49 protein-coding genes and 2 pseudogenes (1 of these 51 running past the window's edge) are annotated in these 56,837 nt (G+C 62.5%); 18 read left to right on the top strand and 33 right to left on the bottom strand.

Annotation, left to right across the window (positions count from 1 at the left end; genetic code table 11):
- From B0O95_RS09925 to B0O95_RS15870, 4 genes are all read right to left on the bottom strand, one after another.
- Positions 1-109 carry the start of an asparagine synthase-related protein gene (locus B0O95_RS09925; protein WP_104077774.1) on the bottom strand. Its footprint begins 1,634 nt before the window's first position, so 109 of the gene's 1,743 nt are visible here — the first part of the coding sequence; its start codon is at positions 107-109; the stop codon falls past the left edge of the window.
- A complete protein-coding gene (locus B0O95_RS15550) occupies positions 106-852 on the bottom strand; it encodes a lasso peptide biosynthesis B2 protein (protein WP_146064045.1) in 747 nt (248 codons plus the stop codon). The genes B0O95_RS09925 and B0O95_RS15550 overlap by 4 nt, the downstream gene beginning before the upstream one ends.
- A 155-nt stretch (positions 853-1,007) precedes the next feature.
- Positions 1,008-1,151 (bottom strand): burhizin family lasso peptide, encoded by a 144-nt coding sequence (locus B0O95_RS15875; RefSeq protein ID WP_158249480.1) that lies wholly within the window; start codon positions 1,149-1,151, stop codon positions 1,008-1,010.
- A gap of 110 nt (positions 1,152-1,261) precedes the next feature.
- Positions 1,262-1,402, bottom strand: a complete 141-nt coding sequence (locus B0O95_RS15870) for a burhizin family lasso peptide (RefSeq protein ID WP_158249479.1) — start codon at positions 1,400-1,402, stop codon at positions 1,262-1,264.
- Between the two features lie 348 nt (positions 1,403-1,750).
- On the opposite strand from B0O95_RS15870, the gene macA reads away from it, so the two are divergent.
- Genes macA through B0O95_RS09905 form a run of 3 tightly spaced genes read left to right on the top strand, consistent with a single transcriptional unit; the run spans position 1,751 to position 6,465 of the window.
- Positions 1,751-2,923 carry a macrolide transporter subunit MacA gene (gene macA / locus B0O95_RS09915; RefSeq protein WP_104077773.1) on the top strand — a complete coding sequence of 391 codons (1,173 nt, stop codon included), beginning with the start codon at positions 1,751-1,753 and terminating at the stop codon, positions 2,921-2,923.
- 2 nt (positions 2,924-2,925) lie between these two features.
- Positions 2,926-5,022, top strand: a complete 2,097-nt coding sequence (locus B0O95_RS09910; RefSeq protein WP_104077772.1) for a MacB family efflux pump subunit — start codon at positions 2,926-2,928, stop codon at positions 5,020-5,022.
- A gap of 12 nt (positions 5,023-5,034) precedes the next feature.
- Positions 5,035-6,465, top strand: coding sequence for an efflux transporter outer membrane subunit (locus tag B0O95_RS09905; protein WP_104077771.1), 1,431 nt, complete (start codon positions 5,035-5,037; stop codon positions 6,463-6,465).
- A gap of 658 nt (positions 6,466-7,123) precedes the next feature.
- On the opposite strand, the gene B0O95_RS09895 is transcribed toward B0O95_RS09905, so the two are convergent.
- Together B0O95_RS09895 and aptA are read right to left on the bottom strand one after the other, a co-directional pair.
- Positions 7,124-8,488, bottom strand: coding sequence for a sigma-54 dependent transcriptional regulator (locus tag B0O95_RS09895; protein ID WP_104077769.1), 1,365 nt, complete (start codon positions 8,486-8,488; stop codon positions 7,124-7,126).
- 390 nt (positions 8,489-8,878) lie between these two features.
- A complete protein-coding gene (gene aptA, locus B0O95_RS09890; RefSeq protein WP_104077768.1) occupies positions 8,879-10,207 on the bottom strand; it encodes an omega-aminotransferase AptA in 1,329 nt (442 codons plus the stop codon).
- A gap of 132 nt (positions 10,208-10,339) precedes the next feature.
- Here aptA and B0O95_RS09885 point away from each other — a divergent pair.
- Both B0O95_RS09885 and B0O95_RS09880 read left to right on the top strand, forming a co-directional pair.
- A pseudogene (locus tag B0O95_RS09885) lies at positions 10,340-10,801 on the top strand (aminotransferase class III-fold pyridoxal phosphate-dependent enzyme); the annotation flags it as partial.
- Between the two features lie 10 nt (positions 10,802-10,811).
- The gene (locus B0O95_RS09880; RefSeq protein ID WP_104077766.1) at positions 10,812-12,284 is read left to right on the top strand and encodes an NAD-dependent succinate-semialdehyde dehydrogenase; all 1,473 of its coding nucleotides are present in this window, start codon (positions 10,812-10,814) and stop codon (positions 12,282-12,284) included.
- Positions 12,285-12,347: 63 nt separating this feature from the next.
- Here the strand turns inward: B0O95_RS09880 and B0O95_RS09875 are convergent, their stop codons facing one another.
- On the bottom strand, positions 12,348-12,584 hold the full coding sequence (locus B0O95_RS09875) for a hypothetical protein (protein WP_104077765.1): 237 nt from the start codon (positions 12,582-12,584) through the stop codon (positions 12,348-12,350).
- 183 nt (positions 12,585-12,767) lie between these two features.
- Between B0O95_RS09875 and B0O95_RS09870 the strand changes: the two genes are divergently transcribed.
- Entirely contained in the window at positions 12,768-13,637 is an 870-nt protein-coding gene (locus tag B0O95_RS09870; protein WP_104077764.1) for a class I SAM-dependent methyltransferase, read from the top strand.
- Here B0O95_RS09870 and B0O95_RS09865 read toward each other — a convergent pair whose 3' ends face one another.
- The gene (locus B0O95_RS09865; RefSeq protein WP_233203282.1) at positions 13,638-14,213 is read right to left on the bottom strand and encodes a DUF1415 domain-containing protein; all 576 of its coding nucleotides are present in this window, start codon (positions 14,211-14,213) and stop codon (positions 13,638-13,640) included.
- Positions 14,197-14,797, bottom strand: a pseudogene (locus B0O95_RS09860) (TetR/AcrR family transcriptional regulator). The gene B0O95_RS09865 and the pseudogene B0O95_RS09860 overlap by 17 nt, the downstream one beginning before the upstream one ends.
- Before the next feature lie 254 nt (positions 14,798-15,051).
- On the opposite strand from B0O95_RS09860, the gene B0O95_RS09855 reads away from it, so the two are divergent.
- On the top strand, positions 15,052-16,314 hold the full coding sequence (locus B0O95_RS09855; protein ID WP_104077762.1) for an Hsp70 family protein: 1,263 nt from the start codon (positions 15,052-15,054) through the stop codon (positions 16,312-16,314).
- A gap of 130 nt (positions 16,315-16,444) precedes the next feature.
- On the opposite strand, the gene B0O95_RS09850 is transcribed toward B0O95_RS09855, so the two are convergent.
- Positions 16,445-16,648, bottom strand: coding sequence for a cold-shock protein (locus B0O95_RS09850; RefSeq protein WP_104077761.1), 204 nt, complete (start codon positions 16,646-16,648; stop codon positions 16,445-16,447).
- 541 nt (positions 16,649-17,189) lie between these two features.
- Between B0O95_RS09850 and B0O95_RS09845 the strand changes: the two genes are divergently transcribed.
- A complete protein-coding gene (locus B0O95_RS09845; RefSeq protein ID WP_104077760.1) occupies positions 17,190-18,788 on the top strand; it encodes an APC family permease in 1,599 nt (532 codons plus the stop codon).
- An 89-nt stretch (positions 18,789-18,877) separates the two neighbouring features.
- Here the strand turns inward: B0O95_RS09845 and B0O95_RS09840 are convergent, their stop codons facing one another.
- The 7 genes from B0O95_RS09840 to hemA form a co-directional block, all read right to left on the bottom strand.
- On the bottom strand, positions 18,878-19,900 hold the full coding sequence (locus B0O95_RS09840; protein WP_104077759.1) for a CopD family protein: 1,023 nt from the start codon (positions 19,898-19,900) through the stop codon (positions 18,878-18,880).
- A gap of 374 nt (positions 19,901-20,274) precedes the next feature.
- Positions 20,275-21,051, bottom strand: a complete 777-nt coding sequence (locus B0O95_RS09835) for a DODA-type extradiol aromatic ring-opening family dioxygenase (protein ID WP_104077758.1) — start codon at positions 21,049-21,051, stop codon at positions 20,275-20,277.
- Between the two features lie 108 nt (positions 21,052-21,159).
- Complete coding sequence (locus B0O95_RS09830) at positions 21,160-21,762, bottom strand: UbiX family flavin prenyltransferase (RefSeq protein ID WP_104077757.1); 603 nt, start codon at positions 21,760-21,762, stop codon at positions 21,160-21,162.
- Positions 21,752-22,066, bottom strand: a complete 315-nt coding sequence (grxD, locus tag B0O95_RS09825; RefSeq protein ID WP_104077756.1) for a Grx4 family monothiol glutaredoxin — start codon at positions 22,064-22,066, stop codon at positions 21,752-21,754. The genes B0O95_RS09830 and grxD overlap by 11 nt, the downstream gene beginning before the upstream one ends.
- A gap of 75 nt (positions 22,067-22,141) precedes the next feature.
- On the bottom strand, positions 22,142-23,047 hold the full coding sequence (gene prmC, locus B0O95_RS09820) for a peptide chain release factor N(5)-glutamine methyltransferase (RefSeq protein ID WP_104077755.1): 906 nt from the start codon (positions 23,045-23,047) through the stop codon (positions 22,142-22,144).
- Positions 23,048-23,054: 7 nt separating this feature from the next.
- Positions 23,055-24,137: a peptide chain release factor 1 gene (prfA, locus tag B0O95_RS09815; RefSeq protein WP_104077754.1), complete on the bottom strand. Its 1,083-nt coding sequence runs from the start codon at positions 24,135-24,137 to the stop codon at positions 23,055-23,057.
- A 95-nt stretch (positions 24,138-24,232) separates the two neighbouring features.
- A complete protein-coding gene (gene hemA / locus B0O95_RS09810; RefSeq protein ID WP_104077753.1) occupies positions 24,233-25,567 on the bottom strand; it encodes a glutamyl-tRNA reductase in 1,335 nt (444 codons plus the stop codon).
- 334 nt (positions 25,568-25,901) lie between these two features.
- Between hemA and B0O95_RS09805 the strand changes: the two genes are divergently transcribed.
- Together B0O95_RS09805 and B0O95_RS09800 are read left to right on the top strand one after the other, a co-directional pair.
- Positions 25,902-26,162, top strand: coding sequence for a hypothetical protein (locus B0O95_RS09805; protein WP_104077752.1), 261 nt, complete (start codon positions 25,902-25,904; stop codon positions 26,160-26,162).
- A 5-nt stretch (positions 26,163-26,167) separates the two neighbouring features.
- Positions 26,168-27,988 (top strand): aminopeptidase P family protein, encoded by a 1,821-nt coding sequence (locus tag B0O95_RS09800; RefSeq protein WP_104077751.1) that lies wholly within the window; start codon positions 26,168-26,170, stop codon positions 27,986-27,988.
- A gap of 27 nt (positions 27,989-28,015) precedes the next feature.
- On the opposite strand, the gene ettA is transcribed toward B0O95_RS09800, so the two are convergent.
- Positions 28,016-29,683, bottom strand: coding sequence for an energy-dependent translational throttle protein EttA (gene ettA, locus B0O95_RS09795; RefSeq protein WP_104077750.1), 1,668 nt, complete (start codon positions 29,681-29,683; stop codon positions 28,016-28,018).
- Positions 29,684-30,140: 457 nt separating this feature from the next.
- On the opposite strand from ettA, the gene B0O95_RS09790 reads away from it, so the two are divergent.
- A complete protein-coding gene (locus tag B0O95_RS09790) occupies positions 30,141-32,033 on the top strand; it encodes an ABC transporter ATP-binding protein (RefSeq protein ID WP_104077749.1) in 1,893 nt (630 codons plus the stop codon).
- Between the two features lie 284 nt (positions 32,034-32,317).
- Here B0O95_RS09790 and ychF read toward each other — a convergent pair whose 3' ends face one another.
- Together ychF and B0O95_RS15545 are read right to left on the bottom strand one after the other, a co-directional pair.
- On the bottom strand, positions 32,318-33,412 hold the full coding sequence (gene ychF / locus B0O95_RS09785) for a redox-regulated ATPase YchF (RefSeq protein ID WP_104077748.1): 1,095 nt from the start codon (positions 33,410-33,412) through the stop codon (positions 32,318-32,320).
- Positions 33,413-33,733: 321 nt separating this feature from the next.
- The gene (locus B0O95_RS15545; protein ID WP_146064044.1) at positions 33,734-34,813 is read right to left on the bottom strand and encodes a hypothetical protein; all 1,080 of its coding nucleotides are present in this window, start codon (positions 34,811-34,813) and stop codon (positions 33,734-33,736) included.
- A gap of 374 nt (positions 34,814-35,187) precedes the next feature.
- Between B0O95_RS15545 and B0O95_RS09780 the strand changes: the two genes are divergently transcribed.
- The 4 genes from B0O95_RS09780 to B0O95_RS09765 all read left to right on the top strand — a co-directional run bounded on the left by B0O95_RS09780 (position 35,188) and on the right by B0O95_RS09765 (position 39,723).
- Positions 35,188-36,369: a UbiH/UbiF family hydroxylase gene (locus tag B0O95_RS09780; RefSeq protein WP_104077747.1), complete on the top strand. Its 1,182-nt coding sequence runs from the start codon at positions 35,188-35,190 to the stop codon at positions 36,367-36,369.
- Between the two features lie 32 nt (positions 36,370-36,401).
- Positions 36,402-37,145 carry a DsbC family protein gene (locus B0O95_RS09775; protein ID WP_104077746.1) on the top strand — a complete coding sequence of 248 codons (744 nt, stop codon included), beginning with the start codon at positions 36,402-36,404 and terminating at the stop codon, positions 37,143-37,145.
- A 75-nt stretch (positions 37,146-37,220) separates the two neighbouring features.
- Positions 37,221-39,014, top strand: coding sequence for a M61 family metallopeptidase (locus B0O95_RS09770; protein WP_104077846.1), 1,794 nt, complete (start codon positions 37,221-37,223; stop codon positions 39,012-39,014).
- A gap of 115 nt (positions 39,015-39,129) precedes the next feature.
- Positions 39,130-39,723, top strand: a complete 594-nt coding sequence (locus tag B0O95_RS09765) for an FMN-dependent NADH-azoreductase (protein WP_104077845.1) — start codon at positions 39,130-39,132, stop codon at positions 39,721-39,723.
- A gap of 201 nt (positions 39,724-39,924) precedes the next feature.
- Here B0O95_RS09765 and B0O95_RS09760 read toward each other — a convergent pair whose 3' ends face one another.
- The 8 genes from B0O95_RS09760 to rpe all read right to left on the bottom strand — a co-directional run bounded on the left by B0O95_RS09760 (position 39,925) and on the right by rpe (position 47,820).
- On the bottom strand, positions 39,925-40,782 hold the full coding sequence (locus B0O95_RS09760; protein ID WP_104077745.1) for a uracil-DNA glycosylase: 858 nt from the start codon (positions 40,780-40,782) through the stop codon (positions 39,925-39,927).
- A gap of 51 nt (positions 40,783-40,833) precedes the next feature.
- On the bottom strand, positions 40,834-41,475 hold the full coding sequence (locus B0O95_RS09755) for a CYTH domain-containing protein (protein ID WP_199180490.1): 642 nt from the start codon (positions 41,473-41,475) through the stop codon (positions 40,834-40,836).
- Between the two features lie 5 nt (positions 41,476-41,480).
- The gene (trpC, locus tag B0O95_RS09750) at positions 41,481-42,287 is read right to left on the bottom strand and encodes an indole-3-glycerol phosphate synthase TrpC (RefSeq protein WP_104077743.1); all 807 of its coding nucleotides are present in this window, start codon (positions 42,285-42,287) and stop codon (positions 41,481-41,483) included.
- Positions 42,288-42,305: 18 nt separating this feature from the next.
- Positions 42,306-43,337: an anthranilate phosphoribosyltransferase gene (gene trpD, locus B0O95_RS09745; protein ID WP_104077844.1), complete on the bottom strand. Its 1,032-nt coding sequence runs from the start codon at positions 43,335-43,337 to the stop codon at positions 42,306-42,308.
- Between the two features lie 68 nt (positions 43,338-43,405).
- Positions 43,406-43,993: an aminodeoxychorismate/anthranilate synthase component II gene (locus B0O95_RS09740; RefSeq protein WP_104077742.1), complete on the bottom strand. Its 588-nt coding sequence runs from the start codon at positions 43,991-43,993 to the stop codon at positions 43,406-43,408.
- A gap of 577 nt (positions 43,994-44,570) precedes the next feature.
- On the bottom strand, positions 44,571-46,076 hold the full coding sequence (gene trpE, locus B0O95_RS09735; RefSeq protein WP_104077741.1) for an anthranilate synthase component I: 1,506 nt from the start codon (positions 46,074-46,076) through the stop codon (positions 44,571-44,573).
- 324 nt (positions 46,077-46,400) lie between these two features.
- The gene (locus B0O95_RS09730) at positions 46,401-47,141 is read right to left on the bottom strand and encodes a phosphoglycolate phosphatase (protein ID WP_104077740.1); all 741 of its coding nucleotides are present in this window, start codon (positions 47,139-47,141) and stop codon (positions 46,401-46,403) included.
- A gap of 7 nt (positions 47,142-47,148) precedes the next feature.
- Entirely contained in the window at positions 47,149-47,820 is a 672-nt protein-coding gene (gene rpe / locus B0O95_RS09725) for a ribulose-phosphate 3-epimerase (protein ID WP_104077739.1), read from the bottom strand.
- A 300-nt stretch (positions 47,821-48,120) separates the two neighbouring features.
- On the opposite strand from rpe, the gene apaG reads away from it, so the two are divergent.
- Complete coding sequence (gene apaG, locus B0O95_RS09720) at positions 48,121-48,495, top strand: Co2+/Mg2+ efflux protein ApaG (RefSeq protein ID WP_104077738.1); 375 nt, start codon at positions 48,121-48,123, stop codon at positions 48,493-48,495.
- A gap of 310 nt (positions 48,496-48,805) precedes the next feature.
- Positions 48,806-49,933 carry a murein transglycosylase A gene (gene mltA / locus B0O95_RS09715; RefSeq protein ID WP_104077843.1) on the top strand — a complete coding sequence of 376 codons (1,128 nt, stop codon included), beginning with the start codon at positions 48,806-48,808 and terminating at the stop codon, positions 49,931-49,933.
- Between the two features lie 74 nt (positions 49,934-50,007).
- On the opposite strand, the gene paaK is transcribed toward mltA, so the two are convergent.
- From paaK to paaN, 5 genes are all read right to left on the bottom strand, one after another.
- A complete protein-coding gene (paaK, locus tag B0O95_RS09710; RefSeq protein ID WP_104077737.1) occupies positions 50,008-51,309 on the bottom strand; it encodes a phenylacetate--CoA ligase PaaK in 1,302 nt (433 codons plus the stop codon).
- A 47-nt stretch (positions 51,310-51,356) separates the two neighbouring features.
- Positions 51,357-51,827, bottom strand: coding sequence for a hydroxyphenylacetyl-CoA thioesterase PaaI (gene paaI, locus B0O95_RS09705; RefSeq protein ID WP_104077736.1), 471 nt, complete (start codon positions 51,825-51,827; stop codon positions 51,357-51,359).
- A gap of 1 nt (position 51,828) precedes the next feature.
- Complete coding sequence (paaG, locus tag B0O95_RS09700) at positions 51,829-52,620, bottom strand: 2-(1,2-epoxy-1,2-dihydrophenyl)acetyl-CoA isomerase PaaG (protein WP_104077735.1); 792 nt, start codon at positions 52,618-52,620, stop codon at positions 51,829-51,831.
- 45 nt (positions 52,621-52,665) lie between these two features.
- On the bottom strand, positions 52,666-53,868 hold the full coding sequence (gene pcaF / locus B0O95_RS09695; RefSeq protein ID WP_104077734.1) for a 3-oxoadipyl-CoA thiolase: 1,203 nt from the start codon (positions 53,866-53,868) through the stop codon (positions 52,666-52,668).
- Positions 53,869-53,938: 70 nt separating this feature from the next.
- Complete coding sequence (paaN, locus tag B0O95_RS09690) at positions 53,939-55,618, bottom strand: phenylacetic acid degradation protein PaaN (protein WP_104077733.1); 1,680 nt, start codon at positions 55,616-55,618, stop codon at positions 53,939-53,941.
- Between the two features lie 125 nt (positions 55,619-55,743).
- Between paaN and B0O95_RS09685 the strand changes: the two genes are divergently transcribed.
- Positions 55,744-56,520, top strand: a complete 777-nt coding sequence (locus tag B0O95_RS09685) for an enoyl-CoA hydratase (protein ID WP_104077732.1) — start codon at positions 55,744-55,746, stop codon at positions 56,518-56,520.
- The last annotated feature ends 317 nt before the right edge of the window (positions 56,521-56,837 follow it).

Below are 56,837 nucleotides of genomic sequence, written 5' to 3'. Positions count from 1 at the left end.
GCCAAAGTGCACCTGCAATTTGGTTGGATGGGTCACGTATGAACCTCCAATCCCGTTTTTGTGCTAAATAATCCTGCGTCTTCGGATAGGCGATGCCGAGTAGGGTCATAGGGGCAGTGCTAACAGAGGATGGGGGCATTCCAGAATAACGGATAGCTCTTTGCGTCTGAGTGGGCTATCGCCAATCACGACCCCTCCGGCTTCCGACCAGGCGTGCGCGTAAAACGGAAAGGATTGCACGCCGATCACCAATTTCAATGCCAAGCCGGCGCGGGCGCACAGCATAGTCAGCGCGACGGACCACTCCAAACACTTAGTTGGCCGGGGGTAAACCAGGCAGGCCCAATTGAGCGTGTTCACGAAGGGCGCGTAATCATCCGGCCGGCCGACACACAGGCCTGCTTTGGCCTCACGATGAGCTTGATTGCACAACTGCAACAGCCCGGCCAGTCCACGCCGCGCGGCGCATCGGTGCACGGATCTCAGGATGAGCGTGGCTTTGACGATGTTTGTCCAAGCAGGTCGATGCGCAAAGGCATCGTCAGGTAACTTCCACCCATTGGCCGACATCCCACCCGTTTGCGGCGAGGGACTCAACGTGTTCAACTTAGCGTCAACTTCTGGAAACGAGGCGGCGCTAATCCAATTAGCACGCTTTAATTCTTCCAGAATGGCTGAATTCTGAATTGTGCCAGCCTGAGAAAAGCGCTTAACATCCAGACCAAGCTGTGACGCCAACGCCGCAGATTGCCTCTCGGTTAAAACAGCGTACCGATCGCGCACCACATCGAGCAAGATAATCTGTTTAGCGAAACAGGCTCCAAACACATTGGGCATCAAATGATGCGGCATTTTTTGTATGATTGTTCTGTATCGTGACTACAGGGAAACGCTAAGCAAAACCTTAGTATGCTTCACAATACATCTAAGATTTATGCAACTTAGATAACCATTTGAAGCAGTACGGAAAGGTATTTGCTTAGCGTTGTTTTATATCAAGCTATACTTTACGCATCGAAGCGGCCAATGCCCGCTTCTCGGTACGTCCCCCGGCCGCCTAGCGTCGATTCCGAAGCGCACAGTTCCATCAGCGATTCATCATCCAACAGGAAGTCCGACACTTCATGCGTCACGTCTTGTTGCTTATTCATGAGAATCTCCTTGATTCCGTAGTTGAAAGAAAACCGCTATCCGAGTAGGCAAGCGGCTGATCAGCCTATGTCGTTCATAGCCAACATGGGCAGGATCAGTGTAGTAGGAATTACATGAAGCGGCCAACGCCTGCTTCTCGGTATTTTCCCGAACCGCCCAGCGTCGATTCCGAAGCGCACAGTTCCATCAGCGATTCATCATCCAACAGGAAGTCCGACACTTCATGCGTCACGCCTTGTTGCTTATTCATGAGAATCTCCTTGATCCCGTAGTTAAAAGAAAGCCGCTATCCGAGTAGGCAAGCGGCTAATCCTATGTCGTTAAAATCAACATAGGTAGTACTAGTGTAGTAAAGAAATGAGATTTTGCAAGAGGGCGGGTGAAATTTTGTCATTCCCATTGGGATTGTTCATTGGTCTGTGAGGTAAGTGCGAAAAATGAAAGTATTGTTGCGTGTATCGCATCACATCGATACTGCATGCCGCAATGCAGTGAAGGTGCAACACCTTGAAAAGATAGCGTCGGATATTTTTCGGTATCATGGTTCGCTTTTGGTTGCCTCTATGCGCTTGCATTTGCTCTAACTACTCTGCCATTCATGAAGAGGACTTTCCGTCGTTGGCGTGCTGCGATAACTAGCGTTATCGCTGTCGTTCTGATTGTCGCGCTCTCACTACATGTCTTTTCTCGAGACAAGCATCCGCATTACTTGACCGCGAATGTCGAACGCGGCGATCTCGAGAACGCGGTGCTCGCGACGGGCACGCTACAGGCATTCAAGCAGGTTGATGTCGGCGCACAGGTCTCTGGCCAGCTCAAGTCGCTGAAGGTCGAGCTCGGTGACAAGGTCAAGACGGGACAATGGCTCGCGCAGATCGACCCGGTTCTCTTGCAGAACGCGCTGCGTCAGGCGGAAACCAACGAGCAGAACCTCGTTGCGCAGAGACGTGCAACGGCTGCGCAGCTTGTGCAGGTCGAACTCGAATTCCGCCGCCAGCAGCAAATGCTGCGGGATGATGCGACCTCGCGGCGGGATTGCGAAGTGGCGAGAGCGGCGCTCAATGTGCAGCGTGCAAATCTCGCGTCCCTCGACGCGCAGATCCGCTCGGCCCGCATTCAGACCGAGACCGCACGGGCCAACCTCGGCTACACGCGAATCGTCGCGCCGATGGATGGCGAAGTGGTCGCGATTGTTACGCAGGAAGGCCAGACTGTGATCGCGCAGCAGCAGGCACCGGTGATCCTGAAGCTCGCCGACCTTGACACGATGACGGTGAAGGCACAGGTATCGGAAGCTGACGTGATTCGCTTGCACCCAGGCCAGACCGCATACTTCACGATACTCGGCGAACCGGACAAACGCTATTATGGCAAGTTGCGCGCGATCGAGCCCGCGCCGCAGAATTTCCTTGATACGCAACAAAATTCGCTCGGTGGCTCGCCCAAGCTCAATACCGCTGTGTTCTACAACGCGTTGTTCGAAGTGCCGAATCCCGGTCACCGGCTGCGCATCTCGATGACTGCGCAGGTCAGCGTGCTGCTTGGCGTCGCGCGGCAAGTGATCAGTATCCCGGTCTCCGCGCTCGGCGCGAAGGCGCCGGATGGGCGGTACGCAGTGCGCGTGCTCGGCGCCGATGGCAGGATCGTCACGCGCCAAGTCAGCACTGGACTGAACAATAACGTCAAGGTCGAGGTCCGAGACGGACTCAAGACCGGCGAACGCGTCGTGATCGGCGACGCGTCCGACGCTTTCACTAGCTCGGCACCTTGACGATGCCCCGACCGCTACTGCAGCTCATCGACGTCACGCGGCACTTTCCTGCCGGCGACCGGGATGTGGTCGTGCTGAAGGACGTCAACCTGTCGATCGGCGCGGGAGAGATCGTTGCGATCATCGGCGCGTCAGGCTCCGGCAAGTCGACGCTGATGAATATTCTGGGCTGCCTAGATCATCCGAGCGCCGGCAGCTACCGGGTCGATGGCCGCGAGACACGCGAACTCGACGGGGACGAACTTGCACAACTGCGGCGCGAGCGCTTCGGCTTCATTTTCCAGCGCTATCACCTGCTGCCGCACCTGAGCGCGGCGGCGAACGTCGAAATGCCGGCAATCTATGCGGGCAGCGCGCAGACTGCGCGGCGAGCGCGCGCTAAGCATCTGTTAGCACGACTCGGGCTCGCGCAGCGCGCCGAGCACCGCCCGAACCAGCTATCCGGCGGACAGCAGCAGCGCGTCAGCATCGCACGCGCGCTGATGAACGGCGGCGAAGTGATTCTTGCCGATGAGCCGACAGGGGCACTTGATTCAAAGAGTGGTCAGGAGGTGATCCGGCTTCTGCGTGAGCTGAACGCGCTCGGCCATACGGTGATCATCGTCACGCACGATGAGCATGTCGCCGCGCACGCGCGCCGGATCATCGAGATCCGCGACGGCAAGATCGTCGCGGACCGAACGAACACGCCATGCCCGGCGGCCGATGTCGGCGTTTCGGCCGCGGACACGGTCGCCACCGACGCTGCATTGGCCGCATCCGCCTGCGCCGACACATCGTTTGCTGTTATCGACCACGCAGCTGCACAGGCAAACGCACCAGTCGCATGCGGCACACCCGTTTCCGCGGTGGACACGCGGGCTGCCACGCCTGCACTACGTGCGCGCCTCTGGCCGGCGAGCGCTGGACGCTTTGCCGAGGCATTTCGGATGGCATGGCTCGCGCTCATGTCGCATCGGCTGCGCACGGGTCTGACGATGCTCGGTATTATCATTGGTATCACGTCGGTTGTATCAATTGTCGCGATTGGCGAAGGCGCGAAGCGCTACATACTTGATGAGATCGCCAGCATTGGCACAAGCACGATCAGCATCTTCCCGGGCCGCGACTGGGGTGACAACCAGGCGAGCATGATTGAAACGCTCGTGCCCGTTGACGTGGCCGCACTCGCCGAGCAGTCCTATCTTGACAGCGTGACACCCGAGACGTCGCGCAGCCTGTTGCTACGCTATCGAAACATCGACATCAACGCGCTTGTGAGCGGTATCGGCGAGCATTACTTCCAGGTACGGGGGATACGCTTCACCCAAGGGATGGGTTTCGGTCCTGACGATGTACGCCGTCAGGCGCAAGTGGTGGTGATCGACCAGAACACACGTCGCAAGTTGTTCGGCGCAAACTCGAATCCACTCGGCGAGGTGGTGCTCATCGGCAACCTGCCGTGTGTGGTGATCGGTGTGACGGCGGACAAGAAGAGCGCGTTCGGTGAGATGAAGAACCTCAACGTATGGGTGCCCTACACGACAGCGAGCGGCCGGCTGTTTGGTCAGCGCCATTTTGACAGCATCACGGTGCGGGTACGCGATGGACAGCCGAGCACGGCAGCCGAGAACAATCTTGTGAAGCTGATGACGCAGCGCCACGGCCGCAAGGACTTTTTCACCTACAACGTGGATAACGTGGTTAAAACGGCTGAAAAGACCGGCCAAATGCTGACACTGTTGCTGTCGCTGATCGCGGTGATCTCACTCGTGGTCGGCGGGATTGGCGTGATGAATATCATGCTCGTGTCGGTGATCGAGCGAACGCGCGAAATCGGCATCCGGATGGCCGTCGGCGCACGGCAGAGCGATATCATGCAGCAGTTCCTTATCGAAGCGGTCGTGGTATGCCTGATGGGCGGTGCAATTGGCATCGTGTTGTCGTTTGGCACGAGTTTTATCTTCCCGCTATTTGTCGCCCAATGGAAAATGGTGTTTTCTGCCGCCTCCATTGTCACCGCGTTCTTGTGTTCGACGCTGATCGGCATCATTTTCGGTTTCATGCCCGCTCGCAACGCTGCACGGCTCGATCCGATCGATGCGCTCGCGCGCGATTGAGGTGACGCCATCATGATCCGCATTGCGACCGTTTTCCACCGCCTGCTCGCGCTCGCCTGCGCCGCCGCGTTGCTTGCGGGTTGCACGAACGCGCGCCGCCAGCCGTTGCCTACAGTAGGCCTGCCTGCCCATTGGACAGCGTACGACGCGAGCGGCGCGACAGCGCAGACGCATCCCTGCGCTGTCTCCAGCCCATCTGAGCCTTGCGCAGCAGCGCCTATTCCGGCCGACTGGTGGCGCAGCTTCGGTGACCCGGTGCTCGATCGGCTGATTGCCGACGCGCTTGCCGTGAATAACGATCTCGCCGCCGCTGCGATCCGCGTCTATCGTGCACAGCTGCGGGCCAATCTTGTCGCGACCAACCTGACGCCCACCGTGACGCTCGGCGGCAACGGCCGCGTATCGCGCACGCTTGATTCGCACCAAACATTACGCGCGAGCAGCGTATCCGGCTCACTCAACTACGAACTCGACCTGTGGGGCAAGCTCGCCGCGCAGCGCGATGCGGCGCGTTGGGAAGCCGACGCGACACAGGCCGACCGCGACGCAGCACGGCTCTCATTGATCGGCACGACGGCCGCGTTGTACTGGCAGATCGGCTATCTGAACCAGCAGATCGCGCTTGGCAATGCAAACATCGCGTATGCGCGGCGCACGCTCGCGCTGGTGCGGGCGCGTCATGCGGCCGGCGCGGTCTCCGGGCTCGATGTCGCGCAAGCCGAGCAGAACCTATCCACGCAGCGCGCGATGCAAACACAATGGATTCAGCAGCGTACCGAGAACCGTCACGCGCTTGCGATCCTGCTTGACCGTCCGCCGCAAGCGCGGGCCGCCGAACCCGCTGCGCTGCCAGACCGGCCGTTGCCGGCAGTGCCAGCGGGCTTGCCTGCTGACCTGCTCGCGCGGCGTCCAGACCTGCGCGCGGCGGAATTCCGATTGCGCGGTTTGCTCGCGAACGTTGATATCACGCGCACCCAATTCTACCCGTCGCTCACGCTGACCAGTTCGGTTGGCACATCAAGTATGAGCCTTGAGCGTGCGCTGTCGAATCCCATCGCCACGCTCGGCCTCGGGCTCGCGCTGCCGTTCATTCAGTGGAACACGATGCAGCTGCAGATCAAGGTATCGCAGACACAATATGAGGAAGCCGTCGTCAACTTCCGCCAGCAGCTGTACACGGCGCTCAGCGAGGTCGAGAACGCGCTGTCCGCACGCGTGCAGCTCGAACAAGAAAGCGAACAGCGCACGCTGTCGCTCGCTCAGGCGCAGCGTGCAGAAGCGCTTGCGCGGGCCCGCTTCGTCGCCGGCGCGACCGGCGTACAGCCGTGGCTCGATCAACAGCAGCGGTTGCGCGACGCGCAGAGCGCCGATGCACTGAACCGCTTGAATCGGCTTAACAACCGAATGACTTTATATAAGGCGCTGGGCGGCGGTGATCATTGATTGAATTTTCATTCTTTCAGAGCCACGTACACTCGAGATTATCCACCGGCATTCGTCGGCTTGCCGCCATCGTTCGAGGACAACGCGTTCCCCCTTGGCTAAATTACCTTGGCTGACTCTATATCCGATTTCTTCCCAAATTGCTGGTTGATCGAACATTTGGACGAGTCCGGTCTCTGTGCCTTTGGGCTGATCATGGTAGATACTAAAACCCAGAGCATGGGCGGTAACAAGCACCCAAGATCGATGACGTGCATTTTGAAGGCGGCGCTGGCGAGGGGCGTGGCTGTCGATATGCCGACCGAGCGGACGTTCGATGCGCGTCGATCAAGGTGATGCATTCTATGCGCTCGATTTATCAAACTCGCACGGCTTTCGCTCGAACTGGGGCGAAAAGGTATACGTTAAAGCGGACCCGGGCGCTTGTATGGTGCTGAATGCACCGACGGGGAGTTACTTGCTTGCTAATGATCTGCCCAGGCCCGCGGCTATCATCGGTTTGCAGCGAATACTTGCGCTCGGCGAATTAGTGTACGACCGAAGCACCGGTTTTGGGTATTCCCAGCCGGTCGATGCCATGGCACCGAGCCGGCTCATCGCGCCGACGCGCTGCCGCTCTAGCGTCGCATCGCGTGGGCCGCTCCGGTTGCGCTTGGGATCACCCCGCGTCCGTAGCCATCTCCGCAAGACGCTGGGTGCGCAGTCGGCGGTACAGCGTGGAGCGGGAAATACCCAACTCTCGCGCCGCTTCGGTTTGCCGGCCGCGGTGCCGCTTCAGCGCCTGGTCGATCAAATGGTCATTGACGACCACGGGCGGCTTGATGATCGGCACGGCCTCCGGCGGCACCCACTGTTCGAGTTCCAGATCGTGAGCCGTCAGGAGGGTGCCGTCAGTCATCACCAAGGCACGCCGTACTCGGTTGATCAATTCGCGTACGTTTCCTGGCCACGGATAGCGACGCATTGCGACCATGGCCGACGGGGAAAAGCCCTTCACGTGCGGCGCGTCCGACTTGTATCGTTCGAACATACATTGCGCGAGCACTTCGATGTCTTTGCCGCGCGTGCGCAACGCGGGCTGCTCCACGCGCAGCACGCACAGCCGATGATAGAGATCGGCGCGGAAGCGCCCGGCGTTGACGTCTTCCTCCAGGTTCGCGTGCGTGGCTGAAATGACCCGCACGTCGACGTGGATCGTGTCACGCCCGCCCAGACGCTGTATCGTGCGCTCTTGCAGGAAGCGCAATAGGCTGGTCTGGCTCTCCAGCGGCAGATCCGCGATCTCATCGAGGAACAGCGTGCCGTGATTGGCCGTCTCGATCCGGCCAACCTTGCGCGACACCGCTCCGGTGAACGCGCCGCGCGCGTAGCCAAACAACTCGGACTGGACCAGGTGAGGCGGAATCGCCCCACAGTTAATTGCGACGAACGGCCGGTTGGCACGTGGTGAGCGCTCGTGGATCGCGATCGCGGTCAGCTCCTTGCCGGTGCCTGACTCGCCGGAAATGAGCACCGGCGCGTCGGTTCGCGCGATCCTCGGTATCTTGTCGAACAGCTTCAGCATCGCGTCGCAGGTACCGATCATCCGCCCTTCGCGCGAGCGTGACTGGCCCTGGGGCGCGCGTAGCATGAGCATGCCGTATGCGTGGCCAACTGCATCGGCTATGCGCTGCTGCGACGCGGGAAGCGTTACATAATCGAAACAATAGTCGCGAAGCACTGCCCTGACTGCCGTGATACTGAGCTGCCGCGGCTCGACTAGGCCGATCCAGGCCACGTCCGATGCCGCCTGGCAGACCGCCAGCGCATCAAGCAATTCGGTGTCGGGCACCGTGCTCAGGTCGAGGATCCCGCCTGCCTGATCGACATGCTGCAGCGCGTGCCTGACGGCATGCCCATCGTCGACGACCGACACGAGCCAGCTGCGTCGGGACAATTGTTGTTGCAGTTCCTGGGACGGCTTGCGTGTCCAGTAGACGAGTCTTCGAGAAATGGTGAATTGACTGCCGTTAGATAGCGACATGACTGCCCCATATCGATGCATTGTTTTCGTTATATGGACAATCACATCCGCGGCATAACGCGAAAGTGATAGATCTTGTCAAATCGTCGGTTGGCATGTCGCAATCGAGCCGCAGCAACAGCGAATAGTTATCGGACAGGCCAGTCTATTGACCCCTGCCGTCTCTGCCGGCTTTGGATGTCCGGCACTTTCAGACTATAGCGAGGCTCTCCTGTCGGGACTGGCGCGCATGCGAAAGAGGAGCGAGAAAAACGCAACAATTTGGCACTAGTGGTGTCGGAAGCGATTGGGTGAGTGGCTGAAAAGATCATATCGAGCGAGAGCGTGGTCAGGTTTCCGTCATACGGGCAACAACAAATGCTGGCCGCATGCGCGGCTCCGGCGTGGTCGTTACTTCAGCGTCTGCAACGCGTTGCGCACCGTGTCAAAGACTTGCGTGACTTGTTGTTCGGAGATGATCAGCGGTGGCGAGAACGCGAGCGTATCCCCGGTATAGCGGATCAACACACCAAGCTCGAAACACTTGGCGAACGCTTCGTAGGCGCGTGCACCGAATGCGCCGTCGCGCGATTTCAGCTCCACACCACCGACCAACCCCAGGTTGCGCACATCCTTCACGTACGGCGCATCGTGCAGCGCGTGGATCGCATTCTCGAAGAAAGGCGCGATCTTTGCCGCCCGCTCAAACAATCCCTCGCGCTGATATAGGTCCTGCGTCGCGACTGCCGCCGCCGCCGCAATCGGATGAGCCGAATACGTATAGCCATGAAACAGCTCGATGGCGCCCGGCGCGCCGGCGTTCACGATCGTGTCGTAAATCTTCCTGTCCGCCGCTACCGCGCCCATCGGCGCGGCGGCGTTATTGATCGCCTTGGCCATCGTGATCAGGTCTGGCTTGACGCCGAAGAACTCAGCGGCCGTCGCGCGGCCGAGCCGCCCAAAAGCAGTGATGACCTCGTCGAAGATCAGCAAAATGCCGTGTTTGGAACAGATCTCCCGCAGCCGCTGCAGGTAGCCCTTTGGCGGAATCAGCACGCCGGTCGAGCCGGCCACCGGCTCGACGATCACGGCTGCGATCGTGGACGCGTCGTGCAGAGCGACCAGCTGCTCGAGTTCGTCGGCCAGATGCGCGCCATGTTCGGGCTGTCCGCGAGAAAACGCGTTCCTTGCCGGATCGTGCGTGTGCGGCAGATGGTCGACCGCGGGCAGCAGCGCACCGGAGAATGCCTTGCGGTTGGCGACGATGCCGCCTACCGAGATGCCGCCGAAACCGACTCCGTGGTAGCCGCGCTCGCGGCCGATCAGCCGGGTACGCTGCCCGTCGCCGCGCGCCCGGTGGTAGGCGAGCGCAATCTTCAGCGCGGTATCGACTGACTCCGACCCCGAGTTGGTGAAGAAGATGCGGTCCAGCCCATCCGGCATGATGTGGGCCACCTTGGCTGCCGCTTGGAAAGCGAGCGGATGGCCCATTTGAAATGGCGGCGCATAGTCGAGCGTGTCGGCCGATTGCTGTATTGCAGAGACGATCTCCTCGCGCGCGTGGCCTGCATTCACGCACCACAGGCCGGCCACGCCATCGAGTACCTCGCGGCCATCGCTGGTCGTGTAGTACACGCCCTTGGCCGACGTCAGCAGGCGCGGCGCGGCCTTGAACTGGCGATTGGCGGTGAACGGCATCCAGAAGTTCGACAGGTCGCTGACAGTATCGGATGAAGTCATGGTCGCTCCTTGAGTAGTTATCTAACTCTATCGCCGTCCACTTGCCGACGGACAGATACAGTTTGCCAACTGCGCTGCTAACTGTATTGTTTATCACCCAAACTGTGTTGGACCACACCGCGTCGGCGCGCAATTGCCGTCGGTGCACAAGCTGGCTCGCGCACCGGCGCGCTGCGCGGGCCGGCAATGCGCTGCAGTGGGATGCAGCACTACGATGTCAAACCGGACCTGATAACGATGGCAAAGAGTCTAGGCGCTGGCATGCCGCTGTCCAGCATGGTCGGCCGGGCCGTGCTGACGGATGCCGCGGAGCCCGGCGGACTAGGCGGCATCTACGCGGACCATTCGCTCGCCTGCACGGCGGCGCATGCGGTGCTCGAGGTGATCGTCGAAGAGAACCTGAGCACACGGGCCGACACGCTGGGGCGGCAACTGAAGAAGCGACTCGAGCATGGCCTGTTGCTGCTCGTATGCAGCGTACATGGTAATGTAATTCGCTTCCTTTTCCCGCTGACGATCGAGCCGGCAGTGCTGGACGAGGGGCTGGACATACTGGAACACGCGCTGACGCACGGCGCCGTCGCGCAAGCATAGGAACAAGAGCATGGGATCGAACAATCAGGCGTTATCGTTGAAAGATTCGTCGCTGCTGCGCGATCTAGCCTACGTCAGCGGGGCATGGGTCGGCGCGGATGAGGGGCGCACGTTCGATGTGATCGATCCGGCGACGGGCTGCACGCTAGCGGCCGTTCCGGCGATGGGCGCGGCCGAGACGCGTCGCGCGATCGACGCAGCACAGCTTGCACAACGCGCGTGGCGGGCGAAGACGGGTAAAGAGCGTGCCGCGGTAATGCGTCGCTGGCACGATTTGATGCTGGCCAATGCGCACGACCTGGCCATGATCATGACGGCCGAGCAGGGCAAGCCGCTTGCCGAGGCAAAAGGCGAGATCGGCTATGCGGCATCGTTCCTCGAGTGGTTTGCGGAAGAAGCCAAGCGGGTGAATGGCGACACGTTGGCGAGCCCCGCCGGCGACAAGCGGCTCGTCGTGCTGAAGGAGCCGGTAGGCGTATGTGCGGCGATCACACCTTGGAATTTTCCGGCGGCGATGATCACGCGCAAGGTGGGCCCCGCGTTGGCGGCCGGCTGTGCGATCGTGCTCAAGCCGGCGGAAGCCACGCCGCTGTCGGCGCTCGCGCTGGCAGCCTTGGCCGAGCGCGCTGGCGTGCCGGCGGGTGTGTTCAGCGTGGTCATGGGCGATCCGAAGACGATCGGCGCGGAAATGACGTCCAATCCGGTCGTGCGCAAGCTGTCGTTCACGGGCTCGACACCGGTCGGGCGGCTGCTCGCGGCCCAGTGTGCGCCGACGATCAAGAAGCTGTCACTGGAGCTGGGCGGCAATGCGCCGTTCATCGTGTTCGACGATGCGGATCTGGACGCAGCCGTGGAGGGCGCGGTCGCCTCGAAGTACCGCAATGCCGGCCAGACCTGCGTGTGCACGAACCGCTTCTACGTGCACGACTCGGTGTACGACGCATTCTCGCGCAAGCTTGCCGATGCGGTCAGCCGGCTCAAGGTGGGCAACGGGTTCGACGCGGGGGTTACGCAGGGACCGTTGATCAACCAGGCTGCGGTGGACAAGGTCGAGTCGCACATCGCCGACGCGCTCTCCCACGGCGCACGCGTGCTCTGCGGCGGCAAGCGGCATGTGTTGGGTGGCACTTTCTTCGAGCCGACGGTATTGGCCGGCGTGACCCAGGCAATGCGCATCGCGCGTGAGGAAACGTTCGGACCAGTCGCGCCGCTGTTCCGGTTCAGTACCGATGATGAAGTGATCTGTCTGGCCAACGAGACAGAATTTGGGCTGGCTGCGTACTTCTACAGTCGGGATCTGGGGCGCGTGTGGCGCGTGGCGGAAGCGCTCGAGTATGGCATGGTGGGAATCAACACGGGCTTGATATCGAATGAGATCGGCCCGTTCGGCGGTGTGAAGCAGTCAGGACTGGGGCGCGAGGGGTCCAAGTACGGGATCGACGAGTATCTCGAGATCAAGTACCTGTGCATCGGCGGAGTTTGATTCGTTCTGGTCGGGTGCGCCGCTCGGAAGAGCGGTGTGCTGGTCCGCGCCAGGTGGCCAGTGTCAACCCGGATAGGCATCGTCCACCTTCGCATATTTGAGCAGTTGCAGGCGACTGGCCAGATCGCCCGGCTGCCTTCGCATCGATTCGGCCAGCCGCAGCAGTTCGCTGGCGGCGTCCCGCGCCATTTCGAGTTCCATCTGCTGCTTCTCGCCCCATTTGCTCGGCTCGATCAGCTTGGCCATCATCTCGGCGAACTTCAACTCGTCTTGTTGATTGGTTTTGCGTTGTTGTTCCATGGTGCTCTCTGCGCCTGGCAGTGTTGTCGTCCCTGCGCCGCAGTCTGTCTGCGGTGCCGCAGGTTTTTTCGGTACACTGTCACCGGTAGGCCGATTGCACAGATTGTGCAATCGGCCTACCGGTGACAACTGTGCGCCACCGCGCTTGTCGGCGTGGCGCTTGAACCTGTGTTTCGACCTGCCATGTCCGAGAAGTACGACGTCCGCCCCGGCCAATCCATCGAATTGCTCAAGGAACTCCATATCCTGACGCGTGAGGGCAAGCTTAACCAGGACAGCCGGCGCAAGCTCAAGCAGGTCTACCACCTGTACCAATTCATCGAACCACTGCTCGCTGAGTTGAAGCAACAGGGCGGCGACGTGACGCTAGTCGATCACGGTGCCGGCAAGTCGTACCTCGGTTTTATTCTGTACGATCTGTTCTTCAAGAACCTGAGCGACGGCTCGCGCCTGTACGGTATCGAGGCGCGCGACGAGCTGGTGACCCAATCCGTTGACCTGGCCGCCCGGCTTGGGTTTTCTGGTATGTCGTTCCTAAAATTATCCGTAGCGGAATCGATCTCATCGGACAAACTACCGTCAGCGGTGGACATCGTCACGGCGCTGCATGCTTGCAATACTGCGACCGACGATGCGATCCGCTTTGCTCTAGCCAAGCAGGCCCGCTATATCGTGCTGGTGCCGTGCTGCCAGGCGGAGGTGGCGGCCGTGTTGAGGCGCAACAAGGCGAAGGCGCTCGGACGCACTGCGCTGAGCGAGCTATGGCGTCATCCGCTGCACACGCGCGAATTCGGCAGCCAGTTGACCAACGTGCTGCGCTGCCTGCAGTTGGAGGCGCATGGATATCACGTTAGCGTGACCGAACTGGTCGGCTGGGAACACTCGCTGAAAAACGAACTCATCATTGCCACTTACAAAAATCTGCCACGTCGCAAGCCGTCCGAGCGGCTGACGGCGATGTTGGCCGAACTGGGGCTGGAAGAACTCGCGCAACGTTTCTTCATCCCGGCGCTGGCCCGCGAGAGCGAGCAGCGGATCGCCAATCCGGCATGATCAATGACGTTCGTCGTCCGTTTCCAGCAGGCGGCGCCAGCCCGCGTGACCGAGTGCGCGCATCGTTTGCTCGTTGCGTTCGTAGATTTGCGCCGCATCCGCAAATGCGTCAACGGCCCGCGTCACGCTGGCTTCCCGCAGCAGATGCAGGATCGGATACGGCGCGCGGTTCGTATAGTTCTCGATGTCGTGTTCACCGGTGCCGGCGAATTGGAACAGTGGATGAAAGCTCGCGATCTGCACGATGCCTTCCAGCGCGCGCCGACGCAAAAGCTTGTCCGCACGTGGCAGGAAGTCGTTGAACGCGTAGAAGTCGGCAAATGCGTCCGGCAATATCAGCAACGTCGTATCGATCAATTGCGGATCCGCGTCGACCAGCGTCTGCAGTTCGACATCGAGCGCGGCCAGCACGTCGGCGGCGGTGCAGGCGTCGCTGACCGTGTAGCGGATCTGCCGCTTGACATGGACGGACTTCGCGAAAGGGCACAGATTCAGGCCAATAACGGCCCGTTCGAGCCATTGCACCGTGGCGCCGACGACGGCGGCGCGACCCTTGTGTTCATCGTGCATCGACATCGGAGGGCGCGATGGCCGCGTCGATCAATTGGGCGGCCAGGGTCGGCGTCGAGTCGATCACGTCGCAGCGCGGATTGAAGGTCTGGCTGGCGGTGTAGACGCCCTCAACGAGCAACGCAAGCGACGCGCCGAGCCGTGCGGGCTCGCGTGCGCCGGCCTGGCGCGCCGGATGCTCGCGGTCTGAAAACTCGCACGATACATTGACAAACGGACAACCTCGGTAGTCGGGTCGGCGCGCGCGCGGCCAGATCTTCAAAAAACTGCTTCAATTGGCGTGCCGGCTGCCCGGGATGTTGCGCGGTACTGCGTTCGAATCGTTGCCAATACTCTGCGTCCATCCGGTTCAGGTACGCGACCACGAGCTGGTCTTTCGACGCGAACTGGCGGTACAGGCTCATCTTGTTGACGCCCGCCTGCTCGACGACTGCGTCGATACCCACCGCACGTATACCTTGAGCGTAGAACAGCCGCACCGCCGCGTCGAGCAACTGTTGCTGCGCATCGGTGCCTGCTGTTGGCGCGCGCCGAGGCTTGCCGGTGGACTGCGTCCGTCCATGTGTGGAGGGTTGATTGCTGCGACTCATGACTCATTCCTGCACTGCACCGATACGAGATGCCCAGCAGCACGATACTGTTTCTTAATATGTTACCGCTCAGTCACTAAGATCGCAACTCTACGTTACTGGTCGGTAACATAGAGTTGCGATCGAACCAAGGGGACAGGCACAGACAGCGACAGAGGCTTTGCCTGCGGCGCCGCTTCGTGCTAAAAACCTGTCCCTTCTCGAGTTGGTGGTGTCAGCCGCGAGTTCGCAGCCGGCCGTCCCAGGAGCATCGAATGAACTATTGCGCAATCGATTTTGGCACGTCCAATTCTGCCGTCGCGCTGCCGGCACGGGACGCCGCGCCGCATGGGGTCCGGCTGGCCCCGGTCGAGGGCGACTATGCGACCCTGCCCACGGCCGTGTTCTTCAATCTGGACGAGGACATTCGTGTGTTCGGCCGGGCTGCGATCGAATCCTATATCGATGGCTATGACGGACGGCTGATGCGCTCGATGAAGAGCATTCTGGGCTCGCCGCTGGCCGAGCAGAGCACTGAATTGGGGGATGGCACTGCGGTGCGTTATCTGGACGTGATCGCGCTGTTCCTACATCATCTAAAGCGGTGTGCGGAGGCCGCGGCGGGCCGGCCAGTGGAGCGGGCGGTGTTGGGCCGTCCCGTATTCTTCGTCGACGACGATCCCCGGGCCGATCGTCTGGCGCAGGACCAGTTGAAAACAGTCGCCCATGCCGTGGGTTTTCGGCACATCGAGTTCCAATTCGAGCCGATTGCCGCAGCGTTCGATTACGAGTCGCGGCTCGATTCCGAGAAACTGGTGCTGGTCGCCGATATCGGCGGCGGTACATCCGACTTTTCGCTAGTGCGGGTCGGGCCGGACCGGGCGCGAAGGCTCGAACGGCAAGCAGACGTGCTTGGCCATCATGGCGTGCACGTGGCCGGCACCGATTTTGATCGGCGCGTGGAACTGGTGGCGATCATGCGTGAGTTGGGCTATCAATCACTGGACGAACAGGGACGCGAGGTGCCGAACCGAATTTACTTCGACCTCGCGACCTGGCACCTGATCAACACCGTTTATGCACCCAAGCGGGTGGGCGAGTTGCGGCTGACCAAGTACGTTTATGCGCAGCCCCGCTACCATGACCGGTTGATGCGCGTCATCGATGCGCGGCTCGGACATGCGCTGGCTGGGCTGGCTGAGCGCGCGAAGATCGACGTGGCCGTGGGCGGTGACGCGACGCTCGACTTGTCCCAGGCCGAGCCCGAGTTGGCGGTGGCTTTTTCCGAGCCGGAACTGCTGGAGGCGGCGCAGGACGAGATCTGCCGGATCGCGAACGCGGCGCGCGACACGCTACGTCAGGCCGGCGTGCAGGCCGCCGATTTGGGGGCGGTGTACTTCACCGGGGGCTCGACCGGGTTGCGCTGCGTGACCGGGGCGATCGGCGACGCGTTTCCTCGGGCGGAAAAGGTCTTCGGTGATCGTCTGGCCAGCGTCGCCACCGGACTGGGGATCCACGCGCAGCGTCTGTTTGATTGACGCGTACGCCGGATGAAAAAATCGCGCTCGCCTAAAAGACGCAACCCCACGCTCCGAAGAAGGTGGGGTTCGTCAGCAGTCTGCCCGCGTAGAGCGGGGGCATTGGCGCGTCGCGCCAGGCGGGAAGGACTTACGCTGCGCGAATATTCGCCGCTTGTTTGCCCTTCGGGCCCGTCTTCACTTCGTACGTGACTCTTTGGTTTTCCTGAAGGCTCTTAAAGCCATCCATGCGAATTTCGGAGAAATGCGCAAACAGGTCTTCACCACCGTTGTCCGGCGTAATGAAGCCAAAACCTTTGGCGTCGTTGAACCACTTGACGGTTCCGGTTTCCATAAAACGAATCCTTAAAAATGAATAAGGGCCGAGGCCCGATAGCGCACGAAAATCAAGGAAGGGTGAGAGGAACAACCGAAGTACCGTCGTGGGAGACTACAGATGGATAACCACCAACACTCGCCGCTTGAAATCCTGCAAACATAGTTATATTGCGAAAATCAGACCCGGTCAATGCTTTTGTCGCAAACTCAGTAGTTTCCCCGATGCGCTCCAACCGGAGTCGCTTCGGGTCTCGACCTTTTCGCCGTTTTTCCGTAACGGCCTACACCGTCATTGAAATTGGCGTAGAACTCGCTTTCTACGCCAAGTCTGGCGCTTTGTGTTAATCATTTGTCATTTGTTTAATGCCCCACGCATAGGTTAATTCCACGCTCGTCGGGTCGCCCCGTGTTTCGTCGATTCGCAACTGATCAGCCAGTTGAAAGGTGCCACCGTTAAACTTCGCGCCGGTTGCAACCGACGCGTGATGCGTATTCACGAGACGTGCCAGCCGGAAACGGCACAGCGGTAAGGTGCGCTCATGTTCCTAGGAGATGTTGTGGATAGTTCGATCAAGCGAAACATCAGCCCATTCGCGCTGATGTTGACCGGCTTGGGCTCAATCATCGGGTCGGGCTGGCTCTTCGGGGCCTGGAAGGCGGCAAAAATTGCAGGGCCTGCGGCAATCATTGCCTGGGTGCTTGGCGCGGTGGTGATCCTTGCGATCGCGCTGACCTATGCGGAACTCGGTGCGATGTTCCCCGAGTCGGGCGGCATGGTCCGCTATGCCCGCTACTCCCATGGCTCGTTGGTCGGCTTCATCAGCGCGTGGGCTAACTGGATCGCGATCGTCTCCGTGATACCGATCGAGGCAGAGGCATCGATCCAATATATGAGCTCATGGCCTTATGATTGGGCTCATGCGCTGTTCGTGCACGGCGAGCTGACCTTACCCGGGCTCCTGCTGTCGGCTGTGCTCGTGGTCGTGTACTTCCTGTTGAACTATTGGGGCGTGAAGCTGTTCGCGCACGCGAATTCGGCAATCACGATCTTCAAGTTCCTGATTCCGGGCGCCACCATTCTGGGCCTCGTGCTGACCGGCTTTCATACGGATAACTTCGCGACTGGTGCGACTGGGCAGTTCGCGCCTTATGGCTGGTCGGCGGTGCTGACCGCGGTGGCCACCAGCGGCATTGTCTTCGCTTTCAATGGGTTCCAGAGTCCGGTGAACCTGGCGGGCGAGGCGCGCAATCCGGACCGTAGCGTGCCGTTTGCCGTCGTCGGCTCAATCCTGATCGCGCTGGTTATCTATGTGCTGCTGCAGATCGCATATATTGGCGCCATCAAGCCGGCGGACATCATCAAGGGCTGGGACAAGCTGAACTTCAGTTCACCGTTTGCCGAGCTTGCGCTCGTGCTGAACCTGAATTGGCTCGCGATGCTGCTGTACGTTGATGCGTTTGTGAGCCCCAGCGGCACCGGTACTACCTACATGGCGACGACGACCCGGATGATTTACGCGATGGAGCGCAACAACACATTGCCCAAGATTTTCAGCAGCGTGCATCCGCTCTATGGGGTGCCGCGGCCCGCGATGTGGTTCAACCTAATCGTCTCGTTCATCTTCCTGTTCTTTTTCCGTGGCTGGAGTTCGCTAGCTGCGGTCATCTCGGTGGCCACGGTGATCTCGTACTTGACGGGGCCAATCAGCCTAATGGCGCTGCGCCGCACCAGCGGGGACATCGCGCGGCCGCTGCGCATCCCCGGCATGGGCTTGATAGCGCCGTTTGCGTTTGTCTGCGCGTCGCTGATCCTGTATTGGGCAAAATGGCCGCTGACCGGCGAGATCATCCTGCTGATGGTCGTCGCGCTGCCGGTCTTCTTCTACTACCAAGCTAAGGCGGGCTGGAAAGGATTCTCTAAGGACTGGTGCTCAGCCTGGTGGATGGTCACCTACCTGCCGGTGATGGCAGTGCTGTCGTACATCGGCAGCAAGCCGTTCGGCGGGCTTGGCTATATCCCTTATGGCTGGGACATGGCGCTCGTCGCGGTGACCTCACTCGGGTTCTATCAGTGGGGTGTGTCTAGCGGCTGGCGCACCGCGTATCTGGACGAGCGGGAACAGCGCGAGGAAATCCTGGAAGGCGTCGGTATTTGAGCGTGGGGGCATCGGTATCGGCGTGCCGTCGCGTGCATCGGCGCGGATTGACACCGATGCACGCGGGCCGGCTCACGACGCCGCACGCGTTACGCCGGCGGCAGGTGTGATAACGTTGCCGCCGCAATCAGCGCGGCCGCCAGCAGCGCCGACTCGGCTAACAGTGTCCTGCCAAGATGGGCGGCTGTGACTGAATAGCGCGGCGACAACCTATTGCTTTCCCCTCCATGGGCGTGTTGCGCATCGCGCAGCCGCGGCAACCATACAGCACGGTTCAGTGTCCTGAGCAATACGACTGCCGCCACGATGACGAGCTTGGCGCCAAGCCATCGGCCATAGTATGTGCCGGCCAGCGGGGCGGGCGCGTTGGCGCAGATCCATACGACGTTGTATAGGCCTGTGAGCGCGACCAACGTCAAGGCGACCGCCGACGCGCGGGAGAGCCGTTCACAAAACGCCAGATGCCGCCCGCCGTCGGCGCGTGTATGCAATGTGAACGTCGGCAACACGAAGGCCGCGATGCTCACGCCGCCAGCCCATGCGGCGCTCGCTCCGACATGCACGCAGTACACGGCCTGCGTGAGGCTGAAGTCTCCCGCACCTGCCGCATGACTGGCTGCGGCCTTGCTTGCCGCGTACAGCGCGAGACCCAGCACCGTGATGCGCATCGGCCAACGGGGCGGGGCGCTGCCCGGCCCGAGTGGCGGACCACCTCGTGCTTGGCCGCCGCGCAGATGCACGCGCGAGGCGGCGAGTGCCACCGCGATACCGGCCGTCCCGGTCAGCCACGCGGCGCCGTAATGCGACTGTCGCAGCATGATGCCCAGCGCGGCGCTCAATGTCGAGCCGCTCATCGTGGCGGCCTGCAGCCACAGGTACACCACCTGGGCGATGGCCAGCGCGCACAACGAAAACCATTGGATGGTCGGCAATCGGATGCCGGGCATGGCTTGCTTGATCGAGCCACGCAGCCGCAGCCGTGCCGCGTCGCGAGACGAAGCGAACACGGTGGCCAGTGTCGCGCCGCACAGTATCGAGCCTGCGGCGATTGCGAACAGCACGTCCTGGATGGCGGCGAGCGCCATCTGCATGATGGACAGGGACGAGGTCATCGGGCCGCGCTCCGGTTGGTGACCACGCGTGTGCGCGGTCGCGCGACGGCGGTGGGCGAGGCATCTTCACGGGTTGCAGCAGTGTCTTCGCGGGCGGCGACGGGAAGTGGGTGCAATGCTGGAATAGTCATCGAGGCTGGAGCGGTTGGCGGGCTGCCCCACCAAGCCACGGCGACTGTCATCGCGGTGTGGGCAGTGGCAGGGCGGGCGGCAGGCGTCGGCGCCGGACCGCGTATGTGGGGAAGATGAGCACCGATTATGCCATGCGTCGCGATGGGGTGACCGTGCGCAAAGCCGCCTCGCGCGACGATGACGCCGTGCGTGCCACGGGCTCACGTCCCGGATGCCGCTGCCCCGTTGCCTATGCGGTGGTGCTACAGCACGTAATGAGTCATTGCCAGCGAGCGTTGATAGGTGCCTTGTGCGTGAATCTCCAGCTTGTAGTCGTCGTCGGCCGCACCCAGTGCGGCAAACACAGGTAGCAGATGCTCGTCGCTCGGATGCATCGATACGGCGTAGGGCGCCTGCTGCCGATAGTCGAGCAAGGCGCCTAGGTCATGCGTGGCCATCCTCGCTTCGAACCATCCGGTGAACTCAGTCACGCGCGGATCTGCATCCTCGGGCCGTGCCGAGAAGTCCGCGGCGCGTAGATTATGCGTGATTTGTCCGGAGCCGACGATCAGCACGCCCTCATCGCGCAGGGGCCTGAGCGCGCGCCCGACCCGATAGTGATGTGCTGGATCGCGGTGCGGCTGAATCGACACCTGCACCACCGGGATATCGGCCGCGGGATATAGCAACAGCAGCGGGACCCACGCGCCGTGATCTAGCCCGCGTACGGCGCCGCTGGCCGCGATGCCGGCTTGCCTCAGCAACTCGATGGCGCGCTGCGCGACGTCCGGTGCGCCGGGCGCATCATACGTCAGCTCGTACAGCGCGCGGGGGAAGCCATAGAAGTCGTGAATGGTCTCCGGCGCCGTCGCGAGGCTGGCGACCGGCTCGGTGCTGGTCCAGTGCGCAGACAACACGAGAATGGCGTGCGGACGTGACCAGCGTGTAGCCAATGCGGCGAACTCGACGCGCGGCATCGACGGGTCGATCGGCAGCGTCGGTGCGCCATGGGACAGGAAGACGGCAGGTAGACGGGGCATCGCAGCGGGCACGCATCTGGCGGGCAAAACAAGTCATGCCGCGACTATAAGGGCACGCGCCCGTCTAATAAATGCGACAACAGGAAACGCATTGTGTCGTGTCGGTTATTAATCTCGCGCGGGTGCCAGTCCCGTCCATGCCCGCGAGCGCACTGCCGCGAGTCCGAACATATCCAGCGCGCGCGCGACAGTATCGGCCACCAATTCGTCGATCGTCGTGGGGCGGTTGTAGAACGCCGGCACCGGCGGGAACACAATGCCGCCCATCTCAGTGACGGCCGTCATGTTGCGCAGATGCGCGAGATTCAGCGGCGTTTCGCGAACCATTAGCACGAGCCGGCGCCGCTCCTTCAGCGTGACATCGGCAGCCCGGGTAATCAGGTTGTCGGACAGGCCATGCGCGATGCTGGCCAGCGTTTTCATTGAGCACGGCGCCACGATCATGCCGTCCGTCTGAAATGAGCCGCTCGCGAACGTCGCGCCGATGTCGCGCGGATTGTGCACGTGATGCGCCAACTGTTCGAGTGCCACACGCTCGATGCCCAATTCGTGCCGTACATTGAGCCAGCCTGCGCTGGAGACGACCAGGTGGCTTTCGACGCCGTCCAACTCACGCAGCGCGCGCAGCACGCCGGCGCCGTAGGCGGCGCCGGTGGCGCCGGTGATCGCGACGATTAACCGTCGTGTCGACGGCCGCGCGTCATGAGGCATTCGTGAACAGCTGTTGCAATTCTCCGGACTCGTACATCTCCATCATGATGTCCGAGCCACCGACGAATTCACCGTTCACATACAACTGCGGAATCGTGGGCCAGTTTGAAAACGTCTTGATGCCTTGCCGCACTGCCTCGTCCTCAAGGACATTGACCGTATGCACCGAATCGACGCCGCACGCCTTCAGGACCTGGATGGCTCGGCCGGAGAAGCCGCACATCGGGAACTGCGCGGTGCCCTTCATGAACAGCACGACCGGGTGGTCGCTGACGATTTGCTTGATGCGCTCTTGAGTATCCATGGCTGACCTTGCTTCAAATACGGTTTGGATTAGATGATAGCGGATTTCGTCTGCTCGAGCCGGCGTTGCGGCTCGCTAGCGGCTGCCGCAGGTGACGCGTTCGATGCCGGCCAGGTCCCGCACGGAGCGTACCGAATCAAAGCCATGCGCATCGAGCAGCGCGCGCACGGCTTCAGCCTGGTCGTACCCGTGTTCCAGCCATAGCGTGCCGCTCGGCGCCAGCCACGCGGCGGAGGCGGCGGCGATCGCGCGAATCGCGCTGAGCCCATCTGCGTGGTCGGTCAGCGCGTCCAGTGGCTCGAAGCGCAGGTCGCCCTCGCGCAGGTGCGGGTCCGATGCGGCGATATAGGGTGGGTTGCTGACGATGGCGTCAAAGCGCGCCGGGGCGGCGCGATGCGGTTCGCTAAGCGCATCGAACCAATTGCCGTGGCGTAGTGCGAGACGGGGCTGCGTTGGTGTGCCTGACGTGACGAGGTCGTGACGCGCGGCCGACGCCGGCAGTGCCGGCGCAAGCGCCGCGTCGCCGAGTAGGCGCCGCGCATTGCGCCGCGCGACATCCAGCGCGCCAGCGCAGCGATCCGTGGCGACGATCCGTGCATCCGGGCGCGCATGGGCGATCGCGATCGCGATGGCACCGCTGCCAGTGCCAAGATCGAGTATGCGGGGGGCCGGGATCGTCCGTACCGCGTCTAGCGCGCACTCGACCAGCAGCTCCGTCTCCGGACGCGGGATTAGCACGTGCGGCGTCACGTCGAACTCGAGCCCGAAGAATTCGCGCGAACCGACCAGTTGCGCGATCGGCTCGCCCTCGACACGCCGGGCCTGCAACGCCAGAAAGCGCGCCGACAACGCGTCCGGCAGCGCGTCGTCGGCACGCGTGATCAGCGCAGTACGCGGCCAATCTAGCGCGTGGGCGAGCAGAATCCGGGCTTCCAGCGGGGCGAGCGGCGAGGTTCGCAGCAGTTGTGCGACGCAAGTCATGATGCGCTTACTCGGTCTCGCCCATCGCAGCGAGCAGCTCGGCCTGGTGTTCCGAGACGAGCGCGTCGATCAGCGTATCTAAATCGCCGTCCATGATCTGTTCCAGTTTGTACAGCGTCAGGTTGATTCGGTGGTCGGTCAGCCGGCCCTGCGGGAAGTTGTAGGTGCGAATGCGCTCGGAGCGGTCGCCCGAGCCCACGAGGCTTTTGCGGGTGGCGGCTTCCTTCGCATGCTGTTCCTGATATTGCTTGTCCTTGATGCGGGCGGCCAGCACCTTCATCGCGCGCTCCTTGTTTTTATGCTGCGAGCGATCGTCTTGGCATTCCACCACGATGCCGGTTGGAATGTGCGTGATGCGCACCGCCGAGTCGGTCTTGTTGATGTGCTGGCCGCCGGCGCCGGACGCGCGGAACGTGTCAATGCGCAGATCGGCCGGATTCAGCTCGACCTCGGCGATCTCGTCCGCTTCCGGCATCACGGCGACTGTGCAAGCCGACGTGTGGATACGCCCCTGCGTCTCGGTGGCCGGCACCCGCTGCACGCGATGCCCGCCTGACTCGAACTTGAGCCGCGAATAGGCGCCCTGACCGATGATGCGAACGATCACTTCCTTATAGCCGCCCAGGTCCGACGCGCTCTCCGACATCATCTCGACCTGCCAGCGATGGCGCTCCGCATAGCGCAGATACATGCGCAGCAGATCGCCGGCGAACAGCGCGCTCTCGTCGCCGCCGGTGCCCGCGCGGATTTCCACGAAGATGTTGCGCTCGTCGTTCGGGTCCTTGGGCAGCAGCATTTTCTGCAAGTCGCGCTCCAGTTGCTCCATCCGGCTGCGCGCCACACTGAGTTCGTCTTCCGCGAAATCCCGCATCGATGGATCGGCCAGCAATTCCTGAGCGGTCGCCTCATCGTTGCGCACGGTTTTCCACTGAGCATATTGCTCGACCACTGGCGCGAGTTCCGCGTGCTCGCGGGTTAGCTTGCGGTACTGGTCAAGATCGGACGCGACATCCTCGCGCGAAAGCAGTTCGTTCAATTCCGGCAGCCGCTTGGTAAGCTGCTCCAGCTTGGCTTGCATACTCGGTTTCATCGGCGCATCTGGCAAAGGGCGCGAACGGGGTCGCGTTCAATGGAAAACGAAGGCACGCTCGACGATACGCGCGTGCCGGCGGGTGTCGAGCGCCACTAACGCTCGGAGGGGCCAACGTGCTGGTAGAAGCCGGACATCAGGTCGACCAGCTTGTCGCGATCGCTGCCGGCCGCGTGGGTCAGCGCATGCGTCGGGCCATGGATGAACTTGTTGGTCAGCGCCTGCGACAGCGCCTCGATTACGGCGGCGGGATCATCGCCGCGTGCTAGCATTTTCTGCGCGCGCTCCAACTCCACGCGGCGCAGCCGGTCAGCTTGCGTGTGCATGTGACGGATCACCGGCACAATGCTGCGTTGCTCGAGCCAGTGCATAAAGGCTTGCACGCGTGTCTCGATAATCGCCTCGGCCTGCGCGACGGCGGCCTGCCGGATGGCATTGCCTTCCTGCACGATTGAGCCGAGGTCGTCTACCGTATAGAGGAACACGTCGTCCAGCTCGGCCACTTCGGGCTCGATGTCGCGCGGCACCGCTAAGTCCACCATGAACATCGGCCGGTGCTTGCGTGCCTTGACTGCGCGTTCCACCGCGCCCAGGCCGATGAGCGGCAGGGTGGACGCGGTACACGACACAACGATGTCGAACTCGTGCAGCCGAGACGGCAGGTCGGCGAGCGTGATCGCCTTGCCGCCGAAGCGCTCGGCCAGCTTGCTACCGCGCTCCACGGTGCGGTTGGCGACGATCAGCTCACGCGGATTTTGCGCGGCGAAATGCGTTGCGCACAACTCGATCATCTCGCCGGCACCGATGAACAACACGCGTTGTCCGGCAATGTTCTCGAAGATTCGTTGCGCCAGCCGCACTGCCGCGGCGGCCATTGATACCGAATGCGCGCCGATCTCTGTCTGCCCGCGTACTTCCTTGGCTACCGCGAACGTGCGCTGAAACAGCTGGTTCAGGTAGGTACCGAGTGCACCGGCTTCCGACGCGGTACGCACGGCGTCCTTCATCTGGCCCAGGATCTGGGTTTCGCCGAGCACCATCGAGTCCAGACCCGATGCCACTCGCATCGCATGGCGGACTGCTTCGGACTGCGGCAGCGCGTAGATATGCGGGGCAAGCGCCTCGACCGGTATCCGGTGATAGCTCGACAGCCACGCGATCGCATGCTCGCGCGCGGCGCGGTCGTCGGTCGCGCAGTAGATTTCGGTCCGGTTGCAGGTCGACAGTATCGCGGCCTCCGCCAGCGCTTGCTGTGCGTGCACGATACGCGCGGCGGCGCCGGGGGCCGCGACGCGCACGTCATCGCGGCGCGCCCACGCGTCTTTAAGCGTGTGCAGGGCCGGCTTGATCTGCTCGAGCGGAAACGCCACGCGCTCGCGCAATGCGACTGGCGCGGTGTGGTGGTTGATTCCGATGGTGAGCAGGTGCATGGTTGCCGTCAAAAGTAGCGCGTTATTATAACTTTTTTGGCCGTTGGCAACCCCGGACGCTGGCGCGCTGAGGGGCGACGCATCGCGTATGCTATACAGGAGTGGCGCGCGTTGCCAACCGAAAACTACGGTTTCTATCTCAACATTCGCGGCGCTGTATCAACCGTGAAATACGGATATTCGAAAAAACTCACCGGCCTGGGCGCGGTCAGCGCGTGGTGCACTGTCAATCCGATGCCTGTCCGGAGCCGTACCCCATGATTCAGAACCGAACCGAAATGCCTGCCGTGGATGTTCGTCAGACGAATTCCACGATACTTGACACAATGCGCTGATGGGCTGGATCGGCACCTTACTGCTGGGTGTTGCGATTGGCGGCTTCGGCTGGTGGCGCCATCCGGCACGCCGCGCGGCGGCACTGCCCGCGCTCATCGTCGGCGCGTTGGCCGCCGGCGCGGTTAAACTGGCCGGCAACGCGAGCGGGCTGTTCGAGGATGGTGAGGTGCTCGAATGGTCGCTGTGCGTGCTTGGCGCGATGACGGCCGTGGCCGTGGCCGTAACCGCCTCGCTTGGCTCACATCTTTTTCGCCGGTGAACTCAATGAACGCCCGACAACCCGCCGCCGATCAGGCGGTCTCCCTTCCCGAACGGCTGGCGCGGCTGCGCGATGCGATGAAGCGCGCTGATTTGGCCGCGTATATCGTGCCGTCCGCCGATCCGCACTTGTCCGAGTACTTGCCGCAACGCTGGCAGGGCCGTGCGTGGCTGTCCGGCTTCACCGGCTCGGCTGGCTTGTTGGTCGTGACGCCGGACTTTGCGGGACTGTGGACTGACAGCCGCTACTGGGTGCAGGCTGCCGCGGAACTGGCCGACAGCGGCATCGAGTTGATGAAGATTCAAGCTGGACAGGCGCAGCCCCATGTGGACTGGCTCGCCGCACACCTGGAACCCGGTGCGCGGGTCGGCGTGGATGGTAGCACGCTGGGCTTGGCCGCTGCGCGTGTGCTGCAGGACGCGCTGCAGGCCGCTGGCGTGCAGCTGCGCGCCGACGTGGACCTGCTCGAGTTGATCTGGGACGGCCGGCCAACGCTGCCTGGCACGCCCGTGTACGAGCACGATCCCTGCTACGCGCCCGTGACCCGCGCGCAAAAGCTCGACCAGGTGCGCAGCGCGATGCGCGACAAGGGAGCGCACTGGCATTTCGTCTCCACGCTGGATGACATTGCATGGATTTTCAACCTGCGCGGTGCCGACGTGAGCTATAACCCGGTATTTGTTGCGCACGCGTTGATTGGGCCGCAGCACGCGACGCTGTACGTGGCCGACGGCAAGATCGACGCGGTGTTGCGCGAGCGGCTGGCGCAGGACGGCGTGCGCGTTGCCCCATACCGGGACGCGCCGGCGGCGCTGGCCGCGATCGAGCCGGGCAGCACGCTGCTGATCGATCCGCGCCGCGTCACGTATGGGTTGATGCAAGCCGTGCAGCCTGGGGTGAAATTCGTCGAGGTGGTGAATCCGTCGACCTTTGCAAAGTCGCGCAAGACGGAAGCGGAAGCCGTCCATGTGCGCGTGACGATGGAGCAGGACGGCGCCGCGCTCGCGGAATGCTTCGCGTGGTTCGAACAGGCGCTCGGGCGTGAGCGCGTCACCGAGTTGACGATCGACGAAAAGCTCACCGCCGCGCGAGCACGCCGCCCCGGCTTCGTGTCCCTTAGCTTTCCGACGATCGCCGCGTTCAACGCCAATGGCGCGATGCCGCACTATCGCGCGACGCCGCAGTCGCATGCGCTGATCGAGGGCGACGGTCTGCTGTTGATCGACTCCGGCGGTCAGTATCTGGGCGGCACTACCGATATTACACGCGTCGTGCCGGTGGGCCGGACCAGCGCCGAGCAGCGGCGCGATTTCACGCTGGTGCTCAAAGGTATGATTGCGCTGTCGCGCACGACGTTTCCGCGTGGCGTGCGCTCGCCGATGCTAGATGCGATAGCACGGGCGCCGATTTGGGACGCATGCATGGACTTTGGGCACGGCACGGGCCATGGGGTCGGCTATTTCCTGAACGTGCATGAAGGACCGCAGGTGATTTCGCACTATGCGCCGGCCGAGTCCTACACGGCGATGGAAAAAGGCATGATCACGTCGAACGAGCCTGGTATCTACCGTCCCGGCCAGTGGGGCATCCGCATCGAAAACCTGCTGCTGAGCCAGCCGGCGCGCACGACCGAGTTCGGCGAATTCCTCTGCTTCGAAACGCTGACGCTGTGCCCGATCGATACCCGCTGCATCGAGCGATCGTTGCTGCGTGAAGACGAAGTGGCCTGGCTCAACGCTTACCATGCGCAAGTGCGTGAGCGGGTCGGCAAGCATCTGAGCGGCGACGCGAAAGCGTGGCTTGAAACCCGTACCGTGGCAATCTGAGCCGCCCAAGCGGCCCGCGACCTGATGTCAACGCGTGATCGGCTTGTACCGCAGCCGCTTCGGTGCGGCTGCCTCGTCGCCGAGTCGCGCCCGCTTGTCGGCTTCATATTCCTGGTAGTTGCCATTGAAGAACACCACCTGCGAATCGCCTTCGAACGCGAGGATGTGCGTGGCAATCCGGTCCAGGAACCAGCGATCGTGCGAAATCACCATCACCGACCCCGCGAATTCGAGCAGCGCATCCTCGAGCGCGCGCAACGTTTCGACGTCCAGGTCGTTTGATGGTTCGTCCAGCAGCAGCACGTTGCCCCCGGCGATCAGCGTCTTGGCCATGTGCAACCGTCCGCGTTCGCCCCCCGATAGGTTCCCGACCTGCTTTTGTTGGTCGGCGCCGCGGAAATTGAAGCGGCCGATGTACGCGCGCGACGGCGTTTCGTAGCGGCCGACCGTCAGCACGTCCGCGCCGCCGGAAATCTCTTCGAACACCGTCTTGTCGGCGGCCAGCGCATCACGGCTTTGGTCCACGTAGGCGAGTTTGACCGTGGGTCCGAGCTTGACGGTGCCGCAGTCCGGTTGCTCGCGGCCCGTGATCATCCGGAACAGCGTCGACTTGCCCGCACCGTTCGGCCCGACGATGCCGACGATCGCGCCGGGCGGTACCGAAAAGCTCAGATTGTCGATCAGCAGGCGGTCGCCGAAGCTTTTGCTGACGTTCTGGAACTCGATGACTTCGTTGCCGAGACGCTCGCCCACCGGGATGAAGATTTCCTGTGTCTCGTTGCGCTTTTGGTATTCGACGCTGTTCAGTTCCTCAAAACGGGCGATACGCGCCTTGGACTTGGCCTGGCGGCCCTTCGGGTTCTGGCGTACCCACTCCAGTTCCTTATGGATCGCCTTCTGACGAGCGGACTCCGCCGCCTCTTCCTGCTTTAAGCGAGTTTCCTTCTGGTCCAGCCAACTACTGTAATTGCCTTTCCACGGGATGCCGTGGCCCCGATCCAGTTCCAGAATCCACTGCGCTGCGTTATCCAAGAAGTAGCGATCGTGCGTGACGGCCACGACCGTGCCCGGGAAGCGCACCAGAAACTGTTCGAGCCACTCGACCGATTCCGCGTCGAGGTGGTTCGTCGGCTCATCGAGCAGCAGCATATCGGGCTTTTGCAGCAGCAGCTTGCACAGCGCGACACGGCGTTTCTCGCCGCCGGACAAGTGCTCGATCCTGGCGTCCCATGGCGGCAGTCGCAGCGCGTCGGCTGCCACCTCGAGTTGCTGCTTGGCGCTACCGCCTTCGGCGGTGGCCAGGATCGCCTCGTACTTCGCCTGTTCGGCGGCCAACGCGTCGAAGTCGGCGTCCGGTTCCGCATAGGCCGCGTAGATTTCATCAAGCCGCTGCTGTGCGTGGAACAGCTCGCCGAGGCCTTCTTCGACCGCTTGCTTGACCGTGTGTTGCGGGTTGAGTTGTGGTTCCTGGGGCAGGTAGCCGATCTGGATGTTGGACATCGGGGTAGCGTCACCCTCGATGTCCTTGTCCAATCCGGCCATGATTTTCAGCAAGGTCGATTTGCCCGAGCCATTTAAGCCGAGCACGCCGATCTTCGCGCCAGGAAAGAATGACAGCGAGATGTCCTTCAGGATATGTCGCTTGGGCGGCACGATCTTGCCGACCCGGTTCATGGTAAAGACGTATTGAGCCATCGGGTTTGCGTAATGGAGACGAAGCTGGAGGGGGGGCAGCTTGGTGCGGGCGCAAAGCGCATGCGCGGCTGCCCAAAACCCTCATTGTACGGCTCCGGGCCGATGGCGGAGCGCATCGGCAGTGTGGTGGCTTGGCCGCCGCATACTGAATTGCCGTAGTTTGCAGTTGCATTGCGCTGCTGCTACGATTCGGTTTCGGGCATGTCCCACTTTTCTTTTCTGATCAAACGACACCAAGGGAGGCGCAGTGATGTTGATACCGCAGTTCGCCGTCCCACGCGTGGCGCCACAGCACCGTTAGATCGCTGCCGGCGCGAGCTGTACCGAGCACCCGCGCGGTTTCCCGACAGATCCGCTGCTTGTCGCTGGTTTTATCCGGCCCGCATCGTCTGTCCGTTTCTGTTTCTCTTTCTCTTTTGGGACGGTCCCGCGACCAGCGAGTCGTGGGCAGTTGCAAATGGCTCGAAAAAAAATCGACTTTGGCGGACAAGCCTTCAAGGCTGTCCTCGGTTTCACCTTTGCGCATTGGGGCAAGCAGCCCTGGCGGATCGCGGCGATCGCATCACTGGCGTTGCTGTCGGCGCTCGCCGATGTGCTGACGCCGCTGTATGCGGGACGCCTGATCGACGCGCTCGCCACCGGCGCGAGCGGCGCCGCGAGCAAGCAGGCCGCGTGGGGCGCGGCGGTTTCGGCCTTCTGGATCCTTGCGACGCTGGGGTTGGGTGGCATGTTGATGCGCCAGTTTGGTTTTCTGAACATCATTGTGCTCACGCTAAAGATGATGAGCGAGATTGCGTCCAGCGCGTTCTATCGCGTGCAGCGTTTCTCTGCCGACTGGCATGCGAACAGCTTTGCCGGCTCGACGGTGCGCAAGGTCACGCGCGGCATGTGGGCACTGGACCTGCTTAATGACACGTTGCTGATCGCGTTGTTGCCGTCGCTGGTGATGCTCGTCGGCGCCACCGTGCTACTTGGCGTGCAGTGGCCGGTGATGGGCATCGTGGTCGGCATCGGATCGATCACGTATGTCGCGGTCACCGTGGTGCTGTCGCTTGGCTACGTGGCCCCGGCCGCGCGGCTGGGTAATGCGTGGGATACGCGGATGGGCGGTGCGTTGGCCGACGCGGTCAGCTGCAATGCCGTGGTGAAGGCGTTCGGCGCTGAACAGCGCGAGGACGCGCGCCTTGCCCGTGTGATCGGCAAGTGGCGACAACGCACGCGCCGTACCTGGATCCGCGGTACGCTCAACGGTGGCGTGCAGGGCGGCATGCTGGTCGCGATGCAGGCTGCGATGCTCGGGGCGGCCCTGCTGCTGTGGGTTCGCGACTTGGCTAGCGTGGGCGACATCACCTTTGCGCTGACCATGTTCTTCATGTTGCAAGGGTATCTGCGCGAGGTGGGCATGCACATCCGCAACCTGCAACGTTCAGTCAACGACATGGAGGAACTGGTGTCGTTGCAGGCGCAGCCCTTAGGTATCGACGACAAACCGGGCGCGGGGCGTATCGTAATTCGCCGGGGCGAGATCCGCTTCGAGCACGTGACGTTCCGATACGGCGCTCACGCGACACCGCTGTACGAGGATTTCTCTGTGCGCATCGCTCCCGGCGAGCGTGTCGGCCTAGTCGGCCATTCAGGCTCGGGCAAGACGACGTTCATTAAGCTGATCCAGCGGCTGCACGACGTAAGCGGTGGGCGGATCACGATTGACGGGCAGAATATCGCCGACGTCCAGCAGGCGTCGCTGCGCAGCCAGATCGCGATCGTGCAGCAGGAGCCTCTGCTGTTTCATCGCTCGCTGGCCGAAAACATCGCGTATGCGAAGCCTGGCGCAAGCCGCGCGCAGATCGAGCGTGCGGCGAAGCTGGCCAGCGCCCACGACTTCATCACCGCGCTGCCCGACGGCTACGAGACGTTGGTCGGCGAGCGGGGCGTCAAACTGTCCGGCGGCGAGCGCCAGCGGGTGGCGATCGCGCGTGCCTTCCTTGCCGATGCGCCAATCCTGATCCTGGACGAGGCGACCTCCAGCCTGGACAGCGAGAGCGAGGTGCTAATCCAGCGGGCGATGGAGCGGCTGATGATCGGGCGCACGACGCTGGTCGTCGCACACCGGTTGTCGACGGTCCGAGCACTGGACCGGTTGCTCGTGATGAATAAGGGGCGGATCGTCGAGGAAGGGAGCCACGACGAATTGATTCGCGTGGAGGGCGGCTTCTACCGACGGTTGTTCGAGCGCCAGGCGCTGGAGTTGACGCGGGGATGGGACGCCGCTGGTGCGGCTGTGGGGCGCCGGCAGCCCACGGCCGCCGGCGTGCCGGATGCCGATTTGTCGCTGCCGTTGCCTGAGTAGCGGCGGGGACGGCCGCAATGCACGGACATGGCGGCGGGTGACTCGCGGAGTTTGTCGCGGCGCAGTGTCGAGTAATGTGGTGGCAGCGGAGACGGCGATGCGTGAGTCACGAAGCGAGTCGCGGACATCCCGCACTTAACGAGGACCGTTCCGCTCGCGTGCGCCCGCCATCGGCGGGCCTCGCATGGCGGATGTTCGAGGATGTCGGCGGCGTGGCCGGCGTCCGGCCAGCGGCATGGTGTTGTGAAAGCAGCGCTATTGGACTGCGTGCCGGCAACAGCGCGTTAGACGTTGAACAAGAAGTTCATCACATCCCCATCCTGGACTACGTACTCCTTGCCTTCGGCGCGCATCTTGCCCGCTTCCTTCGCGCCTTGTTCTCCTTTGTAGGCGATGTAATCATCGTACGAAATCGTCTGAGCGCGGATGAAGCCGCGCTCGAAATCCGTATGGATGACACCGGCCGCTTGCGGCGCCGTATCGCCGACATGAATGGTCCACGCGCGCACTTCCTTGACGCCGGCGGTGAAGTACGTCTGCAGTCCCAGCAGCTTGAAGCCTGCCCGGATCACGCGATTCAGTCCAGGCTCGTCCATGCCCATGTCGGACAGGAAAATGCCTTTTTCATCGTCTGGCAACTCGGCGATTTCCGCTTCGATGGCGGCGCACACGGCGACGACCGGCGAGCCTTCCTTCGCTGCGTAGCCACGCACCGCATCGAGGTACGGATTGTTCTCGAAACCGTCCTCCCGCACGTTGGCCACGTACATCGTCGGCTTCGCAGTAATTAGGCAGAACGGCTTGATCAACGCACGTTCGTCGTCGGACAGATCCATCGCACGGACTGGGCGTACCTGGTCTAGCTGTGCGCGCACCTTGTCCAACACGGCTGCTAGCTTGACTGCTTCCTTGTCATTGCCCGATTTTGCCGCCTTCGAATAGCGTGCGAGCGCCTTCTCCACGGTCGCCAGGTCGGCCAGCGCCAACTCAGTATGGATCACTTCGATGTCCGCGAGCGGGTCCACCTTGCCGGCGACGTGAATCACGTTGTCGTCGTCAAAGCAGCGAACCACGTGCGTGATCGCATCCGTCTCGCGGATGTTGGCCAGGAACTGGTTACCCAGACCTTCTCCCTTGCTCGCACCCGCGACGAGCCCGGCGATATCGACGAACTCGACGACCGCCGGCAGCACGCGTTCGGGCTTGACGATCTGTGCCAAAGCGTCGAGCCGCGGATCCGGCACCTCGACCACGCCGACATTCGGCTCGATCGTGCAAAACGGATAGTTCTCGGCGGCGATGCCCGCCTTAGTCAGCGCGTTGAAGAGAGTGGACTTGCCGACGTTGGGCAAGCCGACGATGCCGCATTTGAGGCTCATGGAAAACCTTTACGAATCAGCGTTTGGCGCGTCAGTGCGTGTGCTTTGTCGCGGCTGGCTCCACGCTGGCAACTGCGAAGAGTCGAGGACGAGACCAACCAACACGGTGTAGGGACGCGATCCTGTGTCCCTACTTGGCCTAAAAACGGAGATTGTAACGCTTTCGGACGCCGCCGCCTTCCTCTGTCGCGCGGCTGCGCTGGGCGGGAACATGAGTTCACATGAGGTGACTAGCGCGCTTGCGCGCGCCGAGCGCGACGGCGACGGGATGCGCGACGCATAGTGCTGTCCGGATTGAGCTTCTCGTCGCCGTCCGGGGCATCACGCGCCGACTGGATGACGCGTCTTGCGGAAACGCCGACTGACACGTGAGCTGAAGCTTCTCACGCTGGCCGTGATGCTGGCAAACGAGCGCCTGGTCCTCCCCGTACTGTCGGTATTCGTCGTATCTTGCCGCGTCGGACGGTGTATGCCGGTTTCAATATTTGCATTCGCGGACTCGGTTTTATTTTTTTTCTTGAGAAAACTCTTGACTCGTTTAAGAATGTTTGGCTTTGATGCGAATTGGCTTTGCTGATCAATAGCCTCTGACGAATCAGTGACGTTATGTGAAAATGGCTTAATAGATGATGGGAGGCCGTGATCGTTTATTAATTCCGTTTGCGTGTCGGTTGCCTTGGTTATTCCCTGCTTTAACTGCAGCTGCTTTTGGCTGTGTGCATCACTCGCTGCGGGATCCACATCTTTGAATTGACCTTCCAACCATGCTTTAGCCTGCAGTATGCTCTGATTGAGGTCGTCGTCCCCAATCTCGTTTATAGAAGAGCGATGGGCTTGGGTCGGTGTTGATTCGGGACTTTGCTTCGCCGGTTGACTCGTCTGGGACGCTGCACTATGGGTAGGCTGAGCCACCGGGCGACCTGCTGACATGGAGGCGCGCACTTGCGTCGCGTAGCGCGATGCATCGGTATCGTACTTTGCAGAGCGGCGCTCCGGTGTCCGGGGCTGCTCGTCGTTTTGCGCACGGTCCTGATGCTGCGCACTCAGCTTATTTTTGCCGAGTGGATTGGCATGTGGATTCTTCAATGCTTTCAGAAATTTGTCGCCCTTTTCTTTGGCTTCTTCTAAATTCGAGAAGCTGGGCACTCTCCTGAGGCCGACCGGCTGAAAGGATGCTGTATCACGTGCCTGGGAGTCCTCCCCAAGCAGCAATTGGTAAAACTGATCAAGAGTAACGGGTTTCCGTGGTGAAGTTGGCTGCTGTGCCCGCTGAGCAGCACCTCTAAATGGATTGTGGTCTTCTGCGCTGAATGGGTTATCGCTTGCCGAACCTGATACGGCGAGTTGCGTTATGTGCCGATCCGAGAGGGCATTATTTACTTGCATATCGTCAACCAGCATGATTAATTGGAGTTTGCACCTTAACGATTTTGCTTCAGGCGGGGTGATAATTGCGCGATCCCGGGAGAGCATAAACGAAGCTACGCAATCATTGATTTATCTGTGTTTTAATAATCCGCCATAATCGGTATATTCTCGGACGGGCGAGGGCTTCATGCAGTTGACGACGCAGTGGTTAATTCAAAAGCGCATCGTAAGCTGTGGCTTGCGTTTGTCGATTAATACGTTAAGTGCCGTGTACTGGTGTGCTGGACGGGGGCGTTCCGCACCGATGTTGTCCGGTGCATCGCGTACCTGTCCGCCGACCGCAAATGAGGCCCGTGCGCGCAGTATCTCGGCCCGAGATCGCCGGCCCTGGACGCTATAATGCGCCAATGAATTCCGTACAATCGAACCATCAGGTCATCGTGATCGGCGGCGGGCTGGTCGGCAAGGCCGCCGCGCTCGCGCTGACTCAGGCCGGCCTGCGCGTCGCGTTGCTTGCGCAGTGCGCGCCCGCGCAAAGTGAACATCGGTTCGATGCGCGTATCTATGCGCTGTCGTCTAGTTCACAAGCGTTGCTGGAGCGGCTGCGGGTCTGGCAAGCCCTTGAGCCGGCGCGGTTGTGCCCGGTGTACGACATGCGTGTGTTCGGTGATGCGCACGCACAACTGCATTTTTCTGCATTTCAGGCAGCGGTTCCGCAGTTGGCGTGGATCGTCGAATCAAGCTTGATCGAACGCGCGCTTGACGCCGCATTGCGGTTCCAGCCGCTACTGACCTGGTGCGAATCGCGGGCACAGGCGCTGCAGCATCACCCGGAAGCCGTCAGCGTGACGCTGGACGATGCGCGGGTATTGTCTGCCGACCTGGTCGTCGGCGCGGACGGCGCGCACTCCTGGGTGCGGGAGCAGGTCGGCGCGAAGGTGAAACGGCGCGACTACCGGCAAACGGGCGTCGTGGCGAACTTCCGGTGCAGCAAACCGCATCATGAAACCGCATTCCAGTGGTTCATCGACGGTGAGATCCTCGCGTTGCTGCCGTTGCCGGACTCACACGTGTCGCTGGTCTGGTCCGCCCGCACCGAGCACGCGGATGCGTTGCTGCAACTGGATCTACCAGCGCTGGCCGAACGGATCGAGGCCGCCACGGGCGGTGCGAGTTCGCGTCAGGTCGGCACGCTCGAAGGCGTGACTCCCGCGCAAGGATTCCCGCTGGCGCTGCAGACGGTGGACCGGCTGGTTGCGCCGCGCGTGGCGCTCGTCGGCGATGCGGCTCACCTGATCCATCCGCTCGCGGGGCAGGGGGTCAACCTCGGGCTGCGCGACGTCGCTGCGTTGCTAGATGTGATGAACCGCAAGGAACCGTTTCGTGATCTCGGCGATCTGACGCTGCTTAGACGTTACGAGCGTTCGCGCCGCGAGGACATTCAGAAGTTGACCATCGCAACCGATGGGCTGCAGCGGTTGTTTGCGCTGCCGGGCGGGCTGGCCCGTGGCATTCGCAACGTCGGGATGGCGATGGTCGGCGCGCAGCCATTCATCAAGCGCTGGCTGGTGTCGGCCGCGCTCGGCTGACGCGTGTGCGCTCAATCAAACAAGGAACCACGATGACACTTCGAATTCGCACGATCACGCTGACCGCGGTGGCCGGCGCGCTGCTGGCGGCCGCCGCGTTGGCAAGTTATTCCGCATTTGCCGATCCGAGCCTGGATAGCGTGAAGGTCGCGGTGCAGAACCGGCTCGGTTCCGATGCGAGCATCAAGGGCGTGGCTAAGACCCCGATTGCCGGACTGTACGAGGTCAATCTTGGCAAGGAAATCGTCTATAGCGACGCCAATGCCGATTATCTGGTGCTGGGCGACCTGGTGGATACTCGCACGCGGAAGAACCTGACGCAGGCACGCAACGACGAGTTGAACAAGGTCGATTTCGCGAGCCTGCCACTGGCCAACGCCGTCAAGGTCGTCAAGGGTAATGGCGCGCGCAAGCTCGCGGTATTCTCAGATCCGAATTGCGGGTACTGCAAGCGGCTGGAGACGACGCTGAAGGGATTTGACAATATCACCGTCTACACCTTCCTGTATCCGATGCTTTCGCCCGACTCGGACGCGAAGGCAAAGGCGATTTGGTGTTCGGCGGACCGCGCGAAGGCATGGCAGGCGTGGATGCTCGATCATCAATCACCGAGCGCGGCCGGCAATTGCGATACCAGCGCGTTGCAGAAAAACCTGGCGCTGGGCCAGAAGCTGAACGTGAGCGGCACGCCGACGATCATCCTGGCCGACGGGCGCCGGCTCCCCGGCGCGGTGCCGGCCGAGCAACTCGACAAGGCCCTGTCCGCGCAGCATTGACGGTTCGCCCAGTGGCGGTCCGTGGCTCCGATTCGTTCGTCCGGCCGGCGGGCCGGCGCCTATCTGCGTATTTCGATGAAGCCGATTCGTTATTCCATCATCCCGAAGCACCCGGCCGCCCACTTGTTCGAGGTCACGTTGACCGTGGCGGATCCGGATCCGGACGGCCAGCAGTTTATGCTGCCGGTTTGGATACCGGGCAGTTATCTGGTACGCGAATTTGCACGCAATATTGTGACGCTGAGGGCGACGAACCAGGCCGGCCGTAAGGTCGCCGTCGTCAAGCTGAACAAGAACACATGGCGTGCGGCCGCCGTGGACGGCCCGTTGACGTTGACCTACGAGGTCTACGCGTGGGACCTGTCGGTGCGCGCCGCGCATCTGGACGAGTCGCTCGGTTTTTTCAACGGTACCAGCGTATTCCTGGCCGTTGCTGGACGCGAGCAGTTGCCGTGTGAGGTGGAGATTCGACGTCCTGAAGGCAACGCTTATCGCGGCTGGCGGGTCGCTACCGCGTTGCGCGAGGCGCGCGGCACGCGTCGTTACGCCTTCGGCTTGTACGTCGCACAGGACTACGATGAATTGATCGACCATCCGGTCACGGTCGGCGAGTTCGAACTGGCCCGCTTTGATGCGCACCGCGTGCCGCACGACGTTGTGATTGCAGGCAGGGTACCGGCGCTGGACATGCCGCGGCTGTGCGCAGATTTGAAGCGGATATGCGAAGCGCAGATTGCGCTGTTTGAGCCACGCACAAAGCGCGCGCCGATGGATCGGTACGTGTTCATGACGCTAGCGGTGGGCGACGGATACGGTGGACTCGAGCATCGCGCGTCGACCGCGCTGATCTGCAAGCGCGATGATCTGCCGGTGAAGGGCAAGCCGCAGACCACGGATGGCTATCGCTCATATCTCGGCCTGTGCAGTCACGAGTATTTCCATACCTGGAACGTGAAGCGGATCAAGCCGGCGGCGTTTGCACCGTACGACCTGACGCGAGAAAACTATACGCCGCTGCTTTGGCTGTTCGAAGGGTTCACGTCGTACTACGAAAACCTCATGCTGGTCCGAGCAGGGCTGATCTCACAGGACGAATACCTTGCGCAGTTGGGCAAGACAATCGGCTCTGTGCTGCGCGGCGCCGGGAGATTGCGTCAAACCGTGGCCGAAAGCTCGTTCGATGCATGGGTCAAGTACTACCGGCAGGATGAGAACGCGGGCAATGCGATCGTGAGCTACTACACGAAGGGATTGCTGATTGCGCTGGCATTCGACTTGTCGATTCGGGCACAGACGCGCCATCGCAAGTCGCTCGATGACGTGATGCGTCTGCTGTGGCAACGCTACGGACGCGACTTCTACGCGGGGCGGCCGACCGGCGTCGAGGCGGCCGATATCCCGGCGTTGTTTGCCGAGGCGAGCGGCGCGGACTTGAGCCGGCTCTTTCGTGACGCGGTGAACGGCACGCGCGATTTACCGCTGGACGCACTACTCGCGCCGTTCGGTGTTGAACTGGCTGCTGCCGACACGAACGGCAACCCATCGTTGGGCGCGCGTTTGCGTACCGGCAATGATTGTACGCTTGCGAGCGTCTCCGACGGTGGCGCGGCGCAAAAGGCCGGCTTGTCCGCGGGTGACGTGTTGGTGGCCATCGATGGGTTGCGGGTGCCCGGCAGCGGACCTGATGCGCTGCTGGCACGCTATCGGCCCGGTGACGTGGTGCAGGTGCACGCGTTCCGTCGGGACGAATTGCGCACCGTACGACTCAAGCTGGATGCACCGGAGGTGGCGAACTACACGCTTACGGCGCGGACGAGTCCCGCGCCAGCCAAGCGCGCGCGCGACGCGTGGTTGCATGCCGGCCGATGATCGTTCCGCCAGTGCAACAATCCGTGTCGCGCAGCCCCCTTTTTCGCGCTGCGCCAAAAACTAGAATGGCTCCTGACCGGGCATGATGCTCGAACTGAACCTGACGGAGCCCAACATGACTACGATTCTCCAGATCAATTCCGCTGCGCGCACGGAGGCGCAATCCACGCTGTTGGCCAATGAATTGACGGCGAAGCTGCAACAGTCGCACCCGGATGCCACGCTGGTCGTGCGGGATCTGTTGACCAATAGCTTGCCGCACCTGGACGAAGCAGCACTTGGCGCCTTCTTCACGCCGGCAGAACAGCGCAATGCGCAGCAGCAGGCGATCATCGCCCGCAGCGACGCCTTGGTGGCGGAGTTGAAGGCTGCCGACATCATTGTCATCGGCGCGCCAATGTACAATTTTGGTATCTCCAGCCAGTTGAAAGTGTATTTCGACCATGTCGCGCGTGCTGGCGTGACCTTCCGCTATACGGCGGAGGGCCCACAAGGGCTGGTCACGGGCAAGAAGGTGTATGTCGTGACCGCGCGCGGTGGCAAGTACCTCGGCACGCCGGCGGACTTGCAGACGCCTTATTTGAAAACGTTCCTCGCCTTTATCGGCCTGACCGACGTCACGTTCATCTTCGCCGAAGGGCTGAACCTCGGTGAGCAATCCAAACAAAGCGGCCTGGCGGCGGCACGCGAGGCAATTGCCGCTGTGTGATGCGCAGTTGCCGGCGTGCGGGCATGACGTCGCCAGTGGCACTGCCAGTTCAGAGCGGTGTTCCGGCCTGCCGACCGGGCGGCCAACGGAACGGCGCCCCGAATGGGGTTGGCTTCCGGCCGGCTCCAATCGGCTCCCGGCAGGCCACAGTCGGCTCACGGCACGCGCCAATCGGCTCCCAGCAGGGCCCAGTCGGCTCGCTCACGGCACGCGCCAATCGATCGGCTCGCGACCAACCTGGCGCAGATGCTCATTGGCAAGCGCGAAGTGGCGGCAACCAAGGAAGCCGCGGTGCGCCGACAGCGGTGACGGATGCGGTGCTTCGAGAATCCGGTGGCCGCGGCCGTGCAGTAACTGTCGTTTGGCTTGCGCATGCGAGCCCCACAGCATGAACACAAGGCCTTCGTGCCGCGTGGCAAGGTGCTCGATCAGCGTGTCCGTGCATTGCTCCCAGCCACGCTTCGCATGGCTGGCCGCCCGGTTGCGCTCGACGGTCAATACCGTGTTGAGCAGCAGCACCCCTTGCCGGGCCCAGTAATCCAGGCAGCCATGGCGTGGCACTGCATGGTCGAAAGTCGCGGCAATTTCCTTGAAAATATTGCGTAACGACGGGGGGGGCCGGACGCCGGGAGGCACGGAAAACGCCAGTCCGTGCGCCTGCGGCACGCCGTTGTCCTCGCCGTGATAGGGATCCTGACCTAGGATGACCACCTTGACGTCGTCTGGCGACGTCAGATGCAATGCGCGGAACACGTCCGTCGGATAAACCGTCTTGCCGCTGCTGCGCTCATGGTCGACGAACTCGCACAGGCGCGTGTATGCCGGACTGCCGATGAACGGCGCCAGGTGTGCGCGCCACATCGCAGGCAGGCTGTCGAATTGTTGTTCGAGGGTGAGTGCCGCGCAAGACGGTGGACACGACCGCGGCGATGGTGCCACCGTGCACTCATGCGGGGGCGGCGGATCGTCGAACAACGACGGTTGCTGGCGCTCGGTTCGCTGCTTGCCGGCACCGCGCAATGCGGTGGCGGTGGTGGAGTGTTTAATGCGGGAAGCCATGATCGCGATAAAGTCGGATAAAAGGGTGGGCGCCCGGCAACAACGGATGGTTTACTGGCCGCTGCGCAACCGATAACCCCGTTCGGCTTTGCTGACGTCCTCGGACGTGGTGCCCGGCAAGCGCTGCTTGATGACGGCGGCGAGCGCGTCGAGGGCTGCATGCGCACTGGCCTTCGGCGCATCCTTCAGTTCAAGTTCGATTTCGCAGATCGGCGCACGCCGCATTGCGCCGTCCACCTCGGCCTGCACTTCGCCAATGTCCAGCGCGGCTTCGATGGGTGTGCCGGTCCAGTAAAGCGGCCATAGCGTGCGCGTGAAGTCGGTGCGAAACAGGGGCACGAGCGTCGCCGCAGCGTTGCGCACGAGCGCGCGCGCTTGCGCGTCGCCGCACGCGGCGAGCAGCGCGTCGAGTTCGAGCGCGTCGCCGGCCACCGTCATTTCCCATTCATGGCGGCTGTGCACCCCGCCCGACGCGCCGCCGCCAAACTTGAAGGTCTGCAGCCAGCCATCAGGCGTGCGTCGCAATCGCAATGCACCGCCGGCGCGCGCGAGCCTGCCGTCGGGCGTATCGAAGTAGAGATTGGCGAGGGCGACCGGTTGGCCGTCATGTCCGCTCAACTCGGTGAGCAGCGCGCGGGCGGCCTCGACCCGCGATGCCGGCAGCGTAAGCTTGATTTCGCGTTCGATGCTCATCGTCGTCATGGACGTTGCGGTCCGAAAAACATGTCGGCGAGCGCGGCACCGGGATTGTCCGCGCGCATGAACGCTTCACCGACCAGGAAAGTATGAACGCCGGCTGCACGCATCCGGTCCACGTCGTCGCGCGTCAGGATCCCCGACTCGGTTACCACGATACGCTCGTCGGGAATGCTGTCGAGGAGCCCAAGTGTGGTGTCCAGCGTGACGGCGAACGTGCGCAGGTTGCGATTGTTGACGCCGATCAGCGGTGTCTTCAGCGTCAACGCCACGTCCAGTTCGTGCGCGTTGTGCACTTCCACCAGCACCGCGAGCCCCAGCGAATGCGCGTACGCTTCCAGCTCGCGCATCTGCGCTGGCTCCAGCGCGGCGGCGATCAGCAGGATGCAGTCCGCACCCATCGCACGCGCCTCCAGCACCTGGTACGGGTCGATGATGAAGTCCTTGCGCAGCACGGGCAGCATGCACGCGTCGCGAGCCTGCTGGAGGTAGTGCGCGCTGCCCTGGAAAAACTGCACGTCCGTGAGTACCGACAAGCATGCGGCGCCGTGCTGCGCGTACGAGCACGCAATGTCGGCTGGCACGAAGGTTTCGCGCAACACGCCCTTGGAGGGGCTGGCCTTTTTCACCTCGGTGATGATCGCCGGCTGTCCGAGCGCGTGCTTGACACGCAACGCCGCAACGAAGTCGCGTAGGTCGCCGCGCCGCGCGTGGGCGCTCAGTTGCAACTCTGCCAGAGGCGCACTCGCCTGCGCGGCACGGATCTCATCGCGCTTGACTGCAATGATGCGATCGAGAATATCAGTCATGGTGGTGCTCTGTTTGACTCAATGACTCAACTGCTGCGTGAAACGGACAAGTTCATCGACCTTCGCACGGGCGGCTCCGCTGGCGATTGCCTCACGCGCTTGCCGGATCCCGTCGCCGATCGAGGCGACGACGTTGGCCGCATACAGCGCGGCACCGGCATTGAGCGCGACGATCTCGCGGGCGGTACCCGGCGTATTGTCCAGTGCGCTGAGCAGCATTGTTTTCGATTCGTCCGCGTTGGCGACCTTCAGGGAGCGATTCGACACCATTTGCAGGCCAAAGTCCTCGGGATGGATTTCGTATTCATGCACCTGGCCATCGCGCAACTCGCCGACCCGTGTCGCCGCGCCGAGCGATACTTCGTCCATCCCGTCGCGCCCGTAGACGACCAGCACGTGGTTTGCGCCAAGCCGTTGCATCACCCGGACCTGGATGCCGACCAGATCCTCGTGGAACACGCCTTGTAGTTGGTTCGGTGCCCCAGCCGGATTGGTCAACGGCCCCAGTATATTGAAGATCGTGCGTACCCCCATTTCGCGACGGATCGGCGCGACGTTCTTCATCGCCGGATGGTGGTTCGGCGCGAACATGAACCCCATGCCGGTCGCCTCGATAGACTGCGCCACCTGTTCCGGCGTTAGGTTGATGTTGACGCCGAGCGCCTCGAGCACATCGGCGCTGCCGGACTTGGAGGACACGCTGCGATTGCCATGCTTGGCGACCTTTGCGCCGGCTGCGGCGGTCACGAACATGGTTGCCGTGGAGATATTGAACGTATGCGAGCCGTCGCCGCCGGTGCCCACGATATCGACAAAGTGCCGGTTGTCGGCTATCTGCACGTGGTGGGCGAACTCGCGCATGACGGTTGCCGCCGCGGTGATCTCTCCGATCGTTTCCTTCTTCACGCGCAGCCCGGTGATGATAGCGGCCGCCATGACCGGCGACATTTCTCCGCGCATGATCATCCGCATCAAGTGCAGCATCTCGTCATGGAAGATCTCGCGGTGCTCGATGGTACGCTGCAGCGCTTCCTGCGGGGTGATGGGCATCCGGTTCTCCGTGCGGGTTAGGCCAGTGAGCGGGGGCGACAGGGGCATCACGCCGGTAGGGCGCGCGTTCATCGGGTAAGCGCCGCAGTGCGGCTTTGAGCGATGAAATTCTCAAGCAGTGCATGGCCATGCTCGGACAAGATCGATTCCGGGTGGAACTGCACACCCTCGATCGGCAGCGTCTTGTGGCGCACGCCCATGATTTCGCCATCGTCGGTCCATGCGCAGACCTCCAGGCAGTCGGGCAGCGTGTCGCGCTCGATGGCCAGCGAGTGGTACCGCGTGACCTTAAAGCAGTGCGGTAGATCGGCGAAGATCCCCCGCCGATCGGTCTCGATTTCGCTGACTTTGCCATGCATGATCGTCTTGGCTCGCACGATGCGGCCGCCGAACGCCTCGCCGATCGCCTGGTGTCCCAGGCATATGCCAAGCATCGGGATGCGGCCGGCGAAGCGTTGGATCACCGAGAGTGTCACGCCGGCGTGTTGCGGATTGCTTGGTCCAGGCGACAGGCAGATACGCTGCGGGTTTAGCGCGGCGACCTCGTCGCAGGTGATCTCGTCATTGCGGTAGGTCCGCACTTGCTCGCCCAACTCGCCAAAGTACTGGACGAGGTTGTAGGTGAACGAGTCATAGTTATCGATCATCAGCAGCATACGGCACCCAATGGACTGATATTGAACGAAAAATCGACGCGATGAGGCTGCTGGCCCACGAACCTGCTTAGTGTGGCCCGGCAGGGGGCCGCCACAGGCGGGGTTGCCACAGGCGCCCGACGCAAACGAGAGCGAACATGAACGCGGGCGCGCAGCGCGCGGGCGTGGCACGCGCAACCGGCTGCGCGTGCCACAGCAGGGACGACGACGGGGCCCGCATCGAGCGGTTCGGGCGTGTTGGCGACGGCTGGATCTGTCAACGGCATCGGCAATCTCCTTGAGCTTGGAGCCGCCGTACCGTAGCCCTATCAGGGTTGTAAACCTGCCACCGGATACGGCGGCAAAGTGCGGTGGGCGAACCACGACGACGTGCCGCTTCCTAGCGGAAGCGCCACCACTGGGCTGCGCGGGTCAACGTGGTTCGAAACATTGGTTACGCCTGGCTGAAATAGCGGCCCGGCGCGCTGGCCGGGTCGGTCGTCGGGTTCATTGTAGCGTTTCGTGCGCGGGCCTGTCGACCCAAATGACACAATCCGGTTTGCGGCGGGCACGCGTCGCTCAATGGGGGAGCGCCCTGTCAGAACTGCGCATCCAGGCCATCCTGCACGTGCTCGGCGGCGCGCAATACGGCACGCGCTTTGTTCTCGGTTTCCTGCCATTCCGCTTCAGGTACCGAATCAGCGACGATGCCGGCGGCGGCCTGCGTGTACAAGTTGCCGCCGTGGATCACGCCGGTGCGGATTGTGATCGCCAGATCCATCTCGCCGGAAAATGACAGATAACCGACCGCGCCGCCGTACAGGCCGCGCTTGACCGGCTCGAGTTCATCGATCAATTCCAGTGCGCGGACCTTCGGGGCGCCGGACAGCGTGCCGGCTGGGAACGTGGCGCGCAGCACATCGAAGGGCGTCATGCCGGGCTTGAGCTTGCCCTCGACCGAGCTGACGATGTGCTGCACGTGCGAGTATTTTTCGATCACCATCTTGTCGGTGACGACCACAGAGCCCGTTTGCGCGATGCGGCCGACGTCATTGCGCGCGAGATCAATTAGCATCACGTGCTCGGCGATCTCCTTCGGGTCGTTCAGCAACTCCGTCGCCAACTGCGCGTCGCGCTCCGGCGTATTGCCGCGCGCGCGCGTGCCGGCCAGCGGACGGATCGTCACGATCTGCTCGCCGCCGCGCTCTTCCTGCCGCACCAGGATCTCAGGTGACGCGCCGACCACGTGGAAGTCACCGAAGTTGTAGAAATACATATACGGCGACGGGTTCAGCGAGCGCAGCGCGCGATACAGCGACAGGGGATGGTCGCGAAACGGTTTCGAAATCCGCTGCCCGATTTGCACCTGCATCAGCTCGCCGGCGGCGATGTATTCCTTGGCCTTGCGCACCGCGGCCAGATAGTCGTCCTTGACGAACTCGCGATAGGTGTCAGTGCGCATCGTCGGCGACGTGACCGGAGGCTGGGCCGGGCTGCGCAACCGGTCGCGCAATTCGCGCAGCCGCTGCTTGGCGCGCGTGTACGCCTCCGGTGCACCCGGATCGGCGTAGATGATCAGGTAGAGCTTGCCGGCCAGGTTGTCGATCACTGCCACTTCTTCGGTCAACAGTAGCTGGATGTCCGGCAGGCCCAGATCGTCCTTGGGCGTCGAATGCGCGAGCTTCTTCTCGATGAAGCGCACCGCGTCGTAGCCGAAGTAACCCGCCAGGCCGCCGCAGAAACGGGGCATGCCGGGCCGGAGCGCGACTTTGAAACGCGCCTGGAACTGCGCAATGAATGCAAACGGATCGCCTTCGTGCGTTTCGATGACCTGGCCGTCGCGCACCACTTCGGTGATGCCGGCGCTGTCAGCTTGCCGCGTACGCAACAAGGTGTGGGCGGGCAGGCCGATGAATGAATAGCGGCCGAAGCGTTCGCCGCCGACCACCGACTCGAGCAGAAACGAATTCGCGCCTCCTCGTTCGGGTTGAGCAAGTTTCAGATACAGCGACAGCGGCGTATCAAGGTCGGCGAGCGCCTCAGCAATCAGCGCAATGCGGTTGTAGCCTTTGTTGGCAAGGGACTGGAATTCAAGCTCGGTCATGTTGGCAAGTCCTATTGGCGCTCGGTGCACGGCGCGGCATGCACCGAGCCAATGTCGTGGCCCGGTCGCAGCGTAGGTGCCGAAGCCAACGTACCGGGACGCGGCGGCGCTACATGGCGCGTATCGCAGACACGGCCGCGATGCCAGGGGCGACAACGAAAACAAAAAACGGGGAAATCGAAACCCGGCAAGCAACAAGCTTCGGCGCGAGATCGCGCTCAGTCGTGCCAGCGGCGCCAGGGCCAGGCTCCCCGGTCGATACTGTCAAGACTGCGTTTTCTGTTTAGAAACATGACGATGGTAGCGGATACCCCGGGATGGACGCTATTGCGTGGCGTGTGGCGCCGTTACCCGGCTGGCCGCCTCCAGCAGCGAGCCCACTATACCATCCGAGTCGATCGATTGTACAGGTTGGCCGTGGTTGTAACCGTATGGTACGGTCAACGTCGCGAGCCCGGCGGCGCGCGCCGCGCGCGCGTCGTTTTCCGAGTCGCCGATCGCGACCGCCCGCGTGGGCGGCACGCCGAGCGCGTCGCACGCGGCTAGCATCGGCAATGGGTCCGGCTTTTTCCGCGGCAGGCTGTCGCCGCCGAGCACCACTTCGAAATACGGCCGCAGGCCATGCTGCTCGAGCAACTCGAGCGCGAATCGAAGCGGTTTGTTGGTCACGCATGCAAGCTTGATCCGTGCAGCCTCGAATGCGTCCAGCCCGCGGATCACGTCCGGGTAGAGCCGCGTGTGGCGGCCATTGACCACCGCGTATGCCCGCTGGTACCCGGCCAGTGCTACGTCGAACTGCTGCTCGGCCTCGGCTGGCGGCAGGCGTGCCGACAGCACGCTGCACACGAGGTGCTCGGAGCCCTTGCCGACGTAGGCGACGACTTCGGCTTGGTCGATCGGCGGCAAGTCGAGCTCGTCGAGCACCGCGTTGAGTGCTGCCGTGAAATCGCCGGCGGTATCGACCATCGTGCCATCCAAATCGACGATCGCGGCCTCGACCGGTCCGATGGTGGGTGCACCGCGACGATTGTCATCGGCGACCGGTGTCAGGCTGGTGGCAGTCATCGCGCGCTCACCGCCCGAGTGCGGCGCGCATCTGGTTGATCACCTGTCGGTAGTCGGGCTGCCCGAAGATTGCCGAACCCGCGACAAACGTATCGGCGCCGGCGGCCGCGATTTGCGCGATGTTGTCGGCCTTCACGCCGCCGTCCACCTGCAGGTGGATCTCGCGGCCCGTCTGCGCCGCATACGCGTCGATGCGCCGCCGCGCCTCACGCAGCTTGTTCAGTGCCTCGGAAATGAACGACTGTCCACCGAAACCGGGATTCACCGACATAATCAGCACCAGGTCGACGCGGTCCATCACGTGGTCCAGGTAGTTCAAAGACGTGGCGGGATTGAATGCCAATCCCGCCTTGCAACCGTGGTCCCTGATCAGTGATAAAGTGCGATCGATATGGTCGGACGCCTCTGGATGGAAGCTGATCACGTTCGCGCCCGCCCTTGCGAAGTCCGGCACGAGGCGGTCCACCGGACGGACCATCAGATGCACGTCGATCGGCACGTTGACGTGCGGGCGGATCGCTTCACAGACCATCGGGCCGATCGTCAGGTTGGGTACGTAATGGTTGTCCATCACGTCGAAGTGGATCCAGTCGGCGCCGGCGGCGACTACGTTGCGCACTTCTTCGCCGAGGCGGGCGAAGTCGGCGGAAAGAATGCTTGGGGCGATGCGAAAAGTCATCTTGGAACTCGTTGGGGGCGCTGAGCGGCAGACAAAGCGTTATTCTAGCGTGCCGGCGCGACGCCCTGATACCCGCGTCGATGTGTCAATGGATCGCGTCACGCTAGCGACGTCACGTCGGCCACATCGGATTAGCCACGTCAGGCCAGCCACGTCGGGTCGGTCACATCGGGTCAGCCATATCGCATTGCAGGTTGCGACACGCAGGCGCATCAACGAAAATGCGATGCGCAGGGACCTGCATGCTCGCGCCACGGGTGAGCGCGCGCCCGTATTGCGCGACCTTTACTGGAATCCAGGATGAGTCAGTACGAATTGAGCGTCTCGGCACAGGCGGCCTATCTGCCGGACCAGTCCGACCCCGAGCGCCAGCAATATGCGTTTGCCTACACGTTGACGATACGCAATACCGGACAGGTCGCCTCGCAGCTGATTGCGCGCCATTGGATCATCACCGACAGCGAGGCGAGGGTGCAAGAGGTCAAAGGGCTCGGGGTCGTCGGGCATCAGCCATTGCTGCGGCCGGGCGAGCAATTCGAATATACGAGCTGGGCGGTCATTGCGACGCCGGTCGGCACGATGCGCGGCGAGTACTTTTGCGTGGCCGAGGACGGTACGCGCTTCGAGGCGCCGGTAGCGGAATTTGTGCTGTGCATGCCGCGCATGCTGCATTGAGCGCGCACGATGGCGGCGCGGCGCCGCGACCGCTCCGGCGTGGAGCGCCATGGCAGCCGGCCGGCGCAGCGCCGCAGGGCGTCAATCGCGCTTGCGCGGCGGGCGGCGCACGTACCATACGATGTACGCGAGCAATCCAATCGGCAGCAGTATTTCAATCGTGGGCAGTAGCCACGGGCAAGCGGTGAAGAACGCAGACATGACGGTTTGGGAAACGAGCGAGCATTTTAACGGTTGCGCGCATGGTAACGGTGGCGCGCATAGCAGCGGGCCGAGGCGGGTGGCCGCAACGGGCCGGCATGCAGCCGGTGTGCGGCGCTGGGGCCGCGCCGCGGCGCTGATCGCGACGATCGTCGCGGCGGTGGTGCTGGCCTCATGCGGTGGTGGCGGGGCCGTGCGGCCGGTGACGCGCGTGCCGCCGGTTGTTGCCGCGCCGAGCCAGCAGGCGCTGGTCGGTGCGCGGCTCACGCCGGTCAGCTGGCAGCAGGTGCCCGGCTGGCAGGAGGACAGCCTGATCGGAACTACCGCCGCGCTGCGGCAGAACTGTGCGCGCATGAACAGTCTGGCGAATTGGCGGCGCGCGTGTGTTGCCGCGCAGCAACTGGATGATCTTGACGTGGCCGCCGCGCGTACGTTTTTCGAGACGTATTTCACGCCGTTTGTGCTGGCCAATAGCGACGGCACACTCGACGGTCTCGTCACTGGCTACTACGAGCCGTTGTTGCATGGGTCCCGGTACCGGCGTGCGCCGTACCTGTACCCATTGTATTGCTGGCCGAGGGCAGCCCGCCCGGGCGCGGTGTTGCCGCCGCGTGCACAGCTGATACGCTCCGACATGCTGGCCGGCAACGAGCTTGTCTACGTGGATGATCCGATCGAGGCGTTTTTTCTGCAGGTGCAAGGCTCCGGCCGGGTATTGCTCGACGACGGTACGGTGATGCGTGTCGGTTACAGTGGCACCAACAACCAGCCGTATCGTTCGATCGGCCGTTGGCTGATCGATCGTGGCGAGCTTTTACCGGCGCAGGCGACGATGCAGGGAATTAAGGCATGGGCCCGGGCGAACCGGTTGCGCGTCGATGCCCTGCTAGACGTGAATCCGCGCTTCGTGTTCTTCAAGGAGGTGCCATCCAGCGAAGGCGTGCCCAGCGGCGGAGCCAACGGGCCGGTCGGTGCGTTGGGTGTGCCGCTCACGCCCGAGCGCTCGATCGCAGTCGACCCGACGTCGATCCCGCTCGGCACGCCGGTATTCCTGCAGACCACCCGACCATTGTCGAATCAGCCGATGAACCGGCTGGTGTTCGCGCAGGATGTGGGCAGCGCGATCAAAGGCGGCGTGCGGGCCGACTACTTCTGGGGACTGGGTGATGACGCGGGCGACCTGGCCGGCCGGATGAAGCAGGGCGGCCGGATGTGGCTGCTGCTGCCCAACAGTTGAGCGGCGGATGTGGCTGCTGCTCAACTGTTGAGCGGCGGTGTTGCGCGTGGCCGCCATCGGCTCAGGCCTTAGGCTTACGCACGACGTTTGTCCACGACGCGGCGCGCCTTGCCCACTGAGCGCTCGATGCTGTTCACTGGCAAGGTGGCGATTTGCGCCGTGACGCCGACCAGCGCCTTGACATCGTGCGCCAGGCTCGCCCGTGCCACTGCGACCGCGCGTTCGTCCAGCGCCGATTCCGGACGGGGCTCGACATGGATCGTCATCACGTCGAGCGGGCCTTCCTTGGTCAGCACGATCTGGTAATGAGGGGCAAGCACGGTGGCGTACTTGAGCAACAGCTCCTCGATTTGCGACGGGAACACATTCACGCCCCGGATGATCATCATGTCATCGCAGCGGCCGGTGATCTTCTCCATGCGCCGCATCGCGCGCGCGGTGCCGGGCAGCAGCCGGCTTAGATCACGGGTGCGATAGCGGATGATTGGCAAAGCCTCTTTGGTCAGCGAGGTGAACACCAGCTCGCCGAATACGCCTTCGGGCAGCACCTCGCCAGTGTCCGGGTCGATGATTTCCGGATAGAAGTGGTCTTCCCAGATCGTCGGGCCGTCCTTGGTTTCCGCGTATTCGGAGGCGACGCCGGGGCCGATAATCTCTGACAGCCCATAGATGTCCACCGCGTCGATGCCCATGCGTTTCTCGATCGCCGCGCGCATGTCGTTGGTCCACGGCTCTGCGCCGAAGATGCCGATGCGCAACGACGATTCGGCCGGATTCAGGTCGCGTCGCTCGAATTCATCGGCGATCGATAGCATGTAGCTCGGCGTGACCATGATGATATCGGGGCGAAAGTCCTGGATCAGCTGGACTTGCTTCTCGGTCTGCCCGCCACCGAACGGGATCACGGTCAGGCCCGCACGCTCCGCCCCGTAGTGCGCGCCCAGACCACCGGTAAAGAGCCCATAGCCGTAGCTGACATGGACCTTGTCGCCGCGCCGCGCCCCTGCCGCGCGGATGGAGCGCGCCATGAGGTTGGCCCACATGTCGATGTCGTTGGCCGTGTAGCCGACCACGGTTGGCTTGCCGGTGGTACCGGACGAACCATGGATGCGCGAGACCTGGTCCATCGGCACGGCGAACATGCCGAACGGATAGTTATCGCGAAAGTCCTGCTTCGTCGTGAACGGAAAGCGAGACAGGTCCGCCAGCGTCTTCAAGTCGTCGGGATGCACGGCCGCCTCATCGAACTTGCGCCGGTAGACCGGTGAATGCGCATACGCGTGCGCCAAGGTTTTCTTCAGCCGTTCAAGCTGCAAGGCTTGTAATTCGTCGCGGCTAGCCTTTTCAATCGGCTCCAGCGGCAGCGCAGTGTTCATCGAAATTCTCCTTATTGTTGTGTCTGTCCTGTAGCTTGTAGCGGGCGTCAATCGTTCGATCGAATGACGTTCCCTTTGATGTGTGCCGACTTGCCGCGAAACATCGCGACCGGCTCGCCGGCGCGATTGGTCACACGGATATCGTAGAGGCCGGTGCGCCCAGATCGCACCTGCTCCACGGCTTCCGCGGTTAGCGCGTCGCCGCGGTGCACCGGCCGCAGGTATTCGATCGTGCATCCGGCTGCCACCGTATTCACGTTATAAGTGTTGCACGCAAATGCGAATGCCGAATCGGCAAGCGTGAAGATCAACCCACCGTGGCAGATATCGTGGCCATTCAGAAATTCAGCGCGCACCTGCATCGTCGCGCGCGCATAGCCGGGCCGAACTTCGACTACCTGAATGCCGAGCCAGCGGGTGCACGCATCGTTCTCATACATCGCCGCAGCACAGTCGCGCGCGAGCAGTTCGGCTTGCACCACGCCGGATTCGGCGTCGGTGGGGGAAGAGTGGTCCATCTCAGTGTCCTTCAAAACGGGGTTGACGTTTCTCGATGAACGCGCGCACGCCTTCCGCATAGTCGTGTGACGCGCCAAGCTTGTGCTGCAGGTCGCGTTCAAGATCCAGCTGTACATCCAAATCCAGCGTTGCGCCGCTGCGGATGGCCTGCCGGGTCGCGACGATCGCGGCGGTGGGCTGCTGCGCGAGTTCCGCGGCGAGCTTCCGCGCTTGTGGCAGAAGGGCCGCATCGTCAACGACGCGCCAGATCAGGCCCCACGCTTCGGCCTTCTCCGCGCTGAGCTTCTCGCCAGTGAGCGACAGTCCCAGCGCGCGAGCGATACCGACTCGTCGTGGCAGCGTCCACGTGCCGCCAGTGTCCGGTACCAGCCCGATTTTCACGAAAGCCTGGATGAAACGGCTCGAACGCGCGGCAAGTGTGATGTCGCATGCCAACGCCAGGTTCGCGCCGGCGCCTGCTGCCGTGCCGTTGACTGCTGCGGTCACCGGCAGCGGCAGCTGCTGCAGCCGTCGCACGAGTGCATTGAAGTTTTGATCGATTAGCTCGCCCAGGTCGGTTTCATGGCCGGGCGTGAAGTCGAGGTCCGCGAGGTCCTGGCCCGCGCAAAATGCCTTTCCTGCGCCTGTCAGTACCAGCGCCCGGGCACCCGAGCGCTGCACCTCATCCAGCGCCGCGCGTAGCTCGGCGTGCATCGCGCGGGTGAAGCTGTTGAGCTTGTCCGGGCGGTTCAGCGTAATGGTTGCGACGTGAGCGGCTGCGTCGATGTCGAGCAGAATTGACGTGTAAGTCATGGGAGTTCCCTCCTGCCTAGGCGAAATGAATGCGCGAGGCCGACTTCAGACGCGCTCGATGGCCAATGCGATGCCCTGTCCGACTCCAATGCACATCGTGCACAATGCATAGCGGCCGCCGTTGCGGTGCAACTGGTACATTGCGGCCGTTACCAGCCGCGCGCCGGATGCGCCGAGCGGGTGGCCGAGCGCGATCGCTCCGCCGTTCGGGTTCACGCGCGGGTCGTCGTCGTCGATGCCCAGCAGCCGTAGCACGGCCAGGCCTTGTGCAGCGAATGCTTCGTTTAACTCGATGACGTCGAACTGCTCGAGCGTCATGTTCAATTGCCGCAGCAGCTTGCGCGTCGCGGGCGCCGGTCCGATGCCCATCACGCGTGGCTCGACTCCCGCTGTTGCCATGCCGAGCACGCGCGCCTTCGGCGTGAGCCCGTGCGCGCGTGCGGCTGCTTCGCTGGCGATCAGCAGCGCACATGCGCCATCGTTGATGCCGGACGCATTGCCGGCGGTGACGGTGCCATCTGGGCATACCACACCGCCGAGCTTGGCCAGTGCTTCCATCGACGTTTCGCGCGGATGCTCGTCGTGCTGCACCACGATCGCATCGCCGTTGCGGGACGGCACGGTGACCGGCACGATCTCGGCAGCCAGCACGCCGTCACGCTGCGCGCGTGCGGCCTTTTGCTGGCTGCGTAACGCAAATGCATCCTGGTCGGTACGGCTCACGTTATAGGCGACCGCGACGTTTTCGGCGGTCTGCGGCATCGAATCGATGCCGTACTGCTGTTTCATCAGCCGGTTCACGAAACGCCAGCCAATCGTCGTATCGAAGACTTCGGCCTGGCGCGAGAACGCGGCGCTGGCCTTGCCCATCACGAACGGCGCGCGCGTCATGCTCTCGACACCGCCGGCTAGCATCAGCGACGCGTCACCTGCGCGGATCGCCCGCGCCGCGGTGCCGATCGCATCCATGCCCGAGCCGCATAGCCGGTTTACCGTGGCGCCCGGCACGTCAACGGGCAGGCCGGCGAGCAGCGCCGCCATCCGGGCGACGTTGCGGTTGTCTTCGCCGGCCTGATTCGCGCAGCCGTAGATCACGTCGTCCACCGCCGCCCAGTCCATTGACGGATAACGCTCGAGCAGCGCCTTGATCGGGATCGCGCCAAGGTCGTCTGCGCGAACGTCTTTTAGCGTGCCGCCATAGCGGCCAAACGGCGTGCGGATTGCATCACAGATAAAAGCTTCGATCATGGTGCCAGTCGCCTGCGCTTGTCGAGTAGCGTCGTTCTCGTCGGTGTGGAGCAATGCCGGGTGGCGCCGCTCAGCCGCGCGGTGCTACGTGCGCGCGGCTTTGCACGACGCGGAAGCGGTTCGCCACGAACGCAGCGTCGGTCAGCGTCGCATTGGCCGCTGGGTTCGCACCGGTGCCGTGGAAGTCCGAGAACGCCGCGGACTGGTTCACGAACACGCCGCCGGTCAAGTTCAGCGACAGCGCGACGCCGCCTTCGATCGCCGCTTCGTGCGCGGCTTGCTGCACTGCCTCGTCACCACTGTATACGGATAGCGTCAGCGCGCCGTGCTGTGCGGCAATCGAGCCGGCCAGCGCCAGCGATTGCGCGGTGGAATCCGTCGCGATGACGAATGCGATTGGGCCAAACCATTCCTGCGTAAACCGGTTCTGGTCGGTGGCCGCATCCAGCTTGACCAGCAGCGGCGTGTGCACTCGTGCATGCTCGAACGCGGGATGCACGAGCGGCTGGCTGTCCAATAGCACGGTACCGAGCGAGCGCGCCCGTTCGATGCGCTGCACTACGGCGTCGTTTTGGAGGGCTCCGATTAATTCGACCGCCTTGGCTGGGTCCGACGTCAATTTCTGGACGGCCTCGGCGATTGCTTGGCCGACTTCGTCGAAGCTAAGCGTACCATCGGCGGTGCGGATGCCGTCGCGCGGCACATAGATGTTTTGTGGCGCGGTACACATCTGGCCCGAGTACAGCGCCAGCGAGAATGCGATATTGCGTGCGACCGCCTTGATGTCCTCGACCGAGTCGATGACAATCTGGTTCACGCCCGCCTTCTCGGTATACACGTGAGCCTGGGTTGCGTTGCGCTCGAGCCAATTGCCGTTGTGCGTGCTGCCCGTGAAATCGATCAGTCGGACATCGGGGCGCGTGGCGAGCTGCTGCACGAGCACGCCGTCATCCGGATCCGTTGCCAACAGCGTAACGACGTTCGGATCGAAGCCGGCCTCGCGCAGCACGTCGCGCGCGATACGTACGGTGATCGCTAGCGGCAGGATCGCGCCAGGGTGTGGTTTGACGACCACCGCGTTGCCGGTCGCAAGATCGGCGAATAGTCCCGGATAACTGTTCCATGTCGGAAAGGTACAACAGCCAAGCACCAGGCCGATGCCGCGCGGCACGATCGTGAAGTGCTTTTCCATTGCCAGCGGCGGGTTCTTGCCTTGGGGCTTTTCCCAGTAAGCTTGGGCCGGGATGCGCCGCAATTGGTCCCATGCGCATGCGATGGCCTCGAGCGCGCGGTCCTGCGCATGCGGCCCGCCGGCCTGGAACGCCATCATGAATGCCTGTCCGGTCGTATGCATCACGCTGTAGGCGATCTCGAAGCTCGCACGGTTCAGCCGCTGCAGAATCTCCAGGCTTACGCCCACCCACGTGTCGCGGCCCGCACGCTGCCATGGTTGCTGCGCGCGCGCCACGGCGGCGAAAAGCAGGTCCGGATCGGCCTTCGGATAGCGCACGCCCAAAGCGAAGCCGAACGGCGAGTGCTCCTGGCCTACCAGTCCATTGCGGGGCTGATCCAAATCGAACGTCTGGTTCAAAAGCGCTTTGAACGATTGCTCACCGTCCGCGTTCGCCGTTTCCCCGTACACCTTGGGGCTGGGCATCTCGGGGAACGGACTCCAGTAGCCACGCGTTTCCTGTGCCTGAAGTGCCTGTGTCAACGTCGATTCATGCTTTACAAACAGCGGATGTGTCATGGCGAGTAGTCGGGAAAGTGAGGCGGAGACGGATAAATAAACCGACCGGTTGGTTGGAAAATGGTAGCATTCTTTTCGGATTGCGCGGCGTTTTTTCGCGGGTCCCCCTTGCCAATGGAGAATTCATGATATTCGAAAATATTCAGGTCGACACAAGCGGACGGGTCGGGCTGATCACGCTGCACCGCCCGAAGGTGCTTAATGCACTGAACGACGCGCTGATGGACGAGTTGGGCGCGGCGCTCAAGGCGTTCGACGACGACGAGCAGATCGGCGCGATCGTGGTGACGGGCAGTGAAAAGGCATTTGCCGCCGGCGCGGACATCGGAATGATGGCGAAGTACACCTATATGGATGTCTACAAAGGGAACTACATTACGCGCAACTGGGAGGCGGTGCGTGCGGTGCGCAAACCGGTGATCGCCGCAGTGGCGGGCTTGGCGCTGGGCGGCGGATGCGAACTGGCGATGATGTGCGACATCATCATCGCGGCCGACACCGCGCGGTTCGGTCTGCCGGAGGTCAAGCTCGGGGTCATGCCGGGCGCCGGTGGCACGCAGCGCTTGCCGCGCGCGATCTCCAAGGCCAAAGCGATGGACCTGTGCTTGACCGGGCGGTTCATGGATGCCCACGAAGCGGAGCGCGCGGGCCTGGTATCTCGTGTAGTCGCGGTAGGCCAGCTGTTAGACGAGGCGCTCAGCACGGCGGCTACGATTGCTGAATATTCGCTGCCTTCGGTGATGATGATTAAGGAATCGATCAATCAGTCGTACGAGACCTTGCTTACCGAGGGTGTGCATTTCGAGCGTCGGCTGTTCCACTCGCTGTTTGCCACCGAGGACCAGAAGGAAGGGATGGCGGCGTTTGTCGAGAAGCGCAAGCCCGTCTTCAAGCATCGTTGAAAACGGACTTGCGTTGGGGGTGGCGAGTCGCTAAAATCTTACTTTTCGCGCTGCGGATGCCGTTGCGCGAAAGTGGGATGGGTGAGTAGGATCTTCTCGAATCACCGTGGTGAAAAAAGTTTTCAAAAACTTCTTGACGCTGCGACGAGGAATCTTCATAATCTCGTTTCTCTGCTGCTGATGCAGCGACGCGACGCAGGTGCTGAGGCCGGACAGGTTAAGGCGAAGTCGGCGCGATGCTCTTTAACAAGTAACAGCCGATAAGTGTGGGTACTTGATGGTGCGGGCGAGCTGCGCCCGGGGGTAACAGCCCGGGT

The sequence above is a fragment of the Mycetohabitans endofungorum genome, assembly GCF_002927045.1.
GTDB lineage: Bacteria > Pseudomonadota > Gammaproteobacteria > Burkholderiales > Burkholderiaceae > Mycetohabitans > Mycetohabitans endofungorum.
Note: the sequence above shows the minus strand (reverse complement) of the source record. Positions and strands in the feature narration are given on the sequence as shown.

What these genes read in the sequence shown, in the direction of transcription:
- B0O95_RS15550 (WP_146064045.1), bottom strand. Translation starts at nt 852, where the DNA reads ATGCCGCATCATTTGATGCCCAATGTGTTTGGAGCCTGTTTCGCTAAA.
- B0O95_RS15875 (WP_158249480.1), bottom strand. Translation starts at nt 1,151, where the DNA reads ATGAATAAGCAACAAGACGTGACGCATGAAGTGTCGGACTTCCTGTTG.
- B0O95_RS15870 (WP_158249479.1), bottom strand. Translation starts at nt 1,402, where the DNA reads ATGAATAAGCAACAAGGCGTGACGCATGAAGTGTCGGACTTCCTGTTG.
- macA (WP_104077773.1), top strand. Translation starts at nt 1,751, where the DNA reads ATGAAGAGGACTTTCCGTCGTTGGCGTGCTGCGATAACTAGCGTTATC.
- B0O95_RS09910 (WP_104077772.1), top strand. Translation starts at nt 2,926, where the DNA reads ATGCCCCGACCGCTACTGCAGCTCATCGACGTCACGCGGCACTTTCCT.
- B0O95_RS09905 (WP_104077771.1), top strand. Translation starts at nt 5,035, where the DNA reads ATGATCCGCATTGCGACCGTTTTCCACCGCCTGCTCGCGCTCGCCTGC.
- B0O95_RS09895 (WP_104077769.1), bottom strand. Translation starts at nt 8,488, where the DNA reads ATGTCGCTATCTAACGGCAGTCAATTCACCATTTCTCGAAGACTCGTC.
- aptA (WP_104077768.1), bottom strand. Translation starts at nt 10,207, where the DNA reads ATGACTTCATCCGATACTGTCAGCGACCTGTCGAACTTCTGGATGCCG.
- B0O95_RS09880 (WP_104077766.1), top strand. Translation starts at nt 10,812, where the DNA reads ATGGGATCGAACAATCAGGCGTTATCGTTGAAAGATTCGTCGCTGCTG.
- B0O95_RS09875 (WP_104077765.1), bottom strand. Translation starts at nt 12,584, where the DNA reads ATGGAACAACAACGCAAAACCAATCAACAAGACGAGTTGAAGTTCGCC.
- B0O95_RS09870 (WP_104077764.1), top strand. Translation starts at nt 12,768, where the DNA reads ATGTCCGAGAAGTACGACGTCCGCCCCGGCCAATCCATCGAATTGCTC.
- B0O95_RS09865 (WP_233203282.1), bottom strand. Translation starts at nt 14,213, where the DNA reads ATGTCGATGCACGATGAACACAAGGGTCGCGCCGCCGTCGTCGGCGCC.
- B0O95_RS09855 (WP_104077762.1), top strand. Translation starts at nt 15,052, where the DNA reads ATGAACTATTGCGCAATCGATTTTGGCACGTCCAATTCTGCCGTCGCG.
- B0O95_RS09850 (WP_104077761.1), bottom strand. Translation starts at nt 16,648, where the DNA reads ATGGAAACCGGAACCGTCAAGTGGTTCAACGACGCCAAAGGTTTTGGC.
- B0O95_RS09840 (WP_104077759.1), bottom strand. Translation starts at nt 19,900, where the DNA reads ATGACCTCGTCCCTGTCCATCATGCAGATGGCGCTCGCCGCCATCCAG.
- B0O95_RS09835 (WP_104077758.1), bottom strand. Translation starts at nt 21,051, where the DNA reads ATGCCCCGTCTACCTGCCGTCTTCCTGTCCCATGGCGCACCGACGCTG.
- B0O95_RS09830 (WP_104077757.1), bottom strand. Translation starts at nt 21,762, where the DNA reads ATGCCTCATGACGCGCGGCCGTCGACACGACGGTTAATCGTCGCGATC.
- grxD (WP_104077756.1), bottom strand. Translation starts at nt 22,066, where the DNA reads ATGGATACTCAAGAGCGCATCAAGCAAATCGTCAGCGACCACCCGGTC.
- prmC (WP_104077755.1), bottom strand. Translation starts at nt 23,047, where the DNA reads ATGACTTGCGTCGCACAACTGCTGCGAACCTCGCCGCTCGCCCCGCTG.
- prfA (WP_104077754.1), bottom strand. Translation starts at nt 24,137, where the DNA reads ATGAAACCGAGTATGCAAGCCAAGCTGGAGCAGCTTACCAAGCGGCTG.
- hemA (WP_104077753.1), bottom strand. Translation starts at nt 25,567, where the DNA reads ATGCACCTGCTCACCATCGGAATCAACCACCACACCGCGCCAGTCGCA.
- B0O95_RS09805 (WP_104077752.1), top strand. Translation starts at nt 25,902, where the DNA reads ATGGGCTGGATCGGCACCTTACTGCTGGGTGTTGCGATTGGCGGCTTC.
- B0O95_RS09800 (WP_104077751.1), top strand. Translation starts at nt 26,168, where the DNA reads ATGAACGCCCGACAACCCGCCGCCGATCAGGCGGTCTCCCTTCCCGAA.
- ettA (WP_104077750.1), bottom strand. Translation starts at nt 29,683, where the DNA reads ATGGCTCAATACGTCTTTACCATGAACCGGGTCGGCAAGATCGTGCCG.
- B0O95_RS09790 (WP_104077749.1), top strand. Translation starts at nt 30,141, where the DNA reads ATGGCTCGAAAAAAAATCGACTTTGGCGGACAAGCCTTCAAGGCTGTC.
- ychF (WP_104077748.1), bottom strand. Translation starts at nt 33,412, where the DNA reads ATGAGCCTCAAATGCGGCATCGTCGGCTTGCCCAACGTCGGCAAGTCC.
- B0O95_RS15545 (WP_146064044.1), bottom strand. Translation starts at nt 34,813, where the DNA reads ATGCTGGTTGACGATATGCAAGTAAATAATGCCCTCTCGGATCGGCAC.
- B0O95_RS09780 (WP_104077747.1), top strand. Translation starts at nt 35,188, where the DNA reads ATGAATTCCGTACAATCGAACCATCAGGTCATCGTGATCGGCGGCGGG.
- B0O95_RS09775 (WP_104077746.1), top strand. Translation starts at nt 36,402, where the DNA reads ATGACACTTCGAATTCGCACGATCACGCTGACCGCGGTGGCCGGCGCG.
- B0O95_RS09770 (WP_104077846.1), top strand. Translation starts at nt 37,221, where the DNA reads ATGAAGCCGATTCGTTATTCCATCATCCCGAAGCACCCGGCCGCCCAC.
- B0O95_RS09765 (WP_104077845.1), top strand. Translation starts at nt 39,130, where the DNA reads ATGACTACGATTCTCCAGATCAATTCCGCTGCGCGCACGGAGGCGCAA.
- B0O95_RS09760 (WP_104077745.1), bottom strand. Translation starts at nt 40,782, where the DNA reads ATGGCTTCCCGCATTAAACACTCCACCACCGCCACCGCATTGCGCGGT.
- B0O95_RS09755 (WP_199180490.1), bottom strand. Translation starts at nt 41,475, where the DNA reads ATGAGCATCGAACGCGAAATCAAGCTTACGCTGCCGGCATCGCGGGTC.
- trpC (WP_104077743.1), bottom strand. Translation starts at nt 42,287, where the DNA reads ATGACTGATATTCTCGATCGCATCATTGCAGTCAAGCGCGATGAGATC.
- trpD (WP_104077844.1), bottom strand. Translation starts at nt 43,337, where the DNA reads ATGCCCATCACCCCGCAGGAAGCGCTGCAGCGTACCATCGAGCACCGC.
- B0O95_RS09740 (WP_104077742.1), bottom strand. Translation starts at nt 43,993, where the DNA reads ATGCTGCTGATGATCGATAACTATGACTCGTTCACCTACAACCTCGTC.
- trpE (WP_104077741.1), bottom strand. Translation starts at nt 46,076, where the DNA reads ATGACCGAGCTTGAATTCCAGTCCCTTGCCAACAAAGGCTACAACCGC.
- B0O95_RS09730 (WP_104077740.1), bottom strand. Translation starts at nt 47,141, where the DNA reads ATGACTGCCACCAGCCTGACACCGGTCGCCGATGACAATCGTCGCGGT.
- rpe (WP_104077739.1), bottom strand. Translation starts at nt 47,820, where the DNA reads ATGACTTTTCGCATCGCCCCAAGCATTCTTTCCGCCGACTTCGCCCGC.
- apaG (WP_104077738.1), top strand. Translation starts at nt 48,121, where the DNA reads ATGAGTCAGTACGAATTGAGCGTCTCGGCACAGGCGGCCTATCTGCCG.
- paaK (WP_104077737.1), bottom strand. Translation starts at nt 51,309, where the DNA reads ATGAACACTGCGCTGCCGCTGGAGCCGATTGAAAAGGCTAGCCGCGAC.
- paaI (WP_104077736.1), bottom strand. Translation starts at nt 51,827, where the DNA reads ATGGACCACTCTTCCCCCACCGACGCCGAATCCGGCGTGGTGCAAGCC.
- paaG (WP_104077735.1), bottom strand. Translation starts at nt 52,620, where the DNA reads ATGACTTACACGTCAATTCTGCTCGACATCGACGCAGCCGCTCACGTC.
- pcaF (WP_104077734.1), bottom strand. Translation starts at nt 53,868, where the DNA reads ATGATCGAAGCTTTTATCTGTGATGCAATCCGCACGCCGTTTGGCCGC.
- paaN (WP_104077733.1), bottom strand. Translation starts at nt 55,618, where the DNA reads ATGACACATCCGCTGTTTGTAAAGCATGAATCGACGTTGACACAGGCA.
- B0O95_RS09685 (WP_104077732.1), top strand. Translation starts at nt 55,744, where the DNA reads ATGATATTCGAAAATATTCAGGTCGACACAAGCGGACGGGTCGGGCTG.